53 protein-coding genes, 1 tRNA gene, 3 pseudogenes and 1 riboswitch (2 of these 58 running past the window's edge) are annotated in these 56,574 nt (G+C 72.9%); of the genes and pseudogenes, 25 read left to right on the forward strand and 32 right to left on the reverse strand.

Annotated elements, in window-relative coordinates; all coding sequences use genetic code 11:
- From shc to DNK56_RS35630, 7 genes are all read left to right on the forward strand, one after another.
- Positions 1–1,037, forward strand: partial view of a squalene--hopene cyclase gene (shc, locus tag DNK56_RS32365; protein ID WP_111339312.1) — the 3' portion only. Its footprint begins 967 nt before the window's first position; 1,037 of the gene's 2,004 nt are visible here — the last part of the coding sequence; the start codon falls outside the window, past its left edge; its stop codon occupies positions 1,035–1,037.
- Positions 1,037–1,693: a phosphorylase family protein gene (locus DNK56_RS32370; protein ID WP_111339313.1), complete on the forward strand. Its 657-nt coding sequence runs from the start codon at positions 1,037–1,039 to the stop codon at positions 1,691–1,693. Before shc ends, DNK56_RS32370 begins: the two co-directional genes overlap by 1 nt.
- 5 nt (positions 1,694–1,698) lie before the next feature.
- On the forward strand, positions 1,699–2,718 hold the full coding sequence (gene hpnH / locus DNK56_RS32375; RefSeq protein WP_111339314.1) for an adenosyl-hopene transferase HpnH: 1,020 nt from the start codon (positions 1,699–1,701) through the stop codon (positions 2,716–2,718).
- 93 nt (positions 2,719–2,811) lie between these two features.
- Positions 2,812–4,743 (forward strand): 1-deoxy-D-xylulose-5-phosphate synthase, encoded by a 1,932-nt coding sequence (gene dxs / locus DNK56_RS32380; protein ID WP_111339315.1) that lies wholly within the window; start codon positions 2,812–2,814, stop codon positions 4,741–4,743.
- Positions 4,740–6,137 (forward strand): aspartate aminotransferase family protein, encoded by a 1,398-nt coding sequence (locus DNK56_RS32385; protein WP_111339316.1) that lies wholly within the window; start codon positions 4,740–4,742, stop codon positions 6,135–6,137. The genes dxs and DNK56_RS32385 overlap by 4 nt, the downstream gene beginning before the upstream one ends.
- A gap of 60 nt (positions 6,138–6,197) precedes the next feature.
- Entirely contained in the window at positions 6,198–6,806 is a 609-nt protein-coding gene (locus DNK56_RS32390; RefSeq protein ID WP_111339317.1) for a helix-turn-helix domain-containing protein, read from the forward strand.
- Positions 6,807–6,849: 43 nt separating this feature from the next.
- Positions 6,850–7,026, forward strand: coding sequence for a DUF6126 family protein (locus DNK56_RS35630; protein WP_199563555.1), 177 nt, complete (start codon positions 6,850–6,852; stop codon positions 7,024–7,026).
- Between the two features lie 6 nt (positions 7,027–7,032).
- Here the strand turns inward: DNK56_RS35630 and DNK56_RS32395 are convergent, their stop codons facing one another.
- Complete coding sequence (locus DNK56_RS32395; RefSeq protein ID WP_111339318.1) at positions 7,033–7,845, reverse strand: tyrosine-protein phosphatase; 813 nt, start codon at positions 7,843–7,845, stop codon at positions 7,033–7,035.
- Between the two features lie 422 nt (positions 7,846–8,267).
- Positions 8,268–8,423, forward strand: a riboswitch (cyclic di-AMP (ydaO/yuaA leader).
- Between the two features lie 2 nt (positions 8,424–8,425).
- Here DNK56_RS32395 and DNK56_RS32400 point away from each other — a divergent pair.
- Positions 8,426–9,385 (forward strand): M23 family metallopeptidase, encoded by a 960-nt coding sequence (locus DNK56_RS32400; RefSeq protein WP_111339319.1) that lies wholly within the window; start codon positions 8,426–8,428, stop codon positions 9,383–9,385.
- Positions 9,386–9,571: 186 nt separating this feature from the next.
- On the forward strand, positions 9,572–10,396 hold the full coding sequence (locus tag DNK56_RS32405; protein ID WP_111339320.1) for an SGNH/GDSL hydrolase family protein: 825 nt from the start codon (positions 9,572–9,574) through the stop codon (positions 10,394–10,396).
- A gap of 19 nt (positions 10,397–10,415) precedes the next feature.
- Here DNK56_RS32405 and DNK56_RS32410 read toward each other — a convergent pair whose 3' ends face one another.
- From DNK56_RS32410 to DNK56_RS32435, 6 genes are read right to left on the reverse strand one after another with little or no spacing between them, the layout of a single operon-like run.
- Complete coding sequence (locus DNK56_RS32410; RefSeq protein WP_111339321.1) at positions 10,416–11,309, reverse strand: STM4011 family radical SAM protein; 894 nt, start codon at positions 11,307–11,309, stop codon at positions 10,416–10,418.
- Between the two features lie 7 nt (positions 11,310–11,316).
- The gene (locus DNK56_RS32415; RefSeq protein WP_111339322.1) at positions 11,317–12,672 is read right to left on the reverse strand and encodes an STM4012 family radical SAM protein; all 1,356 of its coding nucleotides are present in this window, start codon (positions 12,670–12,672) and stop codon (positions 11,317–11,319) included.
- On the reverse strand, positions 12,669–13,481 hold the full coding sequence (locus DNK56_RS32420) for an STM4013/SEN3800 family hydrolase (protein WP_111339323.1): 813 nt from the start codon (positions 13,479–13,481) through the stop codon (positions 12,669–12,671). Before DNK56_RS32420 ends, DNK56_RS32415 begins: the two co-directional genes overlap by 4 nt.
- Positions 13,482–13,524: 43 nt before the next feature.
- Positions 13,525–14,670 carry an STM4014 family protein gene (locus DNK56_RS32425; protein WP_111339324.1) on the reverse strand — a complete coding sequence of 382 codons (1,146 nt, stop codon included), beginning with the start codon at positions 14,668–14,670 and terminating at the stop codon, positions 13,525–13,527.
- Entirely contained in the window at positions 14,651–15,625 is a 975-nt protein-coding gene (locus tag DNK56_RS32430; RefSeq protein WP_111339325.1) for an STM4015 family protein, read from the reverse strand. Before DNK56_RS32430 ends, DNK56_RS32425 begins: the two co-directional genes overlap by 20 nt.
- A 7-nt stretch (positions 15,626–15,632) precedes the next feature.
- Positions 15,633–16,580 (reverse strand): STM4015 family protein, encoded by a 948-nt coding sequence (locus DNK56_RS32435; RefSeq protein WP_111339326.1) that lies wholly within the window; start codon positions 16,578–16,580, stop codon positions 15,633–15,635.
- A gap of 177 nt (positions 16,581–16,757) precedes the next feature.
- Here DNK56_RS32435 and DNK56_RS32440 point away from each other — a divergent pair, with 177 nt between their 5' ends.
- Complete coding sequence (locus DNK56_RS32440; RefSeq protein ID WP_111339327.1) at positions 16,758–17,084, forward strand: hypothetical protein; 327 nt, start codon at positions 16,758–16,760, stop codon at positions 17,082–17,084.
- Between the two features lie 139 nt (positions 17,085–17,223).
- Positions 17,224–18,228, forward strand: a complete 1,005-nt coding sequence (locus DNK56_RS32445; RefSeq protein ID WP_111339328.1) for a DUF6745 domain-containing protein — start codon at positions 17,224–17,226, stop codon at positions 18,226–18,228.
- A gap of 50 nt (positions 18,229–18,278) precedes the next feature.
- Here DNK56_RS32445 and DNK56_RS32450 read toward each other — a convergent pair whose 3' ends face one another.
- Together DNK56_RS32450 and DNK56_RS32455 are read right to left on the reverse strand one after the other, a co-directional pair.
- Positions 18,279–18,869, reverse strand: coding sequence for a TetR/AcrR family transcriptional regulator (locus tag DNK56_RS32450; RefSeq protein ID WP_111339329.1), 591 nt, complete (start codon positions 18,867–18,869; stop codon positions 18,279–18,281).
- A gap of 92 nt (positions 18,870–18,961) precedes the next feature.
- On the reverse strand, positions 18,962–20,170 hold the full coding sequence (locus tag DNK56_RS32455) for a Glu/Leu/Phe/Val dehydrogenase dimerization domain-containing protein (protein ID WP_111339330.1): 1,209 nt from the start codon (positions 20,168–20,170) through the stop codon (positions 18,962–18,964).
- Between the two features lie 322 nt (positions 20,171–20,492).
- On the opposite strand from DNK56_RS32455, the gene DNK56_RS32460 reads away from it, so the two are divergent.
- The 7 genes from DNK56_RS32460 to DNK56_RS32490 all read left to right on the forward strand — a co-directional run bounded on the left by DNK56_RS32460 (position 20,493) and on the right by DNK56_RS32490 (position 26,235).
- On the forward strand, positions 20,493–21,755 hold the full coding sequence (locus DNK56_RS32460) for an MBL fold metallo-hydrolase (RefSeq protein WP_111339331.1): 1,263 nt from the start codon (positions 20,493–20,495) through the stop codon (positions 21,753–21,755).
- Between the two features lie 235 nt (positions 21,756–21,990).
- Positions 21,991–23,949, forward strand: coding sequence for a sensor histidine kinase (locus DNK56_RS32465; RefSeq protein ID WP_199563554.1), 1,959 nt, complete (start codon positions 21,991–21,993; stop codon positions 23,947–23,949).
- Between the two features lie 7 nt (positions 23,950–23,956).
- Positions 23,957–24,391 carry a roadblock/LC7 domain-containing protein gene (locus DNK56_RS32470; RefSeq protein WP_111339333.1) on the forward strand — a complete coding sequence of 145 codons (435 nt, stop codon included), beginning with the start codon at positions 23,957–23,959 and terminating at the stop codon, positions 24,389–24,391.
- Between the two features lie 2 nt (positions 24,392–24,393).
- Positions 24,394–24,765: a DUF742 domain-containing protein gene (locus DNK56_RS32475; protein WP_111339334.1), complete on the forward strand. Its 372-nt coding sequence runs from the start codon at positions 24,394–24,396 to the stop codon at positions 24,763–24,765.
- Complete coding sequence (locus DNK56_RS32480; protein ID WP_111339335.1) at positions 24,743–25,489, forward strand: GTP-binding protein; 747 nt, start codon at positions 24,743–24,745, stop codon at positions 25,487–25,489. The genes DNK56_RS32475 and DNK56_RS32480 overlap by 23 nt, the downstream gene beginning before the upstream one ends.
- Complete coding sequence (locus DNK56_RS32485; RefSeq protein ID WP_111339336.1) at positions 25,486–26,073, forward strand: GAF domain-containing protein; 588 nt, start codon at positions 25,486–25,488, stop codon at positions 26,071–26,073. Before DNK56_RS32480 ends, DNK56_RS32485 begins: the two co-directional genes overlap by 4 nt.
- A gap of 88 nt (positions 26,074–26,161) precedes the next feature.
- Positions 26,162–26,235, forward strand: a tRNA-Pro gene (locus DNK56_RS32490).
- 168 nt (positions 26,236–26,403) lie between these two features.
- Here the strand turns inward: DNK56_RS32490 and DNK56_RS32495 are convergent.
- The 18 genes and pseudogenes from DNK56_RS32495 to DNK56_RS36530 all read right to left on the reverse strand — a co-directional run.
- Positions 26,404–27,096, reverse strand: coding sequence for a 4'-phosphopantetheinyl transferase family protein (locus DNK56_RS32495; protein ID WP_111339337.1), 693 nt, complete (start codon positions 27,094–27,096; stop codon positions 26,404–26,406).
- Positions 27,093–27,707, reverse strand: a complete 615-nt coding sequence (locus DNK56_RS36335) for a hypothetical protein (RefSeq protein WP_241990155.1) — start codon at positions 27,705–27,707, stop codon at positions 27,093–27,095. The genes DNK56_RS32495 and DNK56_RS36335 overlap by 4 nt, the downstream gene beginning before the upstream one ends.
- On the reverse strand, positions 27,644–28,540 hold the full coding sequence (locus DNK56_RS36340; protein ID WP_241990156.1) for a hypothetical protein: 897 nt from the start codon (positions 28,538–28,540) through the stop codon (positions 27,644–27,646). The genes DNK56_RS36335 and DNK56_RS36340 overlap by 64 nt, the downstream gene beginning before the upstream one ends.
- Positions 28,537–29,943 (reverse strand): MATE family efflux transporter, encoded by a 1,407-nt coding sequence (locus tag DNK56_RS32505; protein ID WP_111339338.1) that lies wholly within the window; start codon positions 29,941–29,943, stop codon positions 28,537–28,539. The genes DNK56_RS36340 and DNK56_RS32505 overlap by 4 nt, the downstream gene beginning before the upstream one ends.
- Positions 29,936–31,099, reverse strand: coding sequence for an acyl-CoA dehydrogenase family protein (locus DNK56_RS32510; RefSeq protein ID WP_111339339.1), 1,164 nt, complete (start codon positions 31,097–31,099; stop codon positions 29,936–29,938). Before DNK56_RS32510 ends, DNK56_RS32505 begins: the two co-directional genes overlap by 8 nt.
- On the reverse strand, positions 31,096–31,767 hold the full coding sequence (locus tag DNK56_RS32515) for a hypothetical protein (RefSeq protein WP_111339340.1): 672 nt from the start codon (positions 31,765–31,767) through the stop codon (positions 31,096–31,098). Before DNK56_RS32515 ends, DNK56_RS32510 begins: the two co-directional genes overlap by 4 nt.
- The gene (locus DNK56_RS32520) at positions 31,764–32,681 is read right to left on the reverse strand and encodes a hypothetical protein (RefSeq protein ID WP_111339341.1); all 918 of its coding nucleotides are present in this window, start codon (positions 32,679–32,681) and stop codon (positions 31,764–31,766) included. The genes DNK56_RS32515 and DNK56_RS32520 overlap by 4 nt, the downstream gene beginning before the upstream one ends.
- A gap of 3 nt (positions 32,682–32,684) precedes the next feature.
- Entirely contained in the window at positions 32,685–32,939 is a 255-nt protein-coding gene (locus DNK56_RS32525; RefSeq protein ID WP_446750374.1) for an acyl carrier protein, read from the reverse strand.
- A 5-nt stretch (positions 32,940–32,944) separates the two neighbouring features.
- Positions 32,945–33,904: pseudogene (locus tag DNK56_RS32530) on the reverse strand (diaminopimelate decarboxylase); the annotation flags it as partial.
- Between the two features lie 153 nt (positions 33,905–34,057).
- Positions 34,058–34,410: pseudogene (locus DNK56_RS32535) on the reverse strand (diaminopimelate decarboxylase); the annotation flags it as partial.
- Positions 34,407–35,777 carry a preATP grasp domain-containing protein gene (locus DNK56_RS32540; RefSeq protein ID WP_241990157.1) on the reverse strand — a complete coding sequence of 457 codons (1,371 nt, stop codon included), beginning with the start codon at positions 35,775–35,777 and terminating at the stop codon, positions 34,407–34,409. The pseudogene DNK56_RS32535 and the gene DNK56_RS32540, both read right to left, overlap by 4 nt.
- 31 nt (positions 35,778–35,808) lie before the next feature.
- Positions 35,809–36,741: a 3-oxoacyl-[acyl-carrier-protein] synthase III C-terminal domain-containing protein gene (locus tag DNK56_RS32545; RefSeq protein ID WP_111339343.1), complete on the reverse strand. Its 933-nt coding sequence runs from the start codon at positions 36,739–36,741 to the stop codon at positions 35,809–35,811.
- Positions 36,738–36,983 carry an acyl carrier protein gene (locus DNK56_RS32550; protein ID WP_342211050.1) on the reverse strand — a complete coding sequence of 82 codons (246 nt, stop codon included), beginning with the start codon at positions 36,981–36,983 and terminating at the stop codon, positions 36,738–36,740. The genes DNK56_RS32545 and DNK56_RS32550 overlap by 4 nt, the downstream gene beginning before the upstream one ends.
- A 70-nt stretch (positions 36,984–37,053) precedes the next feature.
- Positions 37,054–38,772, reverse strand: a complete 1,719-nt coding sequence (locus DNK56_RS32555; RefSeq protein ID WP_111339344.1) for an acyl-CoA dehydrogenase — start codon at positions 38,770–38,772, stop codon at positions 37,054–37,056.
- Positions 38,769–40,502 (reverse strand): acyl-CoA dehydrogenase family protein, encoded by a 1,734-nt coding sequence (locus tag DNK56_RS32560; RefSeq protein ID WP_241990158.1) that lies wholly within the window; start codon positions 40,500–40,502, stop codon positions 38,769–38,771. The genes DNK56_RS32555 and DNK56_RS32560 overlap by 4 nt, the downstream gene beginning before the upstream one ends.
- Positions 40,466–40,915 carry a hypothetical protein gene (locus DNK56_RS32565; RefSeq protein WP_111339345.1) on the reverse strand — a complete coding sequence of 150 codons (450 nt, stop codon included), beginning with the start codon at positions 40,913–40,915 and terminating at the stop codon, positions 40,466–40,468. The genes DNK56_RS32560 and DNK56_RS32565 overlap by 37 nt, the downstream gene beginning before the upstream one ends.
- The gene (locus tag DNK56_RS36345; protein ID WP_158558451.1) at positions 40,915–41,880 is read right to left on the reverse strand and encodes an AMP-binding protein; all 966 of its coding nucleotides are present in this window, start codon (positions 41,878–41,880) and stop codon (positions 40,915–40,917) included. Before DNK56_RS36345 ends, DNK56_RS32565 begins: the two co-directional genes overlap by 1 nt.
- Before the next feature lie 41 nt (positions 41,881–41,921).
- Positions 41,922–42,281: pseudogene (locus DNK56_RS36530) on the reverse strand (AMP-binding protein); the annotation flags it as partial.
- A 671-nt stretch (positions 42,282–42,952) separates the two neighbouring features.
- Between DNK56_RS36530 and DNK56_RS32580 the strand changes: the two are divergent.
- A complete protein-coding gene (locus DNK56_RS32580; RefSeq protein ID WP_111339347.1) occupies positions 42,953–44,398 on the forward strand; it encodes a glyceraldehyde-3-phosphate dehydrogenase in 1,446 nt (481 codons plus the stop codon).
- Between the two features lie 64 nt (positions 44,399–44,462).
- Here DNK56_RS32580 and fusA read toward each other — a convergent pair whose 3' ends face one another.
- The 3 genes from fusA to DNK56_RS32595 form a co-directional block, all read right to left on the reverse strand.
- Positions 44,463–46,544 carry an elongation factor G gene (gene fusA, locus DNK56_RS32585; RefSeq protein ID WP_111339348.1) on the reverse strand — a complete coding sequence of 694 codons (2,082 nt, stop codon included), beginning with the start codon at positions 46,542–46,544 and terminating at the stop codon, positions 44,463–44,465.
- A gap of 314 nt (positions 46,545–46,858) precedes the next feature.
- Complete coding sequence (locus DNK56_RS32590) at positions 46,859–47,146, reverse strand: hypothetical protein (RefSeq protein WP_111339349.1); 288 nt, start codon at positions 47,144–47,146, stop codon at positions 46,859–46,861.
- A gap of 100 nt (positions 47,147–47,246) precedes the next feature.
- Positions 47,247–48,158, reverse strand: coding sequence for a DUF2510 domain-containing protein (locus tag DNK56_RS32595; RefSeq protein WP_111339350.1), 912 nt, complete (start codon positions 48,156–48,158; stop codon positions 47,247–47,249).
- 195 nt (positions 48,159–48,353) lie between these two features.
- On the opposite strand from DNK56_RS32595, the gene DNK56_RS32600 reads away from it, so the two are divergent.
- From DNK56_RS32600 to DNK56_RS32625, 6 genes are all read left to right on the forward strand, one after another.
- Entirely contained in the window at positions 48,354–49,136 is a 783-nt protein-coding gene (locus DNK56_RS32600; RefSeq protein ID WP_111339351.1) for a class I SAM-dependent methyltransferase, read from the forward strand.
- 91 nt (positions 49,137–49,227) lie between these two features.
- The gene (locus DNK56_RS32605; RefSeq protein WP_111339352.1) at positions 49,228–50,271 is read left to right on the forward strand and encodes a S66 family peptidase; all 1,044 of its coding nucleotides are present in this window, start codon (positions 49,228–49,230) and stop codon (positions 50,269–50,271) included.
- 78 nt (positions 50,272–50,349) lie between these two features.
- Complete coding sequence (locus DNK56_RS32610; RefSeq protein ID WP_111339353.1) at positions 50,350–51,084, forward strand: FadR/GntR family transcriptional regulator; 735 nt, start codon at positions 50,350–50,352, stop codon at positions 51,082–51,084.
- Between the two features lie 161 nt (positions 51,085–51,245).
- Entirely contained in the window at positions 51,246–52,013 is a 768-nt protein-coding gene (locus DNK56_RS32615; protein ID WP_111339354.1) for a (Fe-S)-binding protein, read from the forward strand.
- A complete protein-coding gene (locus DNK56_RS32620; RefSeq protein ID WP_111339355.1) occupies positions 52,010–53,551 on the forward strand; it encodes a lactate utilization protein B in 1,542 nt (513 codons plus the stop codon). Before DNK56_RS32615 ends, DNK56_RS32620 begins: the two co-directional genes overlap by 4 nt.
- Complete coding sequence (locus DNK56_RS32625; protein ID WP_111339356.1) at positions 53,548–54,180, forward strand: LutC/YkgG family protein; 633 nt, start codon at positions 53,548–53,550, stop codon at positions 54,178–54,180. The genes DNK56_RS32620 and DNK56_RS32625 overlap by 4 nt, the downstream gene beginning before the upstream one ends.
- Before the next feature lie 86 nt (positions 54,181–54,266).
- Here DNK56_RS32625 and DNK56_RS32630 read toward each other — a convergent pair whose 3' ends face one another.
- Together DNK56_RS32630 and DNK56_RS32635 are read right to left on the reverse strand one after the other, a co-directional pair.
- Positions 54,267–55,796: an amino acid permease gene (locus DNK56_RS32630; RefSeq protein WP_111339357.1), complete on the reverse strand. Its 1,530-nt coding sequence runs from the start codon at positions 55,794–55,796 to the stop codon at positions 54,267–54,269.
- Between the two features lie 64 nt (positions 55,797–55,860).
- A protein-coding gene (locus tag DNK56_RS32635) for a hypothetical protein (protein WP_111339358.1) crosses the window boundary here: on the reverse strand, positions 55,861–56,574 show its 3' portion. Its footprint extends 273 nt past the window's final position; only the last 714 of its 987 coding nucleotides appear in the window; its start codon lies beyond the right edge, outside the window; the stop codon is at positions 55,861–55,863.

Consider the following 56,574-nt stretch of genomic DNA (forward strand, 5'->3'; position numbering starts at 1 on the left):
TGTGGCGCGAGGACGGCACCCGCATGATCGAGGCGTGCCAGTCGCCCGTCTGGGACACCTGCCTCGCCACCATCGCCCTCGCCGACGCCGGGGTCGCCCCCGACCACCCCGCGCTCGTCAGGGCGGCCGACTGGATGCTCGCCGAGGAGATCGACCGGCCCGGCGACTGGGCGGTGCGCCGGCCCGATCTGGAGCCCGGCGGCTGGGCGTTCGAGTTCCACAACGACAACTACCCCGACATCGACGACACCGCGGAGGTGGCCCTCGCCCTGCGCCGGGTCCGCCACCCCGACCAGGACCGGGTGAACGCCGCCATCGAACGCGGCGTGCGCTGGACCGTCGGGATGCAGTCCCGCAACGGCGCCTGGGGCGCGTTCGACGCGGACAACACCAGCCCCTTCCCCAACCGGCTGCCCTTCTGCGACTTCGGCGAGGTCATCGACCCCCCGTCCGCCGACGTCACCGGACACGTGGTGGAGATGCTCGCCGTCGAGGGCCGCGCCACGGACCCCGTCACCCGGCGCGGAATCGAGTGGCTGCTGTCCGAACAGGACCCCAACGGGGGCTGGTTCGGACGCTGGGGCGTCAACTACGTGTACGGCACGGGGTCCGTGGTCCCCGCGCTGACCGCCGCCGGGCTGCCCGTCTCGCACCCCTCGATCCGGCGCGCGGTCGAGTGGCTGGAGTCCGTGCAGAACGACGACGGCGGCTGGGGCGAGGACCTGCGCTCGTACAGCGAGGAGAAGTGGATCGGGCAGGGGGCGTCCACCGCGTCCCAGACCGCCTGGGCCCTGCTCGCCCTGCTCGCCGCCGGCCGCCGGGACACCGTCGCCGTCACCCGCGGCATCACCTGGCTCACCGAGACCCAGCAGGCGGACGGCTCCTGGGACGAGCCCTACTTCACCGGGACCGGCTTCCCCTGGGACTTCTCCATCAACTACCACCTCTACCGGCAGGTCTTCCCGCTCACCGCACTCGGGCGCTACGTGCACGGCGACCCGTTCGCGGACCGTGCCCCGAAGCGCGAGGAGGCCTGATGGGCGAGGGTCCGGGGCCGGCCGGGCCCACCGCCCCCCTGCTGATCGCCTGCGCGCTCGGCATCGAACAGCTCGCCCTGCGCACCGGCCGGGGGGCGGCGGGCGCCCCGCACCGGGCCACCGTGCTCCGTACCGGCATGGGCCCCAGAGCGGCCGAGACCGCCGTGGCCCGCGCGCTGGGCCGGTCCGGGGCGGCGGACGCCGCCGTCATCGCCTCCGGGTTCTGCGCCGGCCTCGCCCCCGGCATGCACCCGGGCGACCTGGTGGTGGCCTCGGAGACACGGGACGCCGGGGACCGCGTCCCGTGCACCGGTACGGAGGTGCTGGCCGCCGCGCTGGCCGGGGCCGTACCGGGGCGCACCGTACACACCGGTCCGCTGACCGGCTCCGACCACGTCGTGCGGGGACACGAGCGGGCGGAGCTGCGGGCCACCGGGGCGATCGCGGTGGACATGGAGTCCGCCGCGACCCTGCGCACCGCCCTGCGGTCCGGGCCGCGCCCGGTTGCCGCCGTACGGGTGGTCGTGGACGCCCCGGAGCACGAGCTCGTCCGCATCGGCACGGTCCGCGGTGGAATATCGGCTTTCCGTGTTCTCCGCGCAGTCCTGCCGGCTTTCCATGAATGGCACCGATCTTTGCTGCTCCCCAGGAGGTGAGCCAGATGGCCATGCCGCTTCGCCAGTCCATCAAGGTTGCGACGTATCTCATTGAACAGAAGCTCCGCAAGAGGGACAAATTCCCGCTGATCGTCGAGCTCGAACCGCTGTTCGCCTGCAACCTCGCCTGCGAGGGCTGCGGGAAGATCCAGCACCCGGCCGGTGTCCTCAAGCAGCGCATGCCCGTGGCCCAGGCCGTGGGCGCCGTGCTGGAGTCGGGCGCCCCGATGGTCTCCATCGCCGGGGGCGAACCCCTGATGCACCCGCAGATCGACGAGATCGTGCGGCAGCTCGTGGCGAAGAGGAAATACGTGTTCCTCTGCACCAACGCGATGCTGTTGCGCAAGAAGATCGAGAAGTTCACGCCCTCGCCCTATTTCGCGTTCGCGGTGCACATCGACGGAATGCGGGAACGGCACGACGAGTCGGTCGCCAAGGAGGGCGTGTTCGACGAGGCGGTGGCGGCGATCAAGGAGGCCAAGCGGCGCGGCTTCCGGGTCACCACCAACTCCACCTTCTTCAACACCGACACCCCGCAGACCATCATCGAGGTGCTCAACTTCCTCAACGACGACCTCCAGGTGGACGAGATGATGATCTCGCCCGCCTACGCCTACGAGAAGGCGCCCGACCAGGAACACTTCCTGGGCGTCGAGCAGACCCGCGAGCTGTTCCGCAAGACCTTCGCCGGCGGCAACCGCGGCCGCTGGCGGCTCAACCACTCGCCGCTCTTCCTGGACTTCCTGGAGGGCAAGGCCGACTTCCCCTGCACCGCCTGGGCCATCCCCAACTACTCGCTGTTCGGCTGGCAGCGGCCCTGCTACCTGATGAGCGACGGCTACGTGCCCACGTACCGGCAGCTCATCGAGGAGACCGACTGGGACAAGTACGGCCGGGGCAAGGACCCGCGCTGCGCCAACTGCATGGCGCACTGCGGCTACGAGCCCACCGCCGTCCTCGCCACCATGGGCTCCCTCAAGGAATCCCTGCGCGCCGCACGCGAGACCGTCGGCGGAAGCCGCTGAGCCGCTAGGGCCTGTCGGCCGGCGGGCGGCTCGTCCCGCCCGCCGACCCCGGCCGTCACCCGAGGTGGAACAGGACCAGAGAGGGGGCCCGGCATGTCGCTGCTGCAGAGCATCCGGGGGCCGCACGATCTCAAGGCACTGAACGCGTCACAACTCGGCGAACTCGCCGACGACATCCGCACCTTCCTGGTGCAGGCGGTGGCCAGGACCGGGGGCCACCTCGGCCCCAACCTCGGCGTGGTCGAACTGACCATCGCCCTGCACCGGGTCTTCGACTCGCCCGTCGACCGCATCCTGTGGGACACCGGCCACCAGAGCTACGTGCACAAGCTCCTCACCGGCCGCCAGGACTTCTCCAAGCTGCGCGGCAAGGGCGGGCTCTCCGGCTACCCCTCGCGCGCCGAGTCCGAGCACGACGTCATCGAGAACTCGCACGCCTCCACCGTCCTCGGCTGGGCGGACGGCCTCGCCAAGGCCGACGAGGTACGCGGCAGGATCGGCCGGGTCGTCGCGGTCATCGGCGACGGCGCGCTGACCGGCGGCATGGCCTGGGAGGCGCTGAACAACATCGCCGCCGCCAAGGACCGCCCGCTGATCGTCGTCGTCAACGACAACGCCCGCTCCTACGCCCCCACCATCGGCGGCCTCGCCCGCCACCTCGCCACCCTGCGCACCACCGACGGCTACGAACGCTTCCTGGCCTGGGGCAAAGGGCTCCTGGACCGCACCCCCGTCATCGGTCAGCCGCTGTACGGATCGCTGCACGGCGCCAAGAAGGGCCTCAAGGACTTCGTCGCCCCGCAGGGCCTGTTCGAGGACCTCGGGCTGAAGTACATCGGCCCCGTCGACGGCCACGACACCGCCGCCGTCGAGGCGGCCCTGCACCGCGCCCGCCGCTACCGGGGCCCGGTCCTGGTGCACTGCCTCACCGAGAAGGGCCGCGGCTACGCCCCCGCCCTGCGCGACGAGGCCGACCGCTTCCACACCGTGGGCGCCATGGACCCGCGCACCTGCGCCCCGCTCACCCCCGCCGCCGCGCCGTCCTGGACCTCCGTGTTCGCCGACGAGATCACGGCCATCGGCGCGGAGCGGCCGGACGTCGTCGCGGTCACCGCCGCGATGCTCGACCCGGTGGGACTGACCCGGTTCGCCGAGGCGTTCCCCGGCCGCGTCTGGGACGTGGGCATCGCCGAGCAGCACGCCGCGGTGAGCGCCGCCGGACTCGCCACGGGCGGCCTCCACCCGGTCGTCGCCGTCTACGCCACCTTCCTCAACCGGGCCTTCGACCAGCTCCTGATGGACGTCGCCCTGCACAAATGCGGGGTCACCTTCGTCCTGGACCGGGCCGGCGTCACCGGTACGGACGGCGCCTCGCACAACGGCATGTGGGACCTGTCGATCCTCCAGGTCGTCCCCGGACTGCGCATCGCCGCACCCCGCGACGCGGACCGGCTGCGCGAGGAACTGCGCGAGGCGGTCGCGGTCGACGACGCGCCGACGCTGGTGCGGTTCCCGAAGGAGTCCGTGGGCGAACCGGTCCCCGCCGTCGGGCGGATCGGCTCCATGGACGTGCTGCGGCGCGACGAGGACGCCGATGTGCTGCTCGTCGCGGTCGGCGTGATGGCCCCGGTCTGCCTGCGGGCCGCCGAACTGCTCGCGGGCGCCGGCATCCGGTGCACCGTGGTGGACCCGCGCTGGGTCAGACCGGTCGACGCGGAGCTGCCGCCGCTCGCCGCCGGGCACCGGCTCGTCGCCGTCGTCGAGGACAACAGCCGGGCCGGGGGCGTCGGCTGGGCGGTCGGCCTGGCGCTGCGGGACGCGGACGTCGACGTACCGCTGCGCACCTTCGGCATTCCCGAGCAGTTCCTCGCGCACGGCAAACGGGCCGCGGTGCTGGCCGACATCGGACTCACACCGGTCGAGATCGCGGGCCGGATCAGCGCCGCCACCACCGCACTGCGGGCGGCCGGCGGCACGGCGGGGCACCGGGCCCCGGACGACGGGCACAAGGAGAGCGGGGCATGAAGGACGACGGGCCCAAGGGCTTCGATCTGGCGCGGCTCCTGGCCGAGCGCGGCGCCGAACGCTACGAGCTGCACAGCCGGTACCTCAACCACCAGCTCCCGCGCATGCTGCACACCATCGGCTTCGACCGGGTCTACGAACGGGCCGAGGGCGCCCACTTCTGGGACGCCGACGGCAACGACTACCTCGACATGCTCGCCGGTTTCGGCGTGATGGGGCTCGGCCGGCACCATCCCGTCGTACGCAAGGCGCTGCACGACGTCCTCGACGCCTCGCTCGCCGACCTCACCCGCTTCGACTGCCAGCCGCTGCCGGGCCTGCTCGCCGAGAAGCTGCTGAGCCACAGCCCGCACCTGGACCGGGTCTTCTTCGGCAACAGCGGCACCGAGGCAGTCGAGACCGCGCTCAAGTTCGCCCGGTACGCCACCGGCAGGCCGCGCGTCCTGTACTGCGACCACGCCTTCCACGGGCTGACCACCGGCTCCCTCTCGGTCAACGGCGAGGGCGGCTTCCGCGACGGCTTCGCCCCGCTGCTGCCCGACACCGCCATCGCCCTCGGCGACCTCGACGCGCTGCGCCGGGAGCTGAAGCGGGGCGATGTGGCCGCGCTGGTCGTGGAGCCGATCCAGGGCAAGGGGGTGCACCCCGCGCCGCCCGGCTTCCTGCGCGAGGCCCAGGAGCTGCTGCACCGGCACAAGGCGCTCCTGATCGCCGACGAGGTGCAGACCGGGCTCGGCAGGACCGGCGACTTCTACGCCTACCAGCACGAGGAGGGCGTGGAGCCCGATCTCGTCTGCGTGGCCAAGGCGCTGTCCGGCGGCTACGTTCCGGTCGGGGCGACGCTCGGCAAGGACTGGATCTTCAAGCGCGTCTACTCCTCGATGGACCGCGTCCTCGTCCACTCCGCCAGCTTCGGCTCCAACGCCCAGGCGATGGCCGCCGGGCTCGCGGTGCTGTCGGTGATGGAGGACGAGGAGACCGTCGCGCACGCGCGCCGCACCGGCGACCTGCTCCGCGAGCGGCTGTCCGCGCTGGTCGGCCGCTACGAGCTGCTGCACGAGGTGCGGGGGCGCGGGCTGATGATCGGCATCGAGTTCGGCCGCCCCACCTCGCTGAAGCTGCGCAGCCGCTGGACGATGCTCCAGGCCGCCCGCAAGGGGCTCTTCGCGCAGATGGTCGTCGTGCCCCTCCTCCAGAAGCACCGCATCCTCACCCAGGTCTCCGGCGACCACCTCGAAGTGATCAAGCTGATCCCGCCGCTGGTGATCGACGACGCGGACGTGGACCGCTTCGTCACCGCGTTCACCGCCGTCATGGACGACGCGCACAGCGGCGGGGGACTGATGTGGGACTTCGGCCGGACCCTGGTGAAGCAGGCCGTCGCCAACCGCTGACGTTTTTGCCCGAGAGGCAAGAAATTTGCCCCAGGGGAAAGATTTTGGCCCAATGGAGGCATGAACCCTCCGGACGACCAGGCGGCCGGCGAGCTGCCCGGTGTCGCGCCACGCCTGCGCGATCTGCGCCGCGGCCGTGGTCTCACCCTGGAGACCGCGGCCCAGCGGGCGGGGCTCTCGCCCGCCCATCTCTCCCGGCTCGAAACGGGCCGGCGCCAGCCCTCGCTGCCCATGCTGCTCCAGCTGGCCAGGATCTACGGTACGACGGTCTCCGAACTGCTCGGCGAGACGTCCCCGGAACGTGACGCGATCGTACGCGGCGGCCCGTTCGAGGGGGCGGCCGCGGACGGCTGGATCTACCAGCAGGCCGGCGCCTCCGGCCGGGCCATGCAGGCGCTGCGCGTCCGCGTCCCGTACGGCGCCCAGGGCGACCTGGTCCGGGTCCATCCCGGCGAGGAGTGGCTGTACGTCCTGCGCGGCCGCCTGCGGGTGACGCTCGGCGAGACGGTCCACGACCTCGCGCCGGGCGACGGCGCGCACTTCGACTCGCTCACCCCGCACCGGATCGCCGCCCTGGAGCCCCGGGGCTCCGAGCTGCTGTTCGTCCACACCCTGCTGCAGAGCCCCGCCGTCGAGCTGTGTCTCGGCGGCGCCGCCCACCGCGGCTGAGATTTCCGCCACCGGGACTCCCCGGCAGCCAGAGAGGCCAGTCATGTCCGACTCGGAGAACTACGACCCGCTCACCCCGGCCAGGCGCCCCGGCGACGACACCCATGAGAAGAAGATGCCGCGCGGACTCGTCATCCGGCTCTTCGCCTACCTGGTGGCCGGGCACGTCATCGCCGCGTTCCTCTATCTGCTCTTCGCGGTCGGCATGAACAACCAGTAGGACGGCTCACCCCTCGTCGAGCAGCCGCTCGCGCAGCCGCTCACGGGTGGCCGGCGCCAGCTTCAGACCCTCGCCGAGATAGCGGTCGGTGCCGCCCCAGGTCTCGTCGACGGCGGCGAAGGCCGCGGCCAGATACGCGGACTCGGCGCCGAACAGCGGGTTCAGCAGCTCCAGCACCTCCGGCGACATGCCGGCGGCGGAGGTGTCGCTGCGCCGGATGCGGTAGCGGCGGTGCGGGTCGTTCGACTTGAGGTAGTCGGCCTCGATCGTCTCCCGCTCGACGCCCAGCGCGAGCAGCGTCACCGCGACGGACAGCCCCGCCCGGTCCTTGCCCGCCGCACAGTGCATCAGCGCGGGCACGCTGTCCTCGGCCAGGGCGTGCAGCACCCGGCTGTGCTCGACGGTGCGCTCCAGGATGATCGACCGGTACGAGGCGATCATGCGGCGGGTGCCCTTGCCGTCCGCCAGGATCGAGCGCAGATCCGCCAGGTCGCCGTCGCGCACCATCCGCCAGAACTCCGCCCCGTCCGCCGGGTCGCTCAGCGGGATGCTGACGTTGCGCACCCCCGGCAGCTCCACGTCCAGGCCGTCCAGCCGGTGGTCGGCCGCGTTGCGGAAGTCGAAGACGGTGTGCAGCCCGAGCCCGCCGAGGAAGGCCGCGTCCTCGGCGGTCGCGTGCGCCAGGTGGCCGCTGCGGAAGAGCCTGCCGTGCCGCACCCGGCGGCCGTCGGCGGTGGGCAGTCCGCCCAGGTCGCGGAAGTTGCGGACGCCGGTGAGGACGGGCTCCGTCGGCGGGGTCTGCGGCAGCTGCTGCGTCACGGTCACTCCTGGAGGCTCTGCCCCGGCGCGTGTCGCCGACGGGCCACGCCCGCGACCCTACGACATCGATTCCTGGGGCAACCATCTCGCCCGCCACCCCGAACGGGCCCCGCTCCGGAACGTGCCATCGGCGTGCAATGTCCTTAATGGGGCATTTTCCCGAACCTGCCCTGTTTCCAGGGGAGATGGCCGGCCACTCGTGAGCGGGATCATATCCGTGACGGTGTGTGGCGGCGCTCCGTAGGGGTAATCCCCGCACCGCGCGGAAAGCCAAGATCCGTAATCCACGGAGTGTGACCGGAATTCCGCGCCGAAATTCCGAAGCGGAATCCGAAGTGGAACCTGCGGCTTGTTTCCGCCGTCCCGGCTCGCTTACGTTCCATGTCACTCCGGATGGAACGCCCAATCCTGCCGCCGTCCGGAATTCGCATCCACTCACCGTGTGGCAGGAGCGGGGGAACCAGGTAAGCCGCCGACCGGGACGACCGGACGGCTAGGGGTGAAGTCGCGCCAGCCGCGACCGGGCATCTCCAGCCCGAACCCGACAGCTCACCTCGCAGGCGCCGGAGAGGAATTCTTCATGCCCATTTCGGGTAAGCACCGCCGTCCCAGGACCAGCACCATCGCCCGCGGCGTCGTCGCCGCGAGCGCCGGCGGAGCCGTCATCGCGCTTCCGCTGCTCGGCGCCACCGGTGCCCACGCCGCGGAGCAGTCCGCCCCGGCCGCCCCGAAGTCGGTCGCCGCGCACGCCACCCCGGCCAAGCCCGCCAAGAGCACCGGCACCACCACCTACTCCGTGGTCTCCGGCGACTACCTCTCGAAGATCGCCGCCCAGCACCACCTCAAGGGCGGCTGGCAGAAGCTGTACCAGGACAACCGCGAGGTCGTCGGCGAGAACCCGAGCCTGATCTTCCCCGGCATGAAGCTGACCCTCGGCGCCAAGGCGGCCCCCGCCGCCGCGTCCGAGGCCCCCGCCAAGCCGGCCGCGAAGACCGCGCCCGAGGCCGCCGCGAAGTCCGCGCCCGAGGCCAAGACCGACGCCAAGGCGCAGCCCCGCACCGCGCCCAAGGCCGAGGTCAAGACCGAGGCGCAGGCCGCGCCCGAGTCCGAGGCCCCCGCCACCCAGGACAACGCCTCCGGTTACGCCCACCCGGTCCCCGGCAACCACACCACCGCCTACCGCGCCTCCGGTGCCAACTGGTCCAGCGGCAGCCACACCGGCATCGACTTCCCCGTCTCCACCGGCACCAGCGTCAAGGCCATCACCTCCGGCACCGTCGTCACCGCCGGCTGGGGCGGCGCCTACGGCAACCAGGTCGTCGTCAAGCACGCCGACGGCCGCTACTCCCAGTACGGCCACCTCTCCTCGCTCTCCGTCGCGGCCGGCCAGACCGTGACCGCGGGCCAGCAGATCGGCCTCTCCGGCTCCACCGGCAACGTCACCGGCCCGCACCTCCACTTCGAGGTCCGCACCGGCCCGGGCTACGGCTCCGACATCGACCCGATCGCCTACCTGGCGTCGCACGGCATCTACGTCTGATCCAGCCGGCACCGGCCCGCACCACCGGGCCGCCCGACGGCATCGAGGGACGGCGCACCACAACGGTGCGCCGTCCCTCCGCTTATTCCCCCTTTACCGAAAACTGACCGGGTGGTTTATCTCACCCCCCGTCAACCCCTTATTACGGTCGCGTAGGTCACATTGAGCGGTGCAGGATATGCGTTTGTGGCAGACGATTCGAACAACATCCACCAGGGCGCCGTCGACCGACAGGACGCCATCGGGTCGTACGCGGCGATCGGCGACAGCTTCACCGAGGGAGTCGGCGACCCCGGCCCGGACGGAACATTCGTCGGCTGGGCCGACCGGCTCGCGGTACTCCTCGCGGACCGGCTCCCCGAGCCCGGCCCGGCGCACGACGACTTCCGGTACGCCAATCTCGCCGTACGAGGACGCCTCCTCGACCAGATCGTCGAGGAGCAGGTGCCCCGCGCCAGGGAACTCGCCCCCGACCTGGTGAGCTTCTGCGCCGGCGGCAACGACATCATCCGGCCGGGCAGCGACCCCGACGACGTCGCCGAACGCTTCGAGCGCGCGGTCGCCGACCTCGCCCGCTCCGTCGGCACAGTCATGATCACCACCGGCTTCGACACCCGGGGCATCCCCGTGCTGCGCCATCTGCGCGGCAAGGTCGCCACCTACACCGCCCACGTCCGGGCCATCGCCGACCGCTACGACTGCCCGGTCCTCGACCTGTGGTCGCTGCGCTCCGTGCAGGACCGGCGCGCCTGGGACAGCGACCGGCTGCACCTCTCGCCCGAGGGCCACACCCGCGTCGCCCTGCGCGCCGCCCAGGTCCTCGGCATCGACGTACCGGCCGACCCCGACCAGCCGTGGCCGCCGCAGCCCCCGCGCGGCACCCTGGAAGTCCGCCGCGACGACATCCACTGGGCGCGCGAACACCTCGTCCCGTGGATCGGCCGCCGGCTGCGCGGCGAGTCCTCCGGGGACCACGTCGAGCCGAAGCGGCCGGACCTGCTGCCCCTGTGACGGCCCCCCTCCGCCGTCCTCAGCCGCCCCGCGCAACCGGCGCGGCGACCGGGGACGGCGGCAGCGCCGCCGGGACGCGCTCCAGCACCCCGCCCGCGAACACGTCGTACAGCGGCAGCGTCTCCAGATGGACGTACCCGATGTGGCAGTCGCACACCGCGAGCGGGCAGGCCCGGGGCCGCAGCGCCGCCCGGTAGCTCCCGTCGTACAGATTGCCCAGCTCGGCCCTGACGAAATGGCAGCGGCGCACCGTGCCCTCCCCGTCCACCGAGATCACCGACTCACCGGTCCGGCACGGCAGCCCGCCCGAGCGGTGCGGATGGCGGCTGTACGGGAACAGCGGATCGATCTCCGTCCACCGCCCGGCCTCCTCGTCCGTGTACGTGTGCCCCTCGGCGGCGTTCACCCAGAGATAGACCTCCTCCGGGAGCGCCGCGCGCAGCCGCCGCGCCTCACCGAGATGCTCGTCGAGGCCCACGACACCCACGCTGTGCCGGACCCCGAGCTCCCGCAGCTCCGCGCACCGGCCCAGGAAACGCTCGTACGGCGTCTGCCCCGGATGGTAGGTGCACCACAGCGCGATCCGCTCACGGGCCGCCGCCGGAGCCTCGGCCAGCCACCGTGTCCGGCCGCCCAGGTTCGTCTGGATCGCGACCCGGCGCACCTGCGGCAGCCCCGCCAGCTCCACGATCGCCCGCCGGTACCAGGAGCGCACCAGGCCCTCGCCCCACGGCGTGAACAGCACCGAGATCCGGTCGCCGGTCTGCGCCGCCACCCACGCGGTGAACCGCTCCAGAGCCGCCCGGTCCGCACGCAGCTGCTCCCGGCTGTCGCGCCGCTTGGCGAACGGACAGTACGGGCAGTCGTAGTCGCACGAGGCGAGCGGGCCCCGGTACAGAATCGTCAGGTCCACGCGTGACTCACTTCAGCTCGTACGCGGCCATCGCGGCCCGCACGGCGGGGGAGAAGAGCTCCGGGCCCAGCGCGTCGGAGTACGCGAGCCCCTCGGGCGACAGACGCAGCAGGCCCGCGGCCGGCGCCTGCGCGTCGAGCCAGCCCCGCTCCTCGAACCGGGCCAGCTCCGCGGCGAAGTCCACGTACGGCGAACTGCCGAACCGCTCGCGGTAGCCGTCCACGTCCATGCCGCGCGCCTGGAGCACCGACTGCAGCAGATGACGGCGGCGCGCCTCGTCCGCGTCGGTGTGGCGGCCCACCTCGGCGCGGGAGAAGTCCGCGGTCGCCGTGTAGGCGTCGATGATGCTCCGCACCTCGCCCATCCGCACCGCGTAGTCGAACGAGTAGTGCAGCCGCGAGGTGTACGAACGCGCGCCGCACCCCAGCCCGATCATGCCGTCCGTCTGGCAGGCGTAGTCGTCGGGGCCGTCCGTCCGCGGGGCGTCCGCGCGCCGGAACATCCGCATCGACACCTGCTCGTAGCCGTGCGCCAGGAGATGGTCGCGCCCCGCCCGGTACAGCCGCAGCCGCTGCTCGTCCCAGGCCGCGTCGGCCTCCCCGGCGGAGAGCCGGCCCAGCCCGGTCAGCGGGCGCACGTACAGCGGGTAGAGGTACAGCTCCTCCGGCCGCCACCGCAGGGCCGTGTCCAGCGAGGTCTGCCAGGTCCGTTCGGTCTGGCCGTCGATGCCGTAGATCAGGTCGATGTTGAGGATCGGTACGGAGGTGTCCCGGATGCGGTCCAGGGCCCGTTCGACGTCGGCCGGACGCTGCGGGCGCACCGCGGCGCGGGCCTCGGCCTCCACGAAGCTCTGCACCCCGATGCTGATCCTGGTCGTGCCCCGCTCGGCCAGCACGGCCAGCCGGTCGGCGGTCGCGGTCGACGGGGACGTCTCCACGGACAGCGGCACGGACCGCAGATCGGCGCCCATCCGCTTCTCCGCGATGTCGCACAGCCGCTCCAGCTCGCCCGCCGTCAGGAACGTGGGCGTGCCCCCGCCGAAAGCGGCCGCGGCGAACCGCACCGGCTCCCCGTCGCCCAGCGCGTCCCGCACGGCGACCGCCTGCCGGTCCAGCGCGTCCAGATAGCGCGAGGTCAGCTCGTCGGGCGCGCCGATCCGGGTGAAGAGGTTGCAGAAGCCGCAGCGGACCTCGCAGAACGGGATGTGCAGATAGAGCGAGAGGGCGTCCTTGCGTTCCCCCGCCCACAGCTCCCGCAGCTCCGGCCGGCCGCCGGGCTGCCCGGCGAGCGGCCGGTACGCCGTCTTGTGCGGATAGGCGTACACATAGCTCTCGTACGGGCGGACGGTCTGCGTCGCGGTCATCGGGCGGCCCCCGGTTCCAGGAAGAAGTGGGCGTACGGAACGGTCCAGACGGACTCGTGGCCGAGCCGGTGACCGGTGTAGCCGTCGTCGCCGTAGGCCGTGCCGTGGTCGGAGCAGACGATGGCGAACGTACGGCGGCGGCTGCTCGCGGCCGCGAAGAGCCGGCCGATGTGGGCGTCCACGTACTCCAGGGCCGCGGCATGCGTCGCACGGCTGTCCCCGGCGTCACGGGTCGCGCCGGGACGGTGGAACCAGTTCGGCTGGTGGAGCGCCGCGACGTTCACGAAGAGGAAGAGCCGCCGCTCCGGCGGCAGACCGGCGACCACCCGCTCGGCGCGGGCGACCTGGGCCTCGAACGAGGTGGGCGAGGCCACCCCGAACTCCGGCTCCCAGTGCGCCTCCTGGAAAAGACCCGGCAGCACCGAACCGAGCGGCCCCTGCCGGTTGAAGAAGCCGACCCCGCCGATGCACACCGTGTGATAGCCCTCCTTCGCCAGCCCCGACACCAGGTCCGGGGTGTCGAACACGAAGGTGCGCTCGGCGGTGGTCTCGCTGCCGGCGAAGCGGGCCGCGAACAGCCGGGGATGCGGTCCGGGCGTCGCCGGAGTGGGCAGGAACCCGGCGAAGATCGCCTGGTGGGAGGCGTACGTGAAGCTGCCCGGAGCATGCCGCTTCTCCCAGGCGCCGCCCGGCAGATGACGGGCCAGATGCGGGATGCGCCCGGCGGCGGCCAGCTCCGCCGCGACGTCGTACCGCAGGGTGTCCAGGGTGACGAGCAGCAGGTCGTGGCTGCCCACGACCTCGCTCATGTCGGGGTCCGGGACGGCTGCTGAAACGGGGGTGGGGGCGGGCTCAGGGGGTTGTGCTGACACGGGTGTTCCTTGCTCGGTCCAGTACGGCGGCGACCTGCGCCGCGTAGGTGTCCATGCCCTCGGCGCCGCTGCCGGGGAGTCCGGTCAGCCGCGGCAGCAGGTCTCCGAAGGCGTTGACCTCGCCGACGGCGAACCGCCGCCAGCCGGTCAGGGGCAGCAGATCGACGCCGACGCACAGCGTGTCCGGGAAGGCGGCGGCGGCCCGCTCGCAGACCGCCAGCGCCTCGCCCCAGCTGCCGCCCGCCGCCTCGACGGCCGCCCGCACCCCGGCCAGGTCGCCGCGCGCCCCGCCCAGATGCAGATTGGTCATCGGCGACGCGCTGGTGCGCACCACGGCGTGCGTCGCCCGGCCGGCCACCACGACGACCCGCAGATCCGCGGCCCGGCCGCCCTGCGACGCCTTGGGCAGCCAGCGCTCGATGTGCAGCCCGTCGGGCGCCAGCGCGTCGACGATCGCGGCGACCTCGCGCTCCGTCGTGCACCGGCGGACCCGCAGCGAGTTGTAGAGCCGGCCGGCCGGGTCGCGCTCCACCGAGGTGGCCGCCCGGACCCGGCCGCCGCCGGCCGTCTCCACGGCCAGCACCCCGGAGGCCGACGAGCCGTGCGCGGGCTTCACGAACACCCGGGGCATGCGGTGCTCGGCGATCAGGGCCCGCACGTCCTCCCAGCCCCGCACGGGGGCCCCGGCCGGGCCGGAGGTCGGCGAGGCGGGCACCGGCACCCCGGCCGCGTCCAGCACACCGTGGCACAGCCGCTTGTCGAACAGCACCGCGATGTCGGCCGGGTCGTCCAGCAGCCGGGCGCCCGCCCGCGCCGCCGCCGCCGCGACCTCGCGGACGGCGGCGCTGAAGCGCGCGTACCAGAGGGCCGAACCCTCCACCCGCGTCGGATCGTCGGCCCCGCGCAGCAGCCGGTCCACCGCCGCGTCCTCGCCCGGCGAGTCGACGCGCACGGTCTCGCCGGGCAGGAACCGCGCCCCGCCCTCCAGCACGTCCAGCCAGGCGACCGTACGCGCCGGGGGCAGGCCGGCGGCGGCCACCGCGTCCTGGAAGAGGGACACGCGGCGGCTGCCCGGGTTGCCGACGACCGCGAGACGCGGCGGACCGCTACTCACTGATCGCCACATAGCGGGAGTCGGGGTCCCAGTCGTCGGCCTCTTCGAGCTCGACCTCGATGCCCTCGCGGGCACACAGCTCCTCGATCCGGGCCCGCACCGGCTCGCTCAGGTAGTTGTGGTCCAGGTCCAGCGAGGACAGATGCGTGAGCGGCTGGCCGTTCAGCAGGGCCAGCGCCCCCTCGTCGCCCAGGGTGCCCAGCGACAGCGCCAGCGAGTCCAGCTGCGCGACGACCGGCGCCGAGGCCACCGCCGCCGCGATCTCGTCCTGGAACTCGCTGTTCTGCAGCCCGAGATGGCGCAGCCGGGGGAAGGCCGCGCCCGACAGCAGCGGCTCCACGTCCGCCATCGTCGCGTCGCCCTCGTACCACTGGGAGCCCAGCCACAGCTCCAGCCGCTCCAGCGCGGGCAGCTCGCAGGCGCCGACCGCGCGCACCACCGGGGCGGGCAGTCCGCCGGACTCGAAGCGCAGCGACCGCAGCGCCTCGTGCCGTACGGGCAGCAGCTCCAGCGTCTCCTCGTTGAGCCCGCTGCCCCCGCCGCGCACCACCAGCTCCTCCAGACGCGGGAACGCCTCGAGAACGGGGGTGATGTCGCACATCTGGAGCCAGGACACCTCGCACTCCTCACCGACGACATCGGCGAGGAAGAGGCCGCGCAGCGCCGGGAAGCGCCCGGCGTCCGCCGCGAGCAGCTCGATCACGGGCGTCAGCGGGCTGTAGTTCTCCGCCCACCAGGGCCCGATCAGCAAGGCACGGACGCCGGCCGGGTCGACCGTGTCCAGGAAATGCCGCCAGAGGTCGGGGAAGTCGGGACCCTCCCAGGCGCAGTCCAGCCGCCAGGCCACGGAGTCCGCCGCGGGCAGGGTGGCGGGCGGGGCGGCCGCGGGCTTCCCGTCGCCGTCCGGCAGCGGAAGGGTGCGGACGGGCAGGCCGTGGAACGTGTCGGGGTGATAAATGCCGCTCATCGCACCCTCACTCCGAAACCGTGACGTAACGGCCCGCCGGGCCCCGGTTGTCCCACGGCTCGCAGCGCTCCGACAGGTCCACCCGCACCCCGTGCGGCTCCAGCGCCTCGACGACCCGGCGCTCCATCGGTTCGGTGAGGAAGTGGTGGTGCAGGTCCAGCGCGTCGAGGTGGGTCAGCGGCTGGCCCTCCAGGAGCGAGGCCGCGCCCTCGTCGCCGAGCGTGCCGCTGGACAGGTCCAGCGTGTGCAGCCGGGCCACCAGCGGGGCCGAGGCGACGGCGGCCGCGATCTCGTTCTGGATCTCGCTGTTGCGCAGGCCCAGATGGCGCAGGGCGGGGAACCGCGTACCGGACAGCAGCGGCGCCAGGTCGGCCACCTGGGCGTCGCCGCCGTAGGCCGAGACGCCGAGCCACAGCTCCAGCCGCTCCAGGGCGGGCAGTTCGCTGTCCAGGACGCCGCGCACCACCTCGCGCGGCAGCCCGCCCGTCTCGATGGTGAGCGTCCGCAGCCGCTCGTGCTTCGTGGCCGGGAAGACCAGCTCGGAGCCACCGCGCACACCCAGCTCCACCAGCGAGGGGAAGGCCGCGAGCAGCGCCGTGACGTCGCTCTGCTCGATCCAGGAGATCTCCGACTCCTCCATCGTCATGTCGCCGACGAACACCGCCTCCAGTGAGGTCAGCCGGTCGGCGGCGGCGATGACGAGACCGATCGGGTACGAGGACTTCTCCTCGTAGGACTCGCCCCACTGCCCGATGATCAGGGCGCGGACACCCGCCGGATCGACCTCGTCCAGGAAGGCGTTGAACTCCTCCTCCCAGGTGCCCTCGTCCTCGTAGGCGTCGATCCACACCCGCCACGCGGCGGCGTCGGCGGCGGGCCGGGGGCCGCCGGCCTCCCCGGACTCGAAATCGACGGCCGGGAGGCCGAGCAACTCGTGCAGGTGGTCCACGGACATGGCACTGAGCTCCTGATGACGGCGACGGAAATGATGTCCGCAAGGTCTATCAAGACCCACTGACAATCCCGCGACCGCCCCCGCCACCGGACCGTGCGGCGGCCGATTGTCAGACCCCCGCCGTAGCGTTTTCGATGTGGCCGGCACAGCGGGTGCCGCCGCAGAGGGGAGAGGTCTGTGTACCGGCAGGGCGATGTACTGATCGTGCCACTGGAGGAGTCGGCGGTTCCCGCGCAGCTCCGGGAGGCGCCGGGCGAACTGCGCGACGCGCGGGGCCGGCTGGTGCTCGCGCTCGGCGAGGTCACCGGACACGCGCACGCCGTGCCCGGCCCGGGCCGGCTGATCCGGGAGCGCGGAGTGTTCGGCCCGATGCTGCTCCACCTCCCCGAGGGCGGGCGCGTGGTGCACGAGGAACACGCGACGATCCCGCTGCCCCAGGGCTGGTTCCGTGTGGTGCGCCAGCGGGAGTACGCGCCGGGAGCGGTCCGCATCGTCGCGGACTGACGGAGCGGAAGCCCTCCCGTTCGCGGACGGACGGGAGCGGCGGGCACAGCGGGCCCAGCGGCAGGACCTGAAGGCCGGCACCGGGAGGACCGGGCCGGGTACGAAGCGGAACACGCGGAACATGGGGACGGGGAAACCGATGCAGTACGTGGACTCTTGGCGGGCCGTGGCGGCGGCGACCGGCACGGCGGACCGGGCGGCCGCCGAGGAGGGGATGCGGCTCGCCTACCGCAGCGCGGGGCTGCCCGAGCCCCGGGAGATCGTCTGGGCCGGCTCGCCGAGGGCGGCCGTGGAGGCCGTGGCGAAGCTGACCGACGCGGGCCGGTCCGTCCGCGACGACGTGCGCACCCGCCCCTGGGCGGAGGAGCGGCGCCGGGTGTACGACGCGCTGGGCCCGGCCGGCTGGTCCGCCCACTGGTCGGCCACCGGGGCCCAGCTCTGGGAGACCACGGCGGGCCTGGCCGAGCGGATACGGGCCGGCGTGGTGGCCGACCTCGCCGGGGAGGACACCGAGGCCGAGTCGAAGGTGCGCCTGGTCCTGCTCGACGCGGTCCTGGGTCAGCACGACGCGGCATGGCTCGCCGCCTTCGACGGCCGGGGCGACCGGCTCGACGGACTGGCGGCGGTGGCGCGCAACGCCGGCTGGTGGTGGCCCTACGAGCGGGTCGCGGTGATCTGCGAACGCCCGGACGCCCTGCACCGCGACGAGGCGGGCCGGCTCGACCGGGGCGACGGACCGGCCCTCAGCTACCCGGACGGCTTCGCGCTGTACGCCTGGCGCGGCATGCCCGTGCCGGTGGAGTTCCTGAACGAGCTGGCCGCGCTGACCCCGAAGCGCATCCGCTCCGAGGAGAACGCCGAACTGCGCCGCGTGATGCTGGAGTACTACGGCTACGACCGCTACCTCACGGAGTCCGGTGCCGAACCGGTCCACCGCGACGAGACGGGCATCCTCTGGCGGATCGCCCTCGCCGGGGACGAGGACGTCGTCATGGTCGAGGTGGTCAACTCCACGCCCGAACCGGACGGCACCCACCGCACGTACTGGCTGCGGGTACCGCCCCGGACCAGGACGGCGAAGGAGGGCGTCGCCTGGACCTTCGGCCTCAGCGGCGACGCCTACGCGCCGCTCCAGCAGACCTGACCGGGCCGGAACACCGGAGGAAGAGGAAGGAGACGGGGGAGGGGCGGGTGTCAGGCCGTCAGGGCCTCGTGGTCGATGCCGAGCTCGCGGGCGAGCGCCTGCTCGGTCCACTCCAGCATGGTCGCGCGCGAGAGCGGCCCGTTGTACGAGGTCATCTGCACCGCGAGCCCGTCCAGCAGGGCGGTCAGCCGCCAGGCCACGGACATCGGGTCGTCGCAGTGGAACTCGCCCGCCGCCGCGCCCTCCTCGATGACCTCGGCCAGCTCCGCCTTCCACTGCTGGTCGAGATCGCCGGCCACATTGCGCAGCGCCGGATCGCGCAGGGAGGCGGCCCAGCCCTCGATCCACAGCCGCCAGCCCTTGGCCTGGCCGGTGGGCGCGTACCAGCGGACGGCCGCGCGCAGCCGGCGCACGGCGGTGGTGCGGCGGCCCAACAGCTTGCGCAGATGGGCGAGATCGATTTCGGCGGCATGGGCGAAGGCGGCCGCGACCAGCTTCTCCTTGGTGGAGAAGTGATAGAGCACGAGCGCGTTGCTGACACCCAGCACGGAGGCCACGTCGGCGATCCGCACGGCCGCGACCCCGCGCACCTCGATCTGTTCGACGGCGGCCCGCAGCAACTCCTCGCGCCGCTCCGCCACACCCAACCGCACTCTTGCCACGGCGTCACCCTAACCAATGACCTCCCGCATTCCCGCGCCAGGAGCCGCGAGCCGCAGGCGGGTTGGCGGTGTCAGCGGTACCAGCCGAAGCGCTCGGCCATCACCGGCAGCCGGTCGGCGGCCACGGCGTGTGCCGCCGCACGCGGTGTGCAACCGTCCGCCGCCGCACGGGCCAGCACCAGCCCGACCAGGTTCCGCATCGCGCGCCGGGTGTGGGTGAACGCCTCGTCCGCGTCGGCCCCGATGTCACCGAAGAGCGTCCACCACCACCAGGCGTTGGTCCCGGAGTTGGCCACCACATCGGGCAGCACGGTGATCCCGCGCGCCGCGAGCAGGGCCTCGGCCTCCGGCAGCACCGGCATATTGGCGGCCTCGACGACCCAGCGGGCCGTGATCCCGGCCTGGTTCGACGCGTCCACGGCGTACGACACGGCGGCCGGCACCAGCACCTCCGCGTCCTGCGCGAGCCAGGCGTCGCCCGGCAGCTCCCGGTCGCCGGCGCGCAGCACGCCCCGGTCCACCGTGCCGTGCGCGTCCCGCGCGGCGAGCAGCGCCTCCACGTCGAGCCCGGCCGGGTTCGCGATCGTGCCCTTGATGTCGGCGACGGCGACCACCCGGAGCCCGGCACGGGACAGGAAGCGGGCGGTGGCCCCGCCCATCGTCCCCAGGCCCTGGAGCGCCACCCGCGCGCCCTCGTGGGCGACGCCGTCCCGGTCCAGCGCGGCGAGCACCGCCTCGGCGACCCCGCAGCCGCCCACCAGCTCGTCCAGGCCGATGCCGTCCACCTCCAGGGCGAAGGCGTCCGCGAGTCTGCGGCGGGCCGTCGCCTCGTCCTCCAGCAGCGGATAGACGGCCTGCACGGTCGAGACGAGCCCGGCCTCCGCCGCCGCCCGGTCCACCAGGTCCTGGGAGAGCCCCAGATCCTCGCCCGTCGTCCAGACGTTCTCGATGTAGGGGCGCATCGCCCGCAGATAGCGCACCAGCACGCCGTACGCCGCCGGGTCGCGCGGGTCGCAGTCGATGCCGCCCTTGGCACCGCCGAGCGGTATGTAGCGGGCGCCGGGCCGGTCCGCGTCGAAGTGCAGGGCCTCCTTCATCGTCATGCCCCGCGCGAGGCCGGCCACCTCCTCCAGCGTGCAGCCCGGCCGCATCCGCAGCCCGCCGCTCGACACCCCGCGCACCAGCCGGTCCACGACGAGGTGCCCCCGGCAGCCGGTCGCGTGATCGGTCCAGGTCAGCGAGATGAGCGGGGCGGGCGGGGACACCGGAGGCGTCGTCATCGGGAGTGCTCCTCGGCCACGGTCGGCGGACGGTCCCGGCGGACGCCGGAACCCGGTACTGAACCGCTGGTCAGTATCGGGAGGCGGGGCACCCCCTGTCAACGCGGCGCCCGCCGCCCCGCCGCCCCCTGGCCGGAACGCGCCGCCGCCCGGCCGCGGCGCGGGGGGAGCGGCCGGACCCGGCCCGCCCCGGCGGAATGCCGCGGCCGCGCCATTCGTTGGAAGGGCGGCCGGCGGGACGCCTCCGCATGGGTGCACCGCTCTCGCACCGGAGTGCCCGCTGCCCATAATTGAGACGACACCCGACTCCCCTGGAGACCCCGTGACCGGCGCCGACCACCCGCTCCCGCTGCGCACCCGGCTGCGCGCGCTGCGCCCCGCCGCCTTCGGGGCCGACCCGGACGGCGCCCGGATGGAGCGCATCCGCCGGTCCCCCAACTTCGCCGACGGTGTCTTCCGCAACCCCGTGGGCGCGCGCATCAGGCCCACCGGCTCCACCCTGGAGTTCGCCCGGGTCTACTTCCGCAAGGAGGAGCGGGTGCTCAGGGCCCCCGCCGCCCCCGTGCCCGTGCACCCGACGACCGTGGCCGACCTCGCCCGGCCGCCCGCCTCCGGGCTCCGGATCACCTGGATGGGCCACTCCAGCGTCCTGGCGGAGATCGACGGCCGGCGCGTGCTGTTCGACCCGGTCTGGGGCGACCGCTGCTCCCCCTTCGCCTTCGCCGGCCCGCGCCGCCTGCACCCGGCGCCCGCGCCGCTCGCCGCCCTCGGCCCGGTCGACGTCGTCGTCATCTCGCACGACCACTACGACCACCTGGACCTGCCGACGATCCGCGCCCTGGCCCGTACCGACACGGTCTTCGCCGTCCCGCTCGGTGTCGGCGCCCACCTGGAGAGCTGGGGCGTCGCGCCCGACCGGCTGCGCGAACTCGACTGGAACGAGACCGCCACCGTCGGCGGGATCGCCCTCACCGCCACCCCGGCCCGCCACTTCTGCGGGCGGGGCCTGCGCAACCGGCAGCACACCCTCTGGGCGTCCTGGGCCGTCGCCGGACCCGAGCACCGGATCTACCACAGCGGCGACACCGGCTACTTCCCCGGCTTCCGGACCATCGGCGCCGAGCACGGGCCCTTCGACGCCACCATGATCCAGATCGGCGCGTACAGCCAGTTCTGGTCCAAGGACTCCACGGACAGCCTGCCGGAACCGGGCGCCTGGCCCGACATCCACATGAGCCCCGACGAGGGCGTGCGCGCCCACCTCGACCTCCAGGGCGGCGACCCGGCCGCCGGTGTCATGCTGCCGATCCACTGGGGGACGTTCAACCTGGCGCTGCACCCCTGGGCCGAGCCCGCCGAGTGGTCGATGCGCGCCACCGAGTCCGTGGGCGTCACGATGGTCGCGCCGCGCCCCGGCCGCCCCTTCGAGCCCGCGGACCCGCCGCCCGTCGAGCCGTGGTGGCGTGCCGTCGCCGCCGAACCGGCGCCCGGCTGGGGCAACTGGCCCCCGGTCCACGTACAGCTCCCCGAACCGGCCGAAAGCGTCGCCCCGGGGCCCGGCCGGGACCGGGCACCCCAGATCTGAGACCCGGGGAATCGTTCTCGCGTACGAGCGCTCATACCAGAGCGGGACGGATGGCGGGCAAGTTCCACAACTGGCCCGCACGCCCGCACTTCTGCCGACTACCGTGTGTGCCCGGTGATCAACGGTGGGCTCATATTTCTCCGGGCCCGCCCGGCCGATGACCCGAAATGCCCGAACACCGTAGGCGCCACCACTGGAACGCAGATGCCTGGGGCCCCACGTACCGAGGACGCTGATGTCTCAACTTCGCGCACCCGACGCGCGACCGGAACGACGAGAGGGCGGGCGGCACGGCCGACCGGGTGCCCGTTCCCACTCGGCCGCGGCCGGACCGCGCGCCACCCGCCCGGCCCCCGAGGCGCGCATACGCCCTCAACTCCTGCGCACCGCCGTGCTCCCGGCCCTCGCGGTCGCCCTCGCCGGCGCCGCGGCCGTCATCTTCACCGCCCGCGCGGGCCACGCCCGCCCGTCCACCGAACTGTGGGCCGCGCTGGGCGCCGCGGGAGCACTCGCCCTCGGCGCGATCGGAGCCGCCTTCCTGGCCGCCAACCGGGCCGCCACCACGGTCCTCGGCCGCTGCCTCACACTGCGCCGCACCAGCGTGCAGAGCCAGGCGGAACTCCAGCGCGCGGTGGAGCAACTGCGCAACGGCGAGCCCGTACCGGCCCGGCGCGCCCCGCAGAACCCGCCGCCCGGCGGCGACCCCTTCGAACTGCTCGCCCAGGAGATGGCCCGCCAGCAGGAAGGGGCCGTGGCCGCCGTCGTCGAGGCGTCCCGGCTCTCCGAGCCCAGCGGCGAGGACCAGAAGGTCGAGGTCTTCGTCAATCTCGCCCGCCGCCTCCAGTCGCTCGTGCACCGCGAGATCCAGCTGCTGGACGAGCTGGAGCACGAGGTCGAGGACCCGGACCTGCTCAAGGGCCTCTTCCACGTCGACCACCTGGCCACCCGCATCCGCCGGCACGCCGAGAACCTCGCCGTCCTGGGCGGCGCCGTCTCCCGCCGGCAGTGGAGCAACCCGGTCACCATGACGGAGGTGCTGCGCTCGGCCATCGCCGAGGTCGAGCAGTACCCCAGGGTCAGGCTCGTCCCGCCGATCGACGGCACCCTGCGCGGCCACGCCGTGGCCGACGTCATCCACCTCCTGGCCGAACTCGTCGAGAACGCCACGGTGTTCTCCGCCCCGCACACCCAGGTCCTGCTGCGCGCCCAGCACGTCACCGCCGGCCTCGCCCTGGAGGTGGAGGACCGCGGCCTCGGCATGCCCGGCGAGGAGCAGAAGCGGATGAACGCCCTGCTCACCGACCCCGACCAGGTCAACGTCGCCCGGCTCCTGCAGGACGGCCGCATCGGCCTCTTCGTCGTCGCCTCGCTGGCCCGGCGCCACGGCATCGCGGTACGCCTGCAGAGCAACATCTACGGCGGCACCCAGGCGGTCCTGGTCCTGCCGCAGACCCTGCTCGGCGCCGACGAGGACACCGCCGAGCGGACCGGCGAGACCCCGGTCCCGCCGCCCGGCCCCGTGCACCGCCCGCCGCCCCTGGAGGACGGCCCGGCCCCGCACCCGCCGGCCCCCGCCCCGACCGCGCCCGCCCCCGCCCCGCACACCCCCGAGCCCGCCCGGGTCCCGGCGCACGCTCCGGTCCCGGCGCCCGCCCCCGAGCCGGAGCGTCGGCCCTACGTCCCGAGCCAGCAGCCCCGCCCGCACCGGGCCCCGCCACAGCCCGGCCACCCGGACGGGGCCCCGCCCCTGCCGCTGCGCGCCGAGCGCGTGGACCGGCCGGCCGACGACGCGCAGGGTCCGCCCCCGGCAGCGGAGGGCGCCGCCCCGCAGCCCGCCGCCGACCGGCCGCTGCTGCCCAGGCGCGCCCACCAGGAGCACCTCGTCCCGCAGCTCAGGGAGGCCCCCGCCCCCCGCTCCGCCGACGAACCCGTCCTGCACGACCCCGGGCTCGTCGCCGCCTTCCGGCGCGGCATCGACCTCGCCGAGGCCCGCGCCGAGTCCGAGGCCGAACCCGGCACCGCGCCGGAGGCGCCCGCCGGGGCCACCAGCACCACCACCGCCGCGCAGCTCGGGGCGCCGCCCCGGCCGCTGCCCGTCCGGGGGGCGCCCGCTCCGGTGCCACCGCACGGCGCCGGGGCGCCGGCGTACCCCGGCCACCACGACCCACTCGCAGCCCACCCCATCAAGGAGTAGATGCACCATGGCGACCGATATGCCGTCCGGTCAGGTCTCGGACCTCGACTGGCTGCTGAGCGGCCTGGTACAGCGCGTGCCGTACACCCGCAGCGCCGTGCTGCTCTCCGCCGACGGACTGGTGAAGTCCCTCCACGGCATGGACGCCGACAGCGCCGACCACATGGCGGCGCTGGCGGCCGGCCTCTACTCGCTGGGCCGCAGCGCGGGAGCGCGGTTCGGCGACAACGGGGAGGTCCGCCAGGTGGTCGTCGAGCTCGACTCGACGCTCCTGTTCGTCGCCACCGCCGGTTCCGGGACGTGCCTGGCGGTGCTCGCCGGCCGCAACGCCGACGCCGCGGTCCTCGGCTACGAGATGACCATGCTGGTCAAGAGCGTACGGCCGTATCTCATGACCCCGGTGAGACAGGCGGCCGGAGTGCCGGGCGCCGCGGGACTGTGAGCATGGCGGTCACCCAGGACGGGCCGCTGCTCGACGACGCGGCGGGCCGCCTCATCCGCCCCTACACGGTGAGCAACGGCCGCACCCGTCCCACGGCCGTGCTCGACCTGCTCTCCCTGGTGATGGCCACCGGGTCCGTACCGCAGAGCCACCTCGGCCCCGAGCACTCGGTGGCGCTGGAGCTGTGCGAGGGCCCCACGTCGGTGGCCGAGATCGCCGCACATCTGGGGCTGCCCGCAGCCGTGACCAAGGTGCTCCTGTCCGACCTGGTCGACTGCGGCGCCGTCACCGCCCACGCACCCGCCTTCCAAGACACGCCCACCGACCGACATCTGCTGGAGGCAGTGCTCGATGGCTTACGACGAACGCTCTGACGGCTACGGCCACCCGGACGGCTCCGGCCGCGGCTACGGCTACGGCTACGGCTTCGCGGACCACGGTTCCGGCGGCGGGTACGGGCAGGAGACCGCCACTGCCGCGTACACGGCGGCGCCCGCCGCCGCCGAGGGCTTCCCCGTCGCGCTCAAGGTGCTGGTGGCGGGCGGATTCGGCGTGGGCAAGACCACGTTCGTCGGGGCCGTCAGCGAGATCGCGCCGCTGAGCACGGAGGAGCTGCTGACCCAGGCGAGCGCCGCCACCGACAGCCTGGAGGGCGTCGAGGCGAAGACCTCCACCACGGTGGCGATGGACTTCGGCCGCATCACGCTGGACGACCAGCACGTGCTCTACCTGTTCGGCACACCGGGCCAGGAACGCTTCTGGTTCATGTGGGACGAGCTGTCGCAGGGCGCGCTGGGAGCGGTGGTGATCGCGGACACGCGCAGGCTGGAGGAGTGCTTCGCGGCCGTCGACTTCTTCGAGCGGCGCGGCATCGGGTTCGTCGTCGCGGTCAACGAGTTCGACGGCGCCTACCGCTACGGCCCGGAGGAGGTGCGCGCCGCCCTCGACCTCTCTCCCGAGGTGCCGGTGGTCCTGTGCGACGCCCGGATCGCCAGCTCCGGCACCGGCACGCTGGTGACGCTGGTCCAGCACCTGATCAACGCCACCGACGACCCGGTTCCGATGTCCGGCCACGCCGGGTTCGGGGCCCGGTCGTGATTCCGCATACCGCCGGACGGCTGCTCCTGACGCCCGTGGACGGCGACGCGCCCGCGCGCTCCCGGCGGCTGCGCAGCCTCGGCCTGGGGGAGCGGGACGACGCCTCGTTCGACGACTTCGACGCCTTCGCCGACCGGGTGGCCGAAGTCACGGGCGTGCCGTTCTCGATGGTCAATTTCATCGACGGCAACCGGCAGTTCTACGCCGGGCTGCACACCCCCGCCGGCACCCGCAGGGGCGCCGACCTGGGAGCCACGGCGGCCGGCAGCGGCCGCAGCGGCCGCTATGTGGCGCTCGACCACGGCTACTGCCCGCATGTGGTGGCGCGGCGCAAGGCGCTGGTGCTGGACGACGTCTGCGACTACCCCCGGTTCGCCGGCAACCCGGTCGTGGACGACATAGGCATCCGCTCCTATCTGGGGGCGCCGCTCATCGACCGCACCGGGATCGCGCTGGGCGCGGTCTGCGCCGTGGACACCGTGCCCCGGCCCTGGGGGAGAGCGGGCCTGGACACGATCAAGGCCCTGGCGCGGGAACTCGCCGGGCAGCTGCGCGGCCGGGAGGACGACGCCCTGGGCCTCTGACCGGGAACGCGTTCGTGACCACCCGGTGAAGTGCGGTATTGTTCTCATGCGCGTTCAGCCAGGGGGAAACCCCAGGTCAGACGGGCATCGGGACGTGGCGCAGCTTGGTAGCGCACTTGACTGGGGGTCAAGGGGTCGCAGGTTCAAATCCTGTCGTCCCGACTGGTGACAGTCGTTATAAGAGGGCCGGTTCCGGAGAAATCCGGAACCGGCCCTTGACTGTCTTCGGGGAGTGTGGGGTGTTCCGGTGATCAGGCGGGCGCCGTGGTCGATCCGTCACCGAGGGTGCCCGGTCGGCGTATCGCCGCTTCCGGGACCCCGGTACGCCGTTCAGCCGGCGGACCGCTCCATGACCCGGAAGGGGCGCGTGCCCTCCAGCGCGACCGCGCCCACGTGGGCGCGGCCCTCCGGGAGATCCGTGACGGTCCAGGGTCCCAGGAATCCGGGCGGGCCGTCGACCGTCCGCGGGCAGGGGGCCGTGCCCACCGGGAGGGCGAGGCCCTGGACGAGCCGGCCCCCGGTGGCCTTCACACATGCCTCCTTGCGGGTCCACAGGCGCAGGAATGCGCGCAGCCGGTCCGGGGCCGCCGCCCCGGACACCCAGGCGCTCTCGTGCGCGGGGAACCAGCGGGCGGCGAACCGGTCCGGGTCCCGGGACCGATCGACGTGCTCGACGTCCACGCCGACCCGCCGGTCGTGGCAGAGTGCCAGTACCGCCAGATCCCCGGAGTGGGTGAGGCTGAACTGGCACCGCCGGGTCTGCGCGTCGCCGTCCAGGCCGGGCTTGCCGTACGGACCGAAGCGGAACCGGACCCGTGAGGAGGGGACACCGAGCCGGTCCGCGAGCACCAGCCGGGTGCGGGCGTGCGCGACGGTGAAACGGCGCCGGTGCTCCGCCGAGCGCAGCATCTCCAGCCGGGCCCGCTCACGTACGTCGAGGAGTCCGGCCAGCGACTCCACCTCGGGCGGGGAGAGGTCGAGCCGGAAACGGTGGACCTCGACCACGTCCACGGTTCCGCTCACCGGGGAACCGCGGCGTCCGGTCCGGCCGCGGACGGGAAGTCGGCCGCGGCCAGATCTCCGCCGGCGAGGGCCAGCAACACCCGCTCCAGGCCGTACAGGAACCCCTCGATCCGGGCGGGCGGCATCCGAGTGGTGTCGCCGAGCAGAGTGAGCCGGATGAGTCCGGGGTCCTCGAAGACCGCGAACGTCTCCAGGAAGAAGGCCACTTCGTCCTGCTCCAGCCGGTCCGCCCAGCGGAACGCCGACTCGTTCGCCAACCGGGCGAGCCCGCCGGGCGACGGGGCCGGGCTCTCGGGGGCCGCCCAGGTCGTCGACCACAGGTCGTTGACCAGGCAGTCCACCGCCACCCCGGCTTCCTCGGCCAGCGCCAGGGCCCGCTCGGGGCGGAACTGACCGTTGCGGTGCGCACCGAGGGTGGCGCTCCAGACGCTCCGCAGGACGTCTGCGAAGGACTCCCCCGACACGTCGACCGCGACGAACACCTCCTGGGCCAGGTTGCCTACGGCGTGGTGGAGTTCGGGGCGGAAGCGGTTCGCGGTCACCAGCTTCAATCCGCAGGCCTCCAGGCCCTCGCTCCGGGCCAGCAGGGCCGCCGTGGCGGCCAGCAACACGTTCGGGACGGTTGAGCGGTGCCGCTCGGCGGCTGCCCGTAGCGCCTCCGGCACAGCCCGTGAGACCAGTTCGCCTCGCCAGAACCGGGGGCGGCCGGCTCACCGGGCGGCCGGGGGAAGTTGTCGGCGGGGGCGCGGTCCAGCTGGGTGCTCCAGTGGCGGAGTGCTTTCTTCTCGGCCAGGGCGCCGTCCGGAGAGGTCTCGAACTCCGCCTGTTCCAGGGGCTGCCGTGCGGGCCGGGCGGGCGGTGCGGTGGCGCTTGCGGCCCGTGCCCCCAGCAACGACTCCAGCTCCCCGGCCAGCAGCCGTACGCCGGCCAGGTCCGCGGCGAAGTGGGAGAGGCAGAGGACCACGGCCTGCGGCGCCCCGTCCAGGACGCCGGCCAGGGCCCGGAAGGGCACCTCGGCGGTGTTGTCGAAGCCTCTGGCCTCCAGCCGACGTGCCGCACCGGCGAAGTGCTCGTGGAGTTCCTCGCCGTGCTCGGCGCCGTTCAGTTCGAGGACATCGACCTCGAACACCCCCTCGGCGAGGACCCTTTGGCCCAGCGAACCGTCCGCCCCCGGCGCGGCCAGGGTACGCAGGGATTCATGGCGGCTCATCAGCACGGCCAGCTCGTCCAGTACGTCCTGGAGGCCGATGCCCGCCGGAACGAAGACCACCTGGGCGATGTTGAAGAACGCGGTGTCGGGCAGCATGGCCACGATGTCCCGCCAGATGTGCCGCTGCCCCCAGGTCGCGGGGCCGGTGGCGGCACGACTGCCGCGGAAGGCGATCAGGTGCCGCGTGGCGTCCGGTGTCGGAGTTCTCAGGGAGGGTGGTATCGGGTGATTCATCTCATGTCCCCTTGGGTGATGTTTCGCGGGGGTTCGGAGGATTCGGCGCCCGGATCTGTCCCGGAGGAGCCGGAGCCCTCGTGAGCGGCGAGCCGGCGGACGAACCAGACGGACACCGCCACCGCCACCACACCGAGCCCGTTGAACGCGGCGATGGTGCGGTACAGCGCTTCCGGGCCGGACGAGGCGGCCAGCCGGCTGCCGATGGACACCGCGCCCACGAAGTACACGGCGTTCATGGCGAGCGCCGCGGGTCCGCCACCGACCTGCTCCAGCACCGTAAGGGCCGCCAGTACGAGACCCATCAGCAGATAGCTGAGCCCCACCGTCTGGAGGTAGCGGGTGGTCTCGGCGGCGATCTGCGCGTCCTCGGACAGGAACCCGGCCAGCAGCTCCCGCCCGGTGTACGAGGCCACCGCGAGAACCGTGTACGTCCCGGCCGTGATCCGCAGACCGGCATGGAGCGTGGGGCTCAGCAGCCGGCTCCGGCCCGCGCCCCGGTGGCCGTTCAGCACGATGGCGACGGCCGTACCGAGTACCAGCCCCGGAACGATCAGCAGGGTCTGGACGGTCGCCGCGTTGGCGTAACCCGACTGCACCGACGGGCCGAACGGGGCCAGGACACGCATCAGGACCAGATTGGCGGCGCAGATCACCAGATAGGAGGCGCCCACCGGGACCCCGACCGCGGCCAGCCGCCGCACGGCGGCCCGCACGGGAACAGGCCAGGCCCGACCCGCCGCCCGAGCCAGCAGTCCGGCCCGCCGCAGCAGCACCCAGCCCAGTGCTGTGCCGGCCAGTCCGGACAGGGCGACGGCCGGGGCCACCGCGTCGATGCCGAGCCCGGCACCCAGCCCGAGCAGGGCGACCCCGCCGACTTCTGTCAGCGCCGCCAGCAGGGTCACCGCCGCTGCCTGCCGGGCGAGCCCGCAGCCCCGCAGAGTGGCCGCCGTCAACGCCGGGCCCAGCAGCAGGGCCGAGGCCGGGCCGATGGCCCGCAGGAAAGCCGTGAACTCCCCCCGTGCGGCGTCGGAGACCCCCATGAGGTCGCCCAGCAGCGGTGCCAGGAGGATCAGCAGCACAGCGAAACCGGCACCGCCCACCGCCGCGATCCGGGCGTCGGCCCGCAGCGCCGCCCCGGCCGCGCGCAGGTCGCCGGCCCCGTGCGCGACGGCGGCGGCCACCTGGTTGGACGCGCCGATCCCCGCCGTGAGGGCGAGAAAGAGGAACTGCACCGGCATGAACAGCGCCCGCACGTAGTGCGCCTCCCCGCCGATCCGCCCCATGAGGGCGAGCACGGCCAGAGGCACGAGGACGGCGACAAGGTCGGCCGGCAGCATCGGCACGGCGATCCGCAGCACGGACCGGGCCGGGCTCCGGGCGGCCTCGCGGGAGTCAGCCACGGTCGATCTTCCCCTGGGACAGCCCCTGGAACACGTTCAGCCGCTGGATGTTGCGGGTGCCTTCCATGAACTCCACCCCGCGCGCGTCCCGGGCGAACTTGTCGAGCAGCGGATGGTCCAGCCGGACGCCGGGACCGAAGTACTCCAGAGCCTCCAGGGTGACCTCCTCGGCCAGTTGGGCGGCCCGCGCCTTGGCCGCCGACGCCAGCGCGCCCAGCCCCGGATCGTCCCGGTCCACGGCAGCGCCCGCCCGGTACACCAGCCGCCGCACCCCCTCGATCCGCAGCGCCATCCGCTCCAGCCCCGCCTTCTCCTCCGCCCGCAGCACACGGCGGTTGGCCACGACGTACTCGTAGGCGCCTCTGGCGATGCCCAGGGCCAGGGCGGCGACCCCCGGGCGCAGCCGGTTGAATCCCTGGACAGCACCCATCAGTCCGCGCCGGGTGGGGGAGAGGTGGCGTCCGAGGACTCGTTCGGCGGGCACCTCGACATCGGTCAGACGGACCTCGCAGATCTGGTTGCCGCGCAGCCCGACCGTCTCGAACGGCACCGCCTCGAAGCCGGGCAGCTCCGTCTCGACGAGCGCCGCCACCACGCCGAGAGGGCCCGGCCGGGTCCGGGCGAAGACGACGCCGAAGTCGCTGCGCGCCGCGTTGCCGATGAAGCGCTTGGCCCCGTTGAGGAGGAACGGGCCGTCCGCCTCCCGCCGCGCGAGGGAGGTGGTGAGCATCGCCGCGTCGGAGCCGCGTTCCGGCTCGGTGAGGGCGAGGAAGGTCCAGGACGTGCGTTCCATCAGCCGCCCGTAGAACCAGGACTTCTGCTCCTCGTCCCCGAGCAGGGCGACCAGGACGCCGGAGAGCGAAGGGCCCGGTGCGGCCAGCAGCATGCCCGCGTCCACGGCGGCGATCTCCTCGCAGAACACCACCCGCTCCAGCCCGCCCGTGCCGTAGTACGCCTGCCCGTCCACCCTGATCGGGTCGGGCTGGTAGGCGCGGGGGACAGGGGTGCGGGCGAGGTAGGAGAACAGGGGCAGGTCCAGGTGGTCGCGGACCCGCTCGGGGTCCTCCTCCAGGGAGAGTGCCAGGGGCCGGAGCTGCCCGGCCCACTTCCGGGCGGTGTGCTGGAGGGTGCGGAGCCGTTCGTCGAGCAGGGTCACGGGGACTCCTCCGTGGCGGCGGGGGCCGCGGCGTAGACGTCCGCGAGCAGTTCGGAGACATGGGAGATCTGGCCGGGGCCGTCGGCCCGGAAGCCGTGGCCGCCCAGCAGCCGCAGCAGGACCCGGTCCGTCCGGGTCACGGCACGGTGCAGCGTGCACAGTTCCCCGGCGGTCAACCGGGCACCCGGCCCGAGGAGTCCGTCCATTTCCAGGTGGTCGGTCAGTGCCTCGGAGAGGCTGTCCTGGACGAGTTGCCGCATCAGCAGCGGACTGCCGCCGGAGGTCCGGGCGGACAGGTACTCCAGGCAGGTGTCGAGCAGCGCCTCGGACAGCCCGAGCCGCAGCCGCGCCAGGCCCAGCCCCCAGGTGTCGCCGGTGTTCTCGGGGCCCGGCGGCAGCGGATGGCGCAGCGCGACGAGAACGTCGCCGTGCAGCCGGACGGTACGGGGCGCCGACTCGGCGGCCCGGTCGCGCGGGGCGGTACGCGTACCGCGCCGTACACCGCGGGCATCGGCGGCGACGGCCTCCGGCAGGAGTACGTGGCCGGCCGGGCCCAGCGGGAGCATGCCCGGTGCCAGTTCGGCGTGGAGCGCGGTCAGCGCGGGCACCAGGCCCCGGTCGCGCGCGGTGCGCCGGACGCCTTCGCCGGGTTCGCCGGTGGTGGTCATCGGCCGGCCTCCTCCGCACGCGGATACAAGGTCACCGAACAGAGGCAGAGCAGGCCGAGCGCCGGTTCGTACTCGACGAGGGTCACCCGCAGCGGCTCGCCGCCGGGGGCGGGTTCCAGGCCGGCGAGGTTCTCCCACACGCCGGTGCAGGGCAGCCCCCGGCCGGTGGTGACGAGCCGACCGGGACCCTCGGGCCGGCCGGGGAGGTCACGGGCGGGCTCCACACCGGCTCCGGCGAGAAGCACATCGGGGGCCGGGTCCGGGGCGAGGGCGCCGGCCAGCAGCTCGGCCACCGACTCCGGCGGGACGTCCGTCCACTGGGCCAGCCGGGTGTCCGCCTCCTCGTCGGCCTCCAGCCACAGTCCGACCGCGCAGTCGGCGGTCACCTCCCGCTCAGGTGGGACGGGAGCGGGGTAGGGCCTGCTGGACTGGTCGAGGGCGATCAGGACCGCCCGGCCGAGACCGCCGGGACGCACGTACGCACTCGACAGCCGCAGCGCCGTGAACGGCGCCGCCGACCCCTGGTCGCTCACCCCGACCGGCAGCGGGTCGCCCGGAAGCAGCTCGCAGACGTAGCCGGTGGGGGAACGCTCCATGTCGGAGTCCTCGACGGCGTGCGCGGTGGCCAGCAGATCGACCGGTCCGTCGAACGGGCCGAGCGCGAGTACCGTCCCGGCCGCCATTTCCGCGTAGCTGTTGCGTGTGGTGGAGTCCAGGAAGCCGGGACGCAGCCCCACACCGTAGATCTCCGAGAGGTCGGCGAAGTAGTGCTCCAGCCAGGGCACCTGGCCCGCGCGGGTGAATCGCCGGCCGGGGCCGAAGCGCCGGGCCGTGATCCCGCGCACCCGCAGGGGCAGCCGGACCGGGCCCGGTCCGGGAGGTGCGGCCAGGGCGGCCGCGGCGCTCAGATACATGGGTCAGCCCTGCTCGATCACATAGTCGGCGAGGGTGCCGACGTTCTCGAAGTGGTGCTGCTCCAGCGAGTCGGTGTCGAACTCGATGCCGAGTTCGTCCTCCAGCCGCATCAGCAGCTCCAGCACGCTGGTGGAGTCCAGGCCCAGGTCGTCGAAGAGACGCGGGGAATCGTCCCCGGGCTCCAGGTCGCGGTTGAGTACCTGGCCCAGCGACTCGTTGATCCTGGTGACGACGGTGGCGCGGGTGAGGTCGGACATGGTGGTCACTCTCCTTCGGTGGGTGTCCCGGCCTCGGCGGCCGGCGGGTCGTAGCGGTGCTGGCGGCCCAGCACGTCCTCGGTGGTGTCGCGCTCGCGGACCAGATGGGCCCGGCCGCCGTCCACGAGCACTTCCGCCGGGTAGCCGTGGCTCAGGAAGAGGACCGGCGAGGCGGTGGGGCCGTAGGCGCCGGAGCGGTCGACCCCGATGAGGTCCCCCGCCCGGACCGGGGGCAGCGGGACGTTCTTGCCGATGGTGTCGTTGGGGGTGCACAGCGGGCCGGTGACCATCCACGGCTGGTCGGCGGGCTCGCCGAGGCGGTTGAGGAGCCGCATGGGGAAGTTGCGCTTGACGAAGGAGCCGATGCCGACGGCCGCCATGTGATGGTTGGTCCCTCCGTCGGCGACCGCGAAGTTCTCCCCCATGGAGGTCTTCACGTAGCGGACCCGGACCACGTAGGTGCCTGCCGGGGCCGTCAGGTAGCGGCCCAGTTCCAGCAGCAGCCGCGTTCCGGGGTGGGCCCGGTGGAAGGATTCGACCAGCGGGTTGAGGCCCTTGGTCAGTACCTCCGGGTCCAGGTCCCGTTCCTTCTCGAAGTAGCCGACGCCCAGACCCCCGCCGACGTCGACGAGTTCGAGCCCGAAACCCAGCCGCGCGGAGACCCGTTCGGCGAGGTCCAGGATGCGTGCCGTGTTCTCGGCGATGACGTTCTCGTCGAGGATGCGGGTGCCCATGTAGGCGTGGACCCCCATGAGCCGCACATGCGGGTGCCGGTCGGCCAGGCCCTCGGCGCCGAGCAGCTGTTCCTCGTCGATGCCGAACTGGCGGGGCTTGCCGCCCATGGTGAGGCCGGACCCCTTGACCGCGAAACTCGGGTTGACCCGCAGGGCCACCGGGGCCACCACGCCCTGACCGGAGGCGATTTCGTCGACCAGCTCCAGCTCTTCGAAGGACTCCACGACTAAGGGCTGTCCCGTAATCCCCGGTGGATCAGCGCGCGGCGTCAGATGCGGTGCATCGCAAGGCGGAGGGGCGTTCGCATACTGGACGTATTCGGACGTTCCGACAACGCAGCGAGGTGCCGTAGCTGTCGTCGTGCGCCCGCCGGGGATTACGGGACAGCCCTTAGGGCGAGGATGCCTTCGGTGAGACAGGCGGTGATCTCCTCGCGGCTCTTGCCGGGCCCCAGGAAGATGATGTTGTGCGCCGGGACCCCGGCCCGCCGCGCGGTCACCAGCTCCGCCATCGAGGAGACCTCGGCACGTGCGCCCAGGGAGTGGAGCAGGGCGCAGACCGACACGTTGGGGTTGGCCTTGAGCGAGAAGAACATCTCCAGCGCCGGGTGCAGCGGGGCGCGCAGCCCCTCGAACTGCGCGCGCAGCACATCGCCGTCGTACAGATAGAACGGCGTGCCGAACTCCTCGGCGAGCCGGCCGATGCCCAGCCCCTGGACGTGGAATTCACCCGTCATGACGTCTTGTCCTCCTGTCCGAGCGCGGCCAGCAGGGCTGTGACCGCCTCATCGGTTCTCCCCAGGGACCGGGGGGAGTCCCCGATCAGCAGGGCGTGCAGCCGGCCCTCGTAGGCCGTGCCGTCCTGGGTGGCGGCCGCGTTCAGCGTCGAGAAGTTGCTGACGAGCAGTCCGCCGCCGGAGCCGGTGAACAGCAGCTCCCCCAGCAGGGCGCGGAGCCGGCCGAACCCGAGCGGTGTCCGCAGCCGGACCGGGTAGTGGCGGGCCAGGGTATGGCAGGCGGGGCCGAGGAACCGTTCCTGGAGCCGCGCCTGGTAGGTCGACATGTTGTGCCGGGCGTTGATCTCCACGACCGGGTAGACGCCGCCCTGCGGGTCCGTCATCGCGTCGACGCCGACGACCCCGAAGTACCCGTCGGCGGCGAGCCGTTCGCCGAGCACCTCGACGGTGTGGCGTACGGTGCCGAGCTGGTGGTCGGACAGCTGGGCCGGGAAGCGGTGGCCCTTGTGCACGCCGCCCTCGGTGAGGGCCTCCTTGACGAAGTCGAAATGGACGGAGCCGTCCCGGCCCAGGGTGAACTGGTAGTTGAGGTCGGTGGCCTTGTCGACCCACTCCTCCACGACCAGCACCACGCGGTCGTCGCCGGAGCGCCGGGCCCGCCGGTCGATCATCCGCCGCAGCGTGTCCAGCCGCCGTTCGTCGTCGATGACGTTGATGCCCTTGCCGGAGACACCGAAGGCGTCCTTGACCACGACGCGGCGTCCGGCCCGCAGCAGTTCGCGGGCTCCGGCGAGGGCGGTGTCCAGTTCGGCGAGGTCACCGCAGCTCCAGCCGGGTGCCTGCCGCAGCCCGGTGGCCTCCGCGATCGCCCGGCTGTAGATCTTGCTGTTGACGGCCTTGCAGAGGGCGGCGGACGGGGCGCCCAGCGGCAGCCCGGTGCGGTCGGAGAGCTGTTCCTCCAGGACGGAGGCGCCGTGCGGGACGATCCGGGCACCGGGCCCGAGGGCACGCAGTGTCTCCTGGAGGGCCGGGTCGGCGAGCGCGTCACGGGTCACCGTTCGCCCGGGGTCGCTGCCGGACGGGGTGTGCACCCGGGGAAGGTCCAGGCCCAGTTCGTCCAGGTAGCCCAGGTGTTCCGGATCGGGCGCCGCCTTGAGGACGACGTGGTCGTTCCGGCCGGCGAGCAGCAGTGTGAAGGCGTCCATGTGGTGGACGACGGCGCTGCCCGCAGAGAAGGCGACTCGCGGCAGGCCGGGCTCGCCCTCGGCCCACTCCTCCTCGACCTCGAAGTTTCCGAGGAGGACGAGCGGGGCGTCGGGGGAGCCGGTGAGGGCCGTTCGCAGCCGGCCCATGAAGTCGGGCGTCACGGGGACCGTTCCTTTCTGCCGGATCGGCTGGTCAGTGTTGGAGCACCATGGCGGAGAAGGTCGCGCCGAGGCCGACCGCCGCCATCAGGTAGCGGTCGCCGGGCCGGAGCAGCCCCCGGTCGGCGGCGGTGCGGTAGTTGAGGAAGGGGTCCGCGCAGAAGCAGTGGCCGGTGACGGGAACGTTCTCCAGCAGCACCTTCTCCAGTGGGATGCCGAGGTCCCGGCAGAGCCGCACCCAGGAGACCAGGTTCACGTTGTGCGGCAGGATCAGCGCCAGTTCACCGAGGGTGGTCCCGGCCCGCTCGACGGCGGCGAGCAGCACCTCGGCCAGGGCGGCGGGGTAGGCCCGCTGGAACTGGGCGGCCACTTCGGGGGTGAGCGAGAGCGCCGCGTTGAACCGGCCGTGGGTGCGCGTCGCATAGCCGAGAACCCGGTCGCGGTCACCGCCGACGCCGACCAGGACCGCCGCGGAGGCCTCCCCGTTGACGGCCGTCCCCGGCACCGTCCGGGCGGCCGGTGTGAACGTCTTCTCCCCGGTGAGTACGAGCGCCAGCGCGTCCGGGTCACCGTCGGAAGCCAGCAGCTTGCCGCACAGGTCCACGGCGAGCAGCCCGGAGGCACAGGCGTGCTGGAAGACGCTGAACGCCTGGGCGTGCCGCAGGCCCAGCGCGTCCCGCACCTCGTGCAGGGGGTTGACCGGGTAGGGCGCGACGGCCGGCATGGTCCGGGCCTGCACGACGTACCGCACCAGATGCTCGCGGCCGCGCAGCGCCTCCAGCCCCCGGGCCGTGGCGAGCATCAGGTCCGCCACCGTGCCAGTCGGCTCGCGCAGCACGTGGGAGAGCCCGAAGACTCTTCGCATCACGCGTAGTTGGTCGTCGTTCAGATCGAGTTCCGCCTGGAGGGAGGCCACCGGCACGCTCCGGGAGGGCAGCCGGGCCGAGACCGCCAGCAGCGCGGTCACGGGGCGGTCTCCGGCGGGTTCGTGTGCTGCCCGGTCGCCGCGCCGGCCAGATGGGCCGACAGGTCCTCGACACTGCGGTGGTCCCAGACGACGGTGGGGTCGACGGGGAAGCCGAGGTGGTCCTCCAGGTCGCCGCAGAGGACGAAGGCGTAGACGGAGTCCAGTCCGTAGTCACTGAGCGGGACGCCGGGGTCGATGGTCTCCGGAGCGCACTCCAGGTAGGAGGCGACCCGGTGGGTTATTTACTCCCGGAGTTCGGGGAGGCGGTCGGTGGCGGGCAAGGCGGTCTCCAGGTTCGGGTGCGGTGGGGTGTCAGCCGGGCAGGCCGCGGCCGGCGAGGTCGAAGCCCAGACCGGCGTCGTCGCGAGCGAGCAGGTTGCGGTACAGCGGCTCGGCCAGCTCCGGCGGAAGCCGGCCGTCGCCCCGGCCGGTCCGGTCGAGCAGCCGGGTGAGGGCGGCCTCGGCCCAGAGCGGGTCGGCGAGGAAGGGGTCGCCGCCGTCCCGGTTGTCCCGCCACGTCGTGAGGCAGCAGCCGGCGGCCAGCACTGTCGTGTAGCGTGCGGCCACCTCCAGGGCGTCTGCCGCGCCGCCGACCGCCAGATCCCGTGGCGCCAGCGCCGTCGCCTCGGCCCGTACCCGCTCCGCCTCGGCGGCGAAGACGGCTGCCAGACCCGCCAGGGCACGGTGTTCCGTGCTCCCGGCCAGTTCCCCGGCCACCCCGGCCGGTACGGCGGCCAGCTCGTCCGGTCCGTTGGCCGCGAGGGCGAGCCGCCCGAAGTCCAGCGGTGGCAGGGGCCCGCCGATCCGTGACAGCAGCGGGGGCGTCCCCTCGGCCCGGGCCGCCCGGCGGGCCGCGCCCGGCAGCTGCGGCAGGACGGTGGACAGGCAGACGACTCGGGCGGCATGGCCGAAGCCGACCACCTGGAGGTCCCGCAACTGCTTCTGGAAGATGGCGAACCCGCCCTCGCGCAGGTAGAAGTGCGCGCCCAGCACCACCGAGAGCCGGTCCATGGCGTCCGTGAGCCGCTTGGACACCAGGAACTTCACGGCGGAGGAGTACAGCGCGGTCGCCCCCGGCAGCAGGTGCACGGCACGGGCCCCGGTGGTGGCCATGGCGTCGCAGACCAGCAGATCGGTGAAGGCCTCGGCGAGGGTGCGGCGGACCAGGGGCAGATCGCTCGCGTATCCGCCGTACAGCCGCCGGCAGCGGACGAAGCGCAGGGTCGTCCGCAGCCCGGTGTCCAGGATCGGGACGGCCATCGCGGGCAGGGCGGTACGGGTGATCTGGAAGGAGCGGAACGCGTTCTCGACTCCCTGTCCGAGGCGTCCCACCACGCTCTCCGGGCCGACAGGGCAGTCGTCGAACTCGATGCCGCCGAGCCGTACCCCGCGCATACCGGCGCTGGGGAACCGCGGACGGTACCGGTAGCGGTCGGCCGGCAGCCCCTCCTTCTCCACCAGCAGCTGCGTGTGACAGCGGGACCCGGGACCGTCCGAGGTCCGGGCGAAGACCACCATCGCCTCGGCGCGTTCGGCGTTGCTGACCACCTCTTTGTGGCCGTGCAGCCGCAGGGTGCCGTCCGCCTGGGGGCGAGCGGCGAACGAGGCGCCCGCCAGGTCGTTCCCGTGCTCCAGCTCGTGGTAGAGGGTCGCCACGCGGCCGCCGCCGAGCAGCAGTGCGGCCAGCCGGCGCTGCTGCTCGGCGCTGCCCGAGGACCAGACGTTGACCGCCGCGATGAAGGAGGCGGCTCCGTACCCCAGGCCCAGCGCCGGGTCGCGCCGGAACACCGTACGTGCCACCTCGACCAGCCGGTCCAGCCGGTCCAGCCGGCCGCCGAGGCCGACCGGGACGAACTCGGCGCCCAGACCGTACGTGTCGAGCAGGCGTTCGGCGCCGGCCACCACCTCGTCCCGTTCGTCCGCCGCGACGGTGGCGGCGTGGCCGAGCGGGTTGGCGTCGTCCCAGGGGTCGCCGAAGGCCCGCTCCAGATCCGCGGCGCCGGGGCGCGCGGCCGGTGTCCTGCCGGTCACCGGGTCTCCTCTCCGGCCGGCGCCACCACAACCGGTGCGGCGGCGATGGTCTCCAGCGCATCGGACAGCCCGTCGAACTCCGCGTCGTCACCCGGCTCCGGGTCCTTCCGCACGAGCACCGCGGCCAGCGCGGCCCTGGCCCACACCGCGTCCCGCCACGGTTCGGGGCCGGCCCGGCGCCCGCCGTCCGCCGACCACAGGTGCAGCACGGCGGCTCCGGCGAAACACTCCTCGTACTCCTGGGCCAGGTCGAAGGCGCGGGCGGGCGGTATCCGCGAGGGGCGCAGCGCGGCCAGTTCACCGTGCAACGACTCGCAGCGGGCGAGAAGCCGCTCGGCCAGGGCGAGCAGCCGGGGGTCGGTCGCCTCCGCCGCGCGCAGGGCGGCGACGGCGGACGGCAGGTTCTGTACGAGACTGGCACCGCCGCGGGAGACCAGTTCCAGTCTGCCGGGGGCGAGGGGCGGCAGAGGCGACCGCGGGTCGGCCGCCGCCGCGAGCCCCGCCGCGTCCACCCGGCCCTCCCGGTAGCGGCGGGCCAGCACCGGGAACTGGTTGATCAGGGCATTGCGGTTGACCGCCTGGTTGCCGTCGAAGATGCCCACCACCCTGTGGTCCCGGACCAGCTTCTGGAATGTGCCGTGCTCGTGCACCCCGGTGAGGAACGCCCGGCCGCCCAGGAGTTCACCGCAGTCGGCGATGAGCGTCTCGACGCGTTCCGGCACGAAGGACTTCACCACGCTCGCCGCGACGCTCTGCTCGCCGGGCAGGGCACTTGCCGAGCGGTTCGCGACCAGGCTCACCGCCTCGCACGCCAGCAGCCTCGCGCGGGCGCGGCCGAGGGTCCGCCTCACGTGGGGGAAGCCGGCCAGGCGTCTGCCGTACAGCTCGCGCCCCTCGGTGAAGGCCACCGCCTGTCGCAGCGCGTGGTCGGCGGCGCCCAGCGAGAGCGCGGCGCAGACCGTCCGGGTGAGCTGAAGCGTCCTGAGAACGGTCTCGGCACCGTGCCCGGCCTCCCCGACGAGGGCGTCGTCCGGTACCAGAGCCCCGTCGAAGGCGATGCCGCTGATGTCGGCACCCCGGATGCCGTGGGTGCGCTGCTTGGGCAGACACCGGTGGCTTCCGGGCGCGAGCCGCTTCTTGTCGACCAGGAAGAGGCTGAGGGAGCGCGGTCCGCCCGCCGGGTCGGTGCGGGCGAGTACACAGATCAGCTCGCCCCGGGTGGCGTTGTTGATCAGCCACTTCTCACCGGTGAGCCGATGACCGCCCGAGGAACAGGGCTCGGCTGCCAGCTCGGTCGCGAGCAGATCGCTGCCGTGGGCGCGCTCGGTCAGCCCCCAGGAGACCGGTGCCCCGGCGGTGAGCCGGGTGGCGAGGGCACGGCCCTGCTCCGGGGTGCCGGCCGTCCATACGCAGGCCGCGCCGAGGTAGCTCTTGGCGTGGCCGATCGCCGCGGTGAGGTCGCGGCGGGCGACGACCCGGACCAGGTCGGCCAGCTCCTGGAGTCCGACGAGCGCCCCACCGAACTCCCGCGGTACGTAGTGCCGGGGCAGACCGATCCGGTCCAGCTCCGCGCAGATCTCCTCGGGGAATGCCTCGTCCCGGTCCAGTTCCGCGCAACGGGCGTACGAGAACGGGGTCCTGGGATCGGACGGGTCTCCGAGCGCCCGCTCCAGCCCGGCGGCGGTCAGGGCGCTCACTGGTGCGTCCCCGTCGCGGTGTGCGCGGCGCATGCCCGCTCCAGCACCGGACTCACCCGCTGTCCGATCACCCGTAGCTCCCCGCCCAGCAGGAGGTTCCGGGTCAGTGTGCGCTGGATCTTGCCGCTGGTGGTCCGCTGGACGTCACCGGGGCGGACCAGGACGACATTGGGCACGGCGACCCCGGACTCCCGGCCCAGAGCGCGGGTCACGTCGTCGATCAGCTGCCCGGCCGGGGTGGTTCCGAACAGGGCGGGGCGGGCTTCCTGCACCACCACCAGCTGGTCCCCGGCCGACGGCACGGTGAACACGGCGGTGGCGCTGCGCTCCAGCGCCGGATGGGTGGCGCGGACCGCCGCCTCCAGGTCGTGCGGATAGAGGTTGCGTCCGCCGAGGATCAGGAGCTCCTTGATCCTCCCGGTGACGTACAGCTCTCCGTCGGCCACTACCCCCGGTCCCCGGTGCGCAGCCAGCCGGACCGGCCGTCCCGGGTGACGGCGCCGAACGTCAGCGCGCTCTGCTCCTCGTTCTCCCAGTAGCCGCGGGCCACGCTGGGGCCGCGTACCCAGAGTTCACCGATGGCGCCCTCCGGCAGGACCGTGCCGTCGCCGGGGTCCACGGCGACCGCCTCGACTCCGGGGCAGAGCCGCCCGCTGCTGACCAGCCCGCGGACCTCCTTCGGGGATGTCGTGGGGCCGGCGGGGCGGAAGAGGTCCCGGTCCAGGGCTCCCGTGTCGACCGGGGTGATGACCGGCGGCCGGTAGGAGGGCGCACCGGAGACGCAGAGGGTGGCCTCGGCCAGACCGTAGCCGGGGGTCAACGCGTCGGCCCGGAGGCCGGCCGCGGCGAAACGCTCGGCGAAGGCGGTCAGCGTCCGGGCCGCTATCGGCTCGGAACCGTTCATGGCGTGGGTCCACCGGGACAGGTCGACGCCCTCCAGCTGGGCATCGGTGACCCGCTGGGTGCACAGGTCGTAGGCGAAGTTGGGTGCCGGTGACACCTGGAGGTCGTAGGCGTCCATCAACCGCAGCCACAGGTGCGGGCGTTTGAGGAAGGTCGCCGGTGACATCAGCACGATGGTGCTGCCCAGGGTGAGCGGGGTGATCAGGAGTCCGATAAGCCCGAAATCGTGATACATGGGCAGCCAGCCGCCCCAGCGTGTCTCCTGCCGGACGTCGACCGTGCCGGCGAACGCCTCGGCGTTGGCGAGTACGTTGCCGTGGTCAACGACGACGCCCTTGGGCTCGCTGGTCGAACCGGAGGTGTACTGGAGGAAGGCGACGGTGCGTGCCCCTGTCCGCGGCTCACGCCATTCTTCGGCAGGCGGCAGGCGGCAGGCGGCAGGCGGCAGGCGGCAGGCGGCAGGGAGTCGGGGGCCACGGCCAGTACCGGGAGGTTCTGGAGGCCGCACTCCCGGGTCCAGTCGCCGACCGCCGCGGCTGTCGAGGCGTCGGTGAGTACCGCGCTCACCCGGGCATCGCGGGCGATCCCGGCCAGCCGCTCGCGCTGGCGCCGGTAGCCGTCGGGCATCGGGGCGGGTACGGCGATCGCCCCGGCGTACAGGCAGCCGGTGAACCCGCGGGGGAATCCGAGCCCCGGCGGGTGGAGCAGCAGGACCCGGTCGCCCTCCTCCACGCCGGCGCGGCGGAGCAGGACCGCGGTGCGGCGGGCGGTCTCGTCCAGTTCTCCGTAAGTGGTTTCCTCGTAGGCCGTCGGGTCGGCCGGGTCGGCGCTGAATCCGACTGCGGGCCGGTCACCGTGTTCCGTGGCGCGTTCGCGCAGCAGGGCCACCAGACTCTCGCGCTCAGGCATTTAGGCAGACCTCCTGTGTAATTGTTTCCGGCGCCCGGCTATTCGTTCTCGACGCGGAGAAGGGCCCTGTGGAGCTTGCCGTGGATTGGCTGAAAAAAATCCGGTGAGGCCGGGGGGAGCGGAGGCCGTCGGTCCACCAGTTGGCCCTCTGGCCAGGTGATGCGCGCCAAGTCGGGTGTTCTCGGGGCTGGTTGAGGGGGGTGCGAGCGGCGTGGGATCGCCGAAGGGGCGACATCCCCGTAGGCATGCACAAGTCCGTACACGTTCAACTCGAACACCCCGTTGGCAATCAAAATGGGCCGAAAAATGCCCGTCGCTCGGTTGATCGTAAAGGAATGCAGATGACTTGGAAAGTCTCGATCAAATACTCGGCAGTAGGTCGGTGACGGGTGTCCGCATTTCGAATATTCGTGATGGCGTGCGCGGATCGAAGGGTGTGGGGCGAACTTATTCAGGCTTCCCTGCTGGTATTTAGAAAACGATTAAAAGATGGCTTGCCCGACCAATGTGCATTCAAAGGTATGGACCAATCCGATAAGGGGTGAAAGGTGAATTATCGGGATGGAGTGGCTGGGGTACGCCCCGTCGGGGCCGGGTGGGCCGGGCCGGGTGAGGGGGTGAACGGGCGTCTGGTTACCATATGAGCGCCGCCTAGCTCGAAAGATAAACCTGTGACTGTCAATGACGACGCGTTCACCAATTGGAAGCACCGCGAAGAAATCGCGGAGTCGATGATTCCGATCATCGGGAAGCTGCACCGCGAGCGGGACGTCACCGTCCTGCTGCACAGCCGCTCACTGGTCAACAAGTCGGTGGTGAGCATCCTCAAGACCCACCGCTTCGCCCGCCAGATCGACGGCGACGAGCTCTCGGTCACCGAGACCCTGCCCTTCCTGCAGGCCCTCACCACCCTGGACCTGGGCCCCTCCCAGATCGACATCGGCATGCTCGCCGCCCTCTACAAGGCCGACAACCGCGGCCTCGGCGAGGCGGGGTTCACCGCCGAGGCCGTCTCCGGAGCCATCGGCGACAACAAGATCGAGCGCCGCGAGTCGCGCGACGTGGTCCTCTACGGCTTCGGCCGCATCGGCCGCCTCCTGGCCCGGCTGCTCATCGAGAAGGCGGGCTCGGGCAACGGCCTGCGGCTGCGCGCCATCGTGGTCCGCAAGGGCGCGGGCCAGGACATCGTCAAGCGCGCCTCACTGCTGCGGCGCGACTCCATCCACGGCCAGTTCCAGGGCACGATCACCGTGGACGAGGCCAACAACCGGATCGTCGCCAACGGCAACGAGATCCAGGTCATCTACTCGGACGACCCGACCACCGTCGACTACACCGCGTACGGCATCAATGACGCGATCCTCATCGACAACACCGGCAGGTGGCGCGACCGCGAGGGCCTGTCCAAGCACCTGCGCCCCGGCATCGCCAAGGTCGTCCTGACCGCGCCCGGCAAGGGCGACGTCCCCAACATCGTGCACGGCGTCAACCACGGGACGATCAAGCCGGACGAGCAGATCATCTCCTGCGCCTCCTGCACCACCAACGCGATCGTGCCGCCGCTCAAGGCGATGGCCGACGAGTACGGCGTGCTGCGCGGACACGTGGAGACCATCCACTCGTTCACCAACGACCAGAACCTGCTGGACAACTACCACGGCTCCGACCGCCGGGGCCGCTCCGCGCCGCTCAACATGGTGATCACGGAGACGGGCGCCGCCTCAGCCGTCGCGAAGGCGCTGCCCGACCTGGAGGCGACCATCACGGGCAGCTCCATCCGGGTCCCCGTGCCGGACGTCTCGATCGCGATCCTCAGCCTCAAGCTCGGCCGCGAGACCACCCGCACCGAGGTCCTCGACCACCTCCGCGAGGTGTCGCTGACCTCCCCGCTGAAGCGGCAGATCGACTTCACGACCGCCCCGGACGCGGTGTCGAGCGACTTCATCGGCTCCCGGCACGCCTCCATCGTGGACGCCGGCCCCACCCAGGTGGACGGCGACAACGCGATCCTCTACCTCTGGTACGACAACGAGTTCGGCTACTCGTGCCAGGTCATCCGGGTCGTCCAGTACGTCTCCGGGGTGGAGTACCCGACGTTCCCCGTCCCGGTCGTCTGACCCGGGCCGGACGACGACAGGTCCCGCCCGCCCTCGACACAGAGGGCGGGCGGGACCTCGCCCGTCAGGCCGTGCCGCCGGAGACCGCCGCCGGTGCGGGCGCGTACCCCGTGGCGCGGGTGGTGAACGTGCCCCGGCCCTGCGTACGGCTCCGCAGCCGCGTCGCGTAACCGAACAGCTCGGCCAGCGGCACGGTCGCGGTGACCACCGCGGCGGCGCCCCGCGTGGTGGACCCGGAGACCCGGCCGCGCCGGGCGGCCAGATCGCCGAGCACCCCGCCGACCGCGTCGTCCGGCACGGTGACCGTGACCTCGACCACCGGCTCCAGCAGCACCATCGCGCTCGCCCGCAGCGCCTCCCGGAGCGCGAACCGCCCGGCCGTGCGGAACGCCATCTCCGAGGAGTCCTTGGAGTGCGTGGCGCCGTCGACCAGCGTCACCCGCACCCCGGTCACCGGATGCCCGCCCAGCGGCCCCTCGGCCAGCGCGTCCCGGCAGCCCGCCTCGACCGCCCGCACGTACTCCGCCGGCACCCGGCCGCCGACGACCGCCGAACGGAACGCGAACACCGCCTCCTCGCCGTCGCCCGCCTCCAGCGGTTCGACGTCGATGACGACATGGGCGAACTGCCCGGCCCCGCCGTCCTGTTTGACGTGCCGGTAGACCAGCCCGGACACCCCGCGCACCAGCGTCTCCCGGTGCGCGACCTGCGGCCGGCCGACCCGGACGTCCAGGCCGTGGTCGCGGCGGATCTTCTCCGCGGCCACCTCCAGATGCAGCTCGCCCATGCCCGACAGCACCGTCTGACCCGTCTCGGCGTCCGTACGCACCACCAGCGACGGGTCCTCCTCGGCCAGCCGGACCAGGGCGGCCATCAGCCGCTCCGTGTCCGTGCTCCGCCGTGCCTCCACGGCCACGGACACGACCGGCTCGGCCACCGAGGGCGGTTCCAGGACCAGCGGGGCGTCCGGCGCGCACAGCGTGGCGCCCGGACGGACCGACTTCGGGCCGATGACCGCGACGATGTCCCCGGCCACCGCCGTGTCCACATCGACATGGCGGTCCGCCCGCACCCGCAGGATGCGGCCGACGCGCTCACCGCGCCCGGTGCTCGCGTCCAGCACGGTCTGCCCCTTTCCGATCGTTCCCGAGTACACGCGCAGATAGGTCAGCCGGCCCGTCGCCGTCGCGTTCACCTTGAACGCCAGCGCGGCGAACGGCCCCGCCGGATCGGCGGCCCGCTCCCGCACCTCGTCGCCGAACACGCCCCGTACCGGCGGCACGTCGGCGGGCGAGGGCAGATACGCCACGACCGCCTCCAGCAACGGCTCCACACCCCGGTTGCGGTACGCCGAACCGCACAGCACCACGACCCCCTCACCGGTGTGCGTCAGATCGCGCAGCGCCCCGGCGAGCGTCGCCTCCGAAAGCTCGGAGCGTACGCAGAACTCCTCCAGCGCCGTCGGATGCAGCTCCGCCACCGCCTCCTCCAGGAGCCGCCTGCGCCGCACCGCCTCCTCGCGCAGTTCGGCGGGCACCGCGCACTCCTCGTAGGTGTCGGCGCCGTCCGCCCACACCAGGGCGCGCATCCGCAGCAGGTCCACGACGCCGCGGAAGGCGTCCTCGCTGCCGATGGGCAGCTGGACCACCAGTGGGACGGTGTGCAGCCGGTCCCGGATGGAGGCGACGGCCGTGTCCAGGTCGGCGCCCGCCCGGTCCAGCTTGTTGACGAAGGCGATCCTCGGGACGGAGTGCCGGTCCGCCTGGTGCCACACCGACTCGCTCTGCGGCTCCACCCCGGCCACCGCGTCGAACACCGCGATCGCGCCGTCGAGCACCCGCAGCGAGCGTTCGACCTCGTCGGCGAAGTCGACGTGCCCCGGTGTGTCGATGAGGTTGATGCGGTGACCGTCCCACGAACAGCTCACGGCGGCGGCGAAGATGGTGATGCCCCGGTCGCGTTCCTGGGAGTCGAAGTCCGTGATGGTCGTCCCGTCGTGGACCTCACCGCGCTTGTGGGTGGTGCCGGTGGTGTAGAGGATGCGCTCGGTGACGGTCGTCTTGCCGGCGTCGACGTGGGCCAGGATGCCCAGGTTGCGAACGGTGTCGAGTGCGGCGTCGAGGGAACGGTGCTGGTGGGTACGCACGGCCGGTGGCCTTTCGGATGATCCGGAAGAAGACGGCGCGATTCCCGGACGGAACGGCCCGCGAGGGGCGTGGCGGAACCCGTCACCCCGCCTCTCGGCACAGGGGTGACCACACGTCAGGAGACGGCAGAGGCCCGCGTGTTCGTCACGGGGTCCGGGGCCGGCCGCGCAGCCGGCGCCGGGCGGCGCGAGACACCAGGATCACCTCGAACCGCGACGCGGGGACGACGGCGGCGGTGCGCTGACGCACGGCGGTCTCCCCTCGACGGTCACGGCACGAGCGCCGGCGGAACCCGGCGCGGTGTGGGGCGAGTCTAGGGAAGGCGGCGGGTGCGGGGGTACCGGTTTTTCGGCCGGGCCAGGGGCCGGCAGGCGCTCCGGCAGCGGCGCAGCGCGCTCCGGCCGCAGCCGCGCCACTCCGCGGGCGAGGGACCGGTGCCCCGGCCGCCCCGGGTGATCAGGGCGTTCACGGGGGTGTGCGGGTCCAGAGCCATCGTGCGCGCGAACAGCACGCCGATCACGAGCGGGGCGAGCGAGAGGGCGAGCGTGGTGCCGGCACTGGTGACGTGCCGGATGCGGAGCCGCTGTGCGTCGGGAACCATGATCCCATTCCAGCGTCCGCGCCCCGGCCGGGGATCGGGTGACGTACTCAGACCGCACGGCCCGGATACTCACTCCGGGCCGTGCGGTCCTCCGGGACGGTCAGGCGTCGGTACCGGAACCGGAACCGGTGTTCGGGGCCGCCTTGATGCCCTTGGTGATCTCGTCCATGACGGACAGCGAGGGGGCCTTGTCGTTGATGTCGAAGCCCGAGCGGACCACGATCATCCTGTCCTCGGCCAGCGGGGACGGGAAGGCCAGCGACTCGACGTAGCCGTCGTCACCGTTCTTCGTCACCACCTTCCAGCGCACCCGGTAGCCCCGCTGTCCGGCCACCGTGACGGCTTCGGACTTCAGCTCCTTGTGCGAGGTGATGCCGCCGTAGCCCTCTTCGCCGTAGGACGCCTCGGCGTTGTTCCCGATGTCCTTCTCGGCCGTGGCCTTCGGGGTCGAGGTGGTCAGCTCCAGGGCCTCGGCCGGGACGGAGAACACCCCGCCGCGCACGCAGTTCTTCCCGGTGTCGCCGGGGCAGGGGTAGGAACCGGTGGTCACCCCGGCGCCCATGCCGGACTCGCCCTTCCAGCCGTCCGGGACCGGAATGCTGATGCCGCTGGCCAGGTCCGTCGCGTAGCCGTCCTCGGCCGGCAGCCCCTGGTCCGGCGTCCCGCGCTCGCCGTCGCCCCGGTCCTCGCCGTCGCCGCCGCCGGAGTCGCCGCGCTGCCGGTCGGGGGAGGGCGACTCGGCGGAGGGGGAGTCGGACGGGGCGGAGACCGCCGTGTCGCTCCTGCCGTCCGAGTCGTCGGTCAGCAGATAGACGCCGCCCCCGATCGCGGCGAGCACCACCACGGCGGCGGTGACACCGGCCGCGACGCGGACGCGCCGGCCGCGGGTGGCCGCCGGAGGCACCCGGAGGTGGTCGGTCCACTGGGTGCCGTCCCACCAGCGCTCGTGGCGGGGGCCAAATCCTGAATACCCGGGGTCTGGATGCCAGCCGGGAGGGCTCGTCTGGGTCACGCCGACACCGTAGCGGGGCTGCCTGAGAATCCTATGAACTGGGTGGCGCCCCACCCGGCAACGGGCGTGCGCCCGCGCACATTTCCCTCCCTTTCTGGTCTAGACAATTGGCGGGGTGGTCGCTAACATCCGCCGACGAGGCGCGGCGGGCCCGGTTCGTCCGCGTCGGCCCGATCGCGCCGGAAGTGAGACCCCATGGAAGCGACCGCCCCCGACCGTCGTTTCGCCGAGGACTACCGCCTCGCCCGGGAGATACCGCGCGACGGGCTGACCGCGTGGCGCGCCGCGATCGCCGCCGAGATGGACCTCGCCCCCGGCGCCACCCTCCTGGACGTCGGCGCGGGCACCGGCTCCTTCGCCTCGGCGTTCGCCGACTGGTTCGGGGCACGGGTGCTGGCCGTGGAACCGGCCTCCGCCATGCGGGCACTGATCCCCCGGCAGGGGCGGATCGAGGCGCTGGACGGACGGGCCGAGGGGCTGCCGGTGCCGGACGGCTGCGCGGACGCGGCCTGGCTCGGGTCGGTCGTCCACCACATCGGTGATCTGGACGCCGCCGCCCGGGAGTTGCGCAGAGCGCTGAAGCCCGGCGCCCCGGTGCTCATCCGCAACTCGTTCCCCGGCCGGTGCGCCCGCGACCTGCGGGTGCGGTTCTTCCCCGGCGCCGAACGCATCGTGGACGGCTATCCGACCGTGGAGCGGACCTGTGCCGCGTTCGCGGGGGCCGGATTCACCCGCGTCGCCCTGCACGCGGTGCCGCAGGAGAGCGCCCCGAGCCTCGCCGCCTTCGCCGACCGGATCAGACGCGACACGGACGCCAAGCTGCGCGGCCTGGACGACGAGGAGTTCGAGCGCGGGATGCGCCGGCTGCGTACGGCGGCGGAGCAGGAACCGGACCGCCCCGCCGTCAGCTGGATGGACCTGCTGGTACTGGTCCGGGGCCCGGCCGGGACGCTGTCCGACGGACCGTCACCGAGGTGATGGCGGCGGCCCGTCACCGGGGTGATCCGGGCGGGCGTCGACGGGGCGTTATCCGGCGGGCGGTGGCCGGGGTGATCATTAGGCTTGTCGGATGACACCTTCCCGCTATCCCTCCAAGCCGCGCCCCGGTGACCGCGTCGCCGTGCTCTCGCCCTCCTCCGGACTGCCCGGCCTCTTCCCCCTCCCGTACGAACTCGGCCTGCGCAGGCTCCGGGAGGAGTTCGGCCTGGAGCCCGTGGAATACCCCACCACCCGGAAGATGGGGTCGAGCCCGCAGGAGCGCGCCGCCGACATCCACGCGGCGTTCGCCGACCCGGAGATCAAGGCCGTCATCGCCACCATCGGCGGGGAGGACCAGATCACCGTGCTCTCCCACCTGGACCGTGAACTGCTGCGGGCCAACCCCAAGCCGTTCTTCGGCTACAGCGACTGCACCAACCTGCTCCTCCTCCTCGACAACCTCGGGATCGTCGGCTACCACGGCGGCTCGGTGATGGTCGAACTCGGCCGCCCCGGCGCACTGCACCCCTTCGTCGCCGACTCCGTCCGGGCCGCCCTGTTCACGCACGGCCCGTACGAGCTGACGCCGGCCGGGGAGACGGGCAGCGTCAACCGGCCCTGGGACGACCCGCGCACCTTCGACGCCGAACCCGAACTGCTCCCCGGCGAGGGGTGGATCTGGCACAACGCGGGCCGGGTGGTCGAGGGCGCGAGCTGGGGCGGCAACCTGGAGATCCTGGCCTGGCTGCTGATGGCCGACCGGGAGATCCTGCCCCCGGAGGCGTACGAGGGGCGGGTGCTGTTCCTGGAGACCTCGGAGGAACTGCCCTCCGCCGACGAGGTGTACCGCATCCTGCGCAACATGGGGGAGCGCGGCCTGCTGCGCCGCTTCCCCGCCCTGCTCATGGCACGGGCCAAGAACTGGTCCTTCGACAAGCCACTCGACCCCGAGGCGGGCGCGCGCTACCGGCGGGAGCAGCGCGATGCCGTGCTGCGGGCGCTCACGGAGTACGCCCCCGACACGATGGCCGTCTTCGACGTCGACTGCGGCCACACGGACCCGCAGGCGATCATCCCGCTCGGCGGCCTGATCAGGGTGGACGGCGAGGCGCGCCGCATCGTCGTCACATACTGAGCGGCCCTCCGCCGTGTGGTCCGACCACATACCGTGTGTGACATAGTGGGATGTTCCGACCGGAACAGAGGATGGCCGATGCCCGTCGAATGGGAGCCCGTACGGCAGTCGCGTACGCATGAACTGGTGCTCCGGAGCATCGAGCAGCGGGTGTTCGCGGGCGACCTCAGAGCCGGTGACCGGCTGCCGCCCGAACGGGAACTGGCCCCCGTCCTCGGCGTGAGCCGCTCGGCGCTGCGCGAGGCGCTGCGGGTGCTGGAGACCATCGGTGTGCTGGTCGCCCAGCCGGGCCGCGGCCCGGACGCGGGCGCCCGCATCGTCCGCAACCCCGACGACGCCCTCGGCCGGCTGCTCCGGCTCCACTTCGCCCTCGGCAGCTACAGCCTGGGGGACATGCTGGAGGCCCGCGTCGTGCTGGAGCGGTCCAGCTTCGAGGCGGCCGCGCGCCACGCCGTACCGGCCGACCTCGACGAGGCGGAGGCGCTGGTCGCGCGGATGGCGGAGCCCGGCATCGCGGTGCCCGAGTTCAACGACCTGGACACCCGCTTCCACGTCCGGATCGCCCGCGGCTCCGGCAACGCCCTCACCTCCACGCTCACCTCCGCCGTGCGCGAGTCCGTACGGCCGCTGATCCTGCGCGCCCTGGCGGCGGAGCCCGACTGGCCCGCCACCGCCGCCGCGCTCAACGCGGACCACGCCGAACTGCTGCGGCTGGTGCGCGCGGGCGAGGGGGCGCGGGCGGCCGACCTGGTCGAGCGCCACATCCGGGGGCTGCACGGCACCCTCGTCGCCGACCCGCCGCCCGGGGCCTGACCCGTACGAACCAGGAGCCGCCGCACCGCCCCGCCGGGGAGCGGTGCGGCGGCTCTCTCGTATGCGCGCGGCGGACACCCCGTGCGAGCCGAGCGTAGTATGGTCGGACCATAAACCGGACGCGCGACGCCCGCCCACCGAGAGCCATGACCGGGAGACCCATGCGCATCGGACTCTTCGCCACCTGTCTGGGCGACACCCTCTTCCCCGAGGCGGTGAAATCCACCGCGTTGCTGCTGGCCCGACTGGGCCACGAGGTGGTGTTCCCGCCCGGCCAGACCTGCTGCGGCCAGATGCACGTCAACACCGGATACCAGCGCGAGCCCGTCCCCCTGGTGCGCAACTTCGCCGCCCAGTTCGGCGACCCCGCCATCGACGCCGTCGTCATGCCCTCCGGCTCCTGCGCCGGATCGGTCCGCCACCAGCACGAGATCATCGCCGAGCGGTACGGGGACGCGGCCCTGCGCGCGGGCGTCGCCACCGTGAAGGCCAAGACGTACGAGCTGTCCGAACTGCTGGTGGACGTACTGGGGGTGACCGACGTCGGCGCGTACTTCCCGCACCGGGTCACGTACCACCCCACCTGCCACTCGCTGCGCATGCTGCGGGTCGGTGACAAACCGCTGCGGCTGCTGCGGGCCGTCGAGGCGATCGACCTCGTCACCCTCGACGAGGCGGACGCCTGCTGCGGCTTCGGCGGAACCTTCGCCCTGAAGAACGCCGACACCTCCACCGCCATGCTTCAGGACAAGATGCGCCACGTCACCGCCACCGGCGCCGAGGTGTGCACCGCGGGCGACTCCTCCTGTCTGATGCACATCGGCGGCGGGCTCTCCCGGATCAAGGCCGGCACCCGCACCCTGCACCTGGCCCAGATCCTGTCCGCCACCCGCACCGCGCCGTACGTCCTCACGGAGGCCGCCCGATGAGCGCCACCTTCCTCGGCATGCCCGCGCCCCCGCCCCGCTCCCCGTTCGGCACGGGCAATCTGCGCGGCGACCGCACCTTCCCCGCCGCCGCCCACGACGAACTGCGCAACGGGCAGCTGCGCCGCAACCTCGGCCGCGCCACGCACACCATCCGCGCCAAACGGCTGGACGTCACCGGCGAACTGCCCGACTGGGAGGAACTGCGCGCCGCCGGATCGGCCATCAAGACCGACACCATGAACCGGCTCCCCGAACTCCTGGAAGAGCTCGAACGCAACGTCACCGCCCGCGGCGGCACCGTCCACTGGGCGCGCGACGGCGTCGAGGCCAACGAGATCGTCGCCCGGCTCGTCCGCGAGACGGGCAGCGAGGAGGTCATCAAGGTCAAGTCGATGGCCACCCAGGAGACCGGCCTCAACGAACACCTCGAATCCCTCGGCATCACCCCGCACGAGACCGACCTCGCCGAACTCATCGTGCAACTCGCCCACGACAAGCCGTCGCACATCCTCGTCCCCGCGATCCACCGCAACCGGGACGAGATCCGGCGGATCTTCCTCAAGGAGATCCCCGGCGTCGACCCCTCCCTGGACAACGTCCCCGCCCATCTGGCCGCCGCCGCCCGCGCCCATCTGCGCGAGAAGTTCATGACCGCGAAGGTCGCCGTCTCCGGCGCCAACTTCGGCATCGCCGAGACCGGCACCCTCTGCGTCGTCGAGTCCGAGGGCAACGGCCGCATGTGCCTCACCCTCCCCGACACCCTCATCACCGTCATGGGCATCGAGAAGGTCCTGCCGCGCCACCGGGACCTGGAGGTGTTCCTGCAACTCCTGCCGCGCTCCTCCACGGGCGAGCGGATGAACCCCTACACCTCGATGTGGACCGGCGTCACCCCCGGCGACGGGCCCCAGGACTTCCATCTGGTGCTGCTCGACAACGGCCGCACCGCCGCCCTCGCGGACCGGCTCGGCCGCCAGGCACTCAACTGCATCCGCTGCTCCGCCTGCCTCAACGTCTGCCCGGTGTACGAGCGGGCCGGCGGCCACGCCTACGGCTCCACGTACCCCGGACCGATCGGCGCCGTACTGACCCCGCAACTCGCCGGCATGGACGCCGCCGCGAACGACCCCAACAGCTCGCTGCCGTACGCCTCCAGTCTCTGCGGCGCCTGCTTCGACGCCTGCCCCGTGAAGATCGACATCCCCTCGCTGCTGGTCGAACTGCGCCACCAGCACACCGAACGGTCCGGCACCACGGCCGAAAAGCTGGCGATGAAGGCGGCGGGCGCGGTGATGAGCAGACCCGCCGTGTACACGGCCGCGCAGAAGGCGTCACGGCTCGGCCGCGCCCTGGCCGGCCGGGACGGAAGGCTGCCCAGACTGCCGCCCCCGCTCTCCGGCTGGAGCGACAGCCGCGACACCCCGGCCCCGCCGAAGCAGACCTTCCGCGCCTGGCTGGCCTCGCCCGAGGGCACGGCCGCCATGCGCGAGGCGGCCGCCGCCCACACCCCCGACACACAGCGGGAGGAGGGCCGGTGACCACCGCCCGCGAGACCGTACTCGGCCGCGTCCGGGACGCGCTCGCCCTCGCCCCCGCGACCGACACTCCCGTGCCGCGCGCCTATCGCACCGGACGCACCCTCCCCGACGGGGAACGCCTCGCCCTGTTCACCGACCGGCTCCTCGACTACAAGGCCGCGGTCCACCCCTGCACCGCCGACCGGACGGCCGAGGTCGTCGCCGGGGTGCTGCGGGAGCACGGCGCGACCCGGATCGGGGTGCCGCCGGGGCTCGACGACGGATGGCTGGCCGGTTACGAGGGCGAGGTGCGCCTCGACTCCCCGGACGTCCCCGCCCCGCACCTGGACGAACTCGACGGTGTCGTCACCGCGTCCGCCGCCGGCTGCGCCGAGACCGGCACCGTGTTCCTGGACGGCTCGCCCGGCCAGGGCCGGCGGGCGCTGACCCTGGTGCCCGACCTCCATGTGTGCGTGGTCGATCTGTCCACCGTGGAGGTGGGGGTGCCCGAGGCGGTGGCCCGGCTGGTCCCGGACCGCCCCACGACCCTCATCAGCGGCCCTTCGGCCACCTCCGACATCGAACTGGAACGCGTCGAGGGCGTCCACGGCCCCCGCACCCTGGTGGTGATCATCCGTACCGACGCCTAGATGAGCCGTCCGGTCCCGACCGGACGCGGTACGCCGCAGGCCCCGCGCACGGATGGGCGCGGGGCCTGCGGCGAAGCGGGGACGGGTCAGACGATGCCCTCTTCTATCTCGGCCTGCTCGCGCGCGTTCCCGTACGCCGACGGCGTGCCGTACGAGCGTCGCGCGACGAACCACCAGATCGTGGCCAGGACCAGCACGGCGACCAGGGCGATCGACGCGTAGTTCATCGAGTCGATGGTCACCGGCGACGACTGCGGCAGCAGGAACAGCACGGTCACGATCGCCACCCACACCACGGCGATCCAGCCCACCGGCTTCGACCAGCGGCCCAGGTGCCACGGCCCGCGCTGGAACCGGCCGCCCGCGCGCAGCTTCAGGAAGATCGGGATCGCGTACGCCGGAGTGATCCCGATGACGTTGATCGCGGTCACCGCGCCGTACGCGGTCGCCGAGTACAGCGACGGCAGGGCCAGCACCCCGGCCACGATCACCGACAGCCACACCGCCGGAACCGGCGTCTGCGTACGGGTGCTCACCTTGCGCCACAGCGTGGAGCCGGGGAGCGCGTTGTCACGGCTGAACGCGAACACCATCCGGCTGGCGGCCGCGACCTCGGCGTTGCCGCAGAACAGCTGCGCCGCGATCACGATCAGCAGCATCGCCGTGGCGCCCGAGGTGCCCAGCGCGTCGATCAGGATCTGGGCGGGCGGCACACCGGTCGCGCTGTCCTGCGTGCCCGCGTAGTCCTGGATGGCGAAGGTGAGCCCGGCCAGCAGGACGAATCCGGCCACCCAGGAGACCCAGATCGCCCGGACGATGCCGCGCGCCGCGGTGACCGAGGCGTTGGAGGTCTCCTCCGACAGATGGGCGGAGGCGTCGTAGCCGCAGAACGTGTACTGGGCCAGCAGCAGCCCGATCGCCGCCACGTACAGGGGGTTGTCCCAGCCGGTGTCGTTGACGAACTCGGTGAAGACGAACGAGGGCGACTGGTGGTGCGAGGGCACGATGGCGAGCACGGAGACGATCACCGCGACACCGGCCAGGTGCCACCACACGCTGATCGAGTTCAGGATGCTGACCAGCCGCACCCCGAAGAGGTTGAGCACCGCGTGCAGCAGCAGGATGCAGACGAAGATGATCATCGTCTTGCCGGGGGTCGGGGTGAAGCCCCACTGGAGGTTCATCAGCGCGCCCGTGAACAGCGCGGCGCCGTAGTCGATGCCCGCGATGGCACCGAGGAGACCGAGCAGATTCAGCCAGCCGGTGTACCAGCCCCACTTCCGGCCGCCGAGCCGGTCCGCCATGTAGTACAGCGCCCCGGACGTCGGATACGCGCTGGTCACCTCGGCGAGCGCCATGCCGACGCAGAGCACGAACAGGCCGACGCCGGCCCAGCCCCACAGCATTACGGCGGGCCCGCCCGTGGACATGCCGAAGCCGTACAGCGTCATGCACCCGGACAGGATCGAGATGACGGAGAAGCTGATGGCGAAGTTCCCGAACCCGCCCATGCGGCGGGCCAGGACCGGTTGGTAGCCGAGTTCGCGGAGCCGTTGCTCCTCGTCCTTCGGCGCGTTGGTGTCGGCCCCCTTCCGGGGCGAGGTGGACACGGACATGCGAAACCTCCTGAGCGGTGGATGAGCGGAAGAAGGGGGGGCGGCCGGGGGACGGACGGCCTGGTCAGCCCGGTTCCGCCGCCAGCGCGCGGGCGCGGGCGCGCACGAAGACCTCCTCGGCACCGCCGGGGTCGTCGGGCGTACGGGAACGGCAGGCCCAGGGCAGCGAGGTGAAGTACGGGCCCAGCTCGCGGAACACCGCGGCGGCCTCCGCGAAGCGGAGCGCCCCCCACAGGGCGTGCGCCAGGTGGTTGAGGTCGGGCAGCGCACGGCCCGGGCGAGGGGCGATGCGGTACCAGAACTCCAGGGCGCGCACGGCCTCGCGCTCCGCGTCCTCGGTGACCCAGTGCAGGTCGAGCGCCTTGTCGTGGTCGTGCTCGCGCCGGTAGCGCTCGACCCGGACATAGAGCGGGAGCACATGGAGGGCGGAGCCCTCGGGCGCCGTGGACGACGCCCACTGGACGAAGTTGACCGCTTCGGAGAGCACCCCGCCGGCCTTGCGGGCGTACACGAACTGGAGCATCCGGTGGTACGCCTCACGATTGTGCGGGTCGCGCCGGTCGGCCTCGGCCAGCAGCCCCCACGGACCGGGGAACAGCATGGGGCCGGGCGGGGGGAGCCGGTGTTCGGCGAGACGCTGGGCGGCGTCGAGCTGGGAGAGGGCCAGCAGGCAGATCCACGGGACCGGGTCGGCCGGTACGGCGTGCGCCGCCGCGCGGCACGCCTCCCACGCCTCCTGCCACAGTTCCCGGCCGCTGGGGTGTCCGGAGCGGTTGGC

The organism is Streptomyces sp. AC1-42W (assembly GCF_003248355.1).
Taxonomy (GTDB): domain Bacteria; phylum Actinomycetota; class Actinomycetes; order Streptomycetales; family Streptomycetaceae; genus Streptomyces.

Bases quoted from the DNA above. Each gene is read 5' to 3' on its own strand.
- DNK56_RS32370 (WP_111339313.1), top strand. From the start codon at position 1,037: ATGGGCGAGGGTCCGGGGCCGGCCGGGCCCACCGCCCCCCTGCTGATC.
- hpnH (WP_111339314.1), top strand. From the start codon at position 1,699: ATGGCCATGCCGCTTCGCCAGTCCATCAAGGTTGCGACGTATCTCATT.
- dxs (WP_111339315.1), top strand. From the start codon at position 2,812: ATGTCGCTGCTGCAGAGCATCCGGGGGCCGCACGATCTCAAGGCACTG.
- DNK56_RS32385 (WP_111339316.1), top strand. From the start codon at position 4,740: ATGAAGGACGACGGGCCCAAGGGCTTCGATCTGGCGCGGCTCCTGGCC.
- DNK56_RS32390 (WP_111339317.1), top strand. From the start codon at position 6,198: ATGAACCCTCCGGACGACCAGGCGGCCGGCGAGCTGCCCGGTGTCGCG.
- DNK56_RS35630 (WP_199563555.1), top strand. From the start codon at position 6,850: ATGTCCGACTCGGAGAACTACGACCCGCTCACCCCGGCCAGGCGCCCC.
- DNK56_RS32400 (WP_111339319.1), top strand. From the start codon at position 8,426: ATGCCCATTTCGGGTAAGCACCGCCGTCCCAGGACCAGCACCATCGCC.
- DNK56_RS32415 (WP_111339322.1), bottom strand. From the start codon at position 12,672: ATGACCGCGACGCAGACCGTCCGCCCGTACGAGAGCTATGTGTACGCC.
- DNK56_RS32420 (WP_111339323.1), bottom strand. From the start codon at position 13,481: ATGAGCGAGGTCGTGGGCAGCCACGACCTGCTGCTCGTCACCCTGGAC.
- DNK56_RS32425 (WP_111339324.1), bottom strand. From the start codon at position 14,670: ATGTGGCGATCAGTGAGTAGCGGTCCGCCGCGTCTCGCGGTCGTCGGC.
- DNK56_RS32430 (WP_111339325.1), bottom strand. From the start codon at position 15,625: ATGAGCGGCATTTATCACCCCGACACGTTCCACGGCCTGCCCGTCCGC.
- DNK56_RS32435 (WP_111339326.1), bottom strand. From the start codon at position 16,580: ATGTCCGTGGACCACCTGCACGAGTTGCTCGGCCTCCCGGCCGTCGAT.
- DNK56_RS32445 (WP_111339328.1), top strand. From the start codon at position 17,224: ATGCAGTACGTGGACTCTTGGCGGGCCGTGGCGGCGGCGACCGGCACG.
- DNK56_RS32455 (WP_111339330.1), bottom strand. From the start codon at position 20,170: ATGACGACGCCTCCGGTGTCCCCGCCCGCCCCGCTCATCTCGCTGACC.
- DNK56_RS32465 (WP_199563554.1), top strand. From the start codon at position 21,991: ATGTCTCAACTTCGCGCACCCGACGCGCGACCGGAACGACGAGAGGGC.
- DNK56_RS32470 (WP_111339333.1), top strand. From the start codon at position 23,957: ATGGCGACCGATATGCCGTCCGGTCAGGTCTCGGACCTCGACTGGCTG.
- DNK56_RS32475 (WP_111339334.1), top strand. From the start codon at position 24,394: ATGGCGGTCACCCAGGACGGGCCGCTGCTCGACGACGCGGCGGGCCGC.
- DNK56_RS32480 (WP_111339335.1), top strand. From the start codon at position 24,743: ATGGCTTACGACGAACGCTCTGACGGCTACGGCCACCCGGACGGCTCC.
- DNK56_RS36340 (WP_241990156.1), bottom strand. From the start codon at position 28,540: ATGAATCACCCGATACCACCCTCCCTGAGAACTCCGACACCGGACGCC.
- DNK56_RS32515 (WP_111339340.1), bottom strand. From the start codon at position 31,767: ATGACCACCACCGGCGAACCCGGCGAAGGCGTCCGGCGCACCGCGCGC.
- DNK56_RS32520 (WP_111339341.1), bottom strand. From the start codon at position 32,681: ATGTATCTGAGCGCCGCGGCCGCCCTGGCCGCACCTCCCGGACCGGGC.
- DNK56_RS32525 (WP_446750374.1), bottom strand. From the start codon at position 32,939: ATGTCCGACCTCACCCGCGCCACCGTCGTCACCAGGATCAACGAGTCG.
- DNK56_RS32560 (WP_241990158.1), bottom strand. From the start codon at position 40,502: ATGCGCCGCGCACACCGCGACGGGGACGCACCAGTGAGCGCCCTGACC.
- DNK56_RS32590 (WP_111339349.1), bottom strand. From the start codon at position 47,146: ATGGTTCCCGACGCACAGCGGCTCCGCATCCGGCACGTCACCAGTGCC.
- DNK56_RS32600 (WP_111339351.1), top strand. From the start codon at position 48,354: ATGGAAGCGACCGCCCCCGACCGTCGTTTCGCCGAGGACTACCGCCTC.
- DNK56_RS32605 (WP_111339352.1), top strand. From the start codon at position 49,228: ATGACACCTTCCCGCTATCCCTCCAAGCCGCGCCCCGGTGACCGCGTC.
- DNK56_RS32610 (WP_111339353.1), top strand. From the start codon at position 50,350: ATGCCCGTCGAATGGGAGCCCGTACGGCAGTCGCGTACGCATGAACTG.
- DNK56_RS32615 (WP_111339354.1), top strand. From the start codon at position 51,246: ATGCGCATCGGACTCTTCGCCACCTGTCTGGGCGACACCCTCTTCCCC.
- DNK56_RS32620 (WP_111339355.1), top strand. From the start codon at position 52,010: ATGAGCGCCACCTTCCTCGGCATGCCCGCGCCCCCGCCCCGCTCCCCG.
- DNK56_RS32630 (WP_111339357.1), bottom strand. From the start codon at position 55,796: ATGTCCGTGTCCACCTCGCCCCGGAAGGGGGCCGACACCAACGCGCCG.